The following is a 54550-nucleotide window of genomic DNA, read 5'->3' as shown; positions in this document are numbered from 1 at the left end:
ATGACCTGCTGGGCCTCGTCGGTGGCGTAGAGTTTGGCCATGGCCGCCTCGCGGGTGACGCGCGGCGCGCCCTGATCCTTCAGCCAGGCGGCACGGTAGATCAGCAGGGCCGAGGCATCGATCTTCAACGCCATGTCGGCCAGCGCGGCCTGGACCAGTTGCAGGTCGCTCATCGGCGCGCCGAACAGCCGGCGGGCGACGGTGCGTGAAGCCGCCTCATCGAAGGCGCGGCGCGAGAAGCCGAGGGCGGCGGCGGCGACGGTCGAGCGGAATACGTCCAGCGTCGCCATGGCGATGCGGAACCCCTCGCCCGGCGCGCCGAGGATGCGGTCGCCGTCGATGCGACAGGCGGTGAACCGGATCGTTGCCAGGGGGTGGGCCGCCATCAGCGGGATGCGTTCGACGACCTCGAACCCCGGCGTATCGGCGTCGACGACGAAGGCGCTGAGGCCGCGCGCGCCCTCGCCTTCGCCGGTGCGGGCAAACACCACATAGCGGTCGGCCAGGCCTCCGTTGGAGATGAAGGTCTTGACCCCGTCCAGCACCCAGCCGGCGCCCTCGCGACGTGCGCTGGTGGACAGGGCCGCCACGTCCGAACCGGCATCGGGCTCCGACAGGGCGAAGGCGGCGATAGTCTCGCCCGCCGCCACGCCGGGCAGCCAGCGGGCCTTCTGATCGTCGGTTCCAAACAGGCTGATCGGGCCGGAGCCCAAACCCTGCATGGCGAAGACGAAATCGGCCAGACCCGAGCGTCGGGCGAGGGTCTCGCGCGTCAGGCACAGGGTGCGCACGTCCAGCCTGCCGTCCGCGTCGGGCACGGCGTTGCTCAACCAGCCGCCATCGGCCAGCGCCTTCAGTATCTTGCGGCAATCGCCGTCCAGATCGTGATCGCCGTGCAGACGCAGCGCCCCGTCGTTCGCCTGGGCCCAGGCCTCGATGTCCGCGGCGAAAGCGCGGTGACGGTCATCGAAGAACGGCCAGTCGAGAAAGGTGCGATCCGCCATGCTCAGTTCCCCTTGAACACCGGCTCGCGCCTGCCGGCGAAGGCCTCGTAGGCGCGGCGGAAATCGTTGGTCTGCATGCAGATTGCCTGGGCCTGGGCTTCGGACTCAATGGCGGCGTCCAGGCTCATGTCCCATTCGATATTGAGCTGGTTCTTGGTCATGCCGTGGGCGAAGGTCGGTCCTCTGGCCAGCGCAAGCGCCAGTTCCTGAGCCGTCGGCATCAAGGCCTCGGCCTCGACGATGCGGTTGTGGAAGCCCCAGCGTTCGCCCTCGTCGGCGGTCATCACACGGCCGGTGAACAACAGCTCCGACGCCCGCCCCTGGCCGATCTGGCGCGGCAGGATGGCGCAGGCGCCCATATCGCAACCGGCCAGCCCGACGCGGGTGAACAGGAAGGCCGTCTTCGTCTTCGGCGTGGCGATGCGCAGGTCCGAGGCCATGGCCATGATCGCTCCGGCCCCGACGCAGACCCCGTCCAGCGCCGCGATGATCGGCTGGGGGCAGCCGCGCATGGCCTTGACCAGATCGCCCGTCATGCGCGTGAACCTCAGCAGCTCGGGCGCGGCCATCCCGGTCAGCGGGCCGATGATCTCGTGTACGTCGCCGCCGGAGGAGAAATTGCCGCCCGCGCCGGTCACGATCACCACCTTGCAATCGTCCGCATGGCTCAGATCGCGGAACAGGTCGCGCATCTCGGCGTAGGATTCGAACGTCAGCGGGTTCTTCCGCTCCGGTCGGTTCAGGGTCAGGGTCAGGGTCGCCACACCGTCGTCATCGACGGACCACAGGAAATTCTCGGGCGGATAGTCGCGCGCCATCATCGGTTCATATCCTCTGGTGTGACGGCGTGGAGCGAGCGTTTGGCGCGCTCCAGCAGATGGGTCAGGTCTTCGGCCTCGGCCTCGCTCAGGTCGGCGAACAGGGCCTCGATCCAGTGTTCGTGCGCTGCGGCCATCAGGGCGAAGTGCGATCGGCCGAGCGGCGTCAGGCGCAGCCGCTGTACGCGCCGATCCCTCCCGTCCATGGCCTCGATAAGCCCGTCGGATCTCAGCCGCACGGCCAGGCCGGTAACGTTGCCGTTGGAGACCATCAGCATGCGCGAAACCTCGCCCATGGTCAGGCCGGCCTCGCCCGCACGGTCGAGCGCGGACAGTATGTCGAACCGGGGCAGCGTCGAGCTGAAGTCGTCGCGCAGCCGCTGGGCGATCGTACGTTCGATGGTGGTGGCGCAGGTCAGCAGCCGCAGCCACAACCTCAGCGACCGCTTGCCGTCCGGCGCGCCGCCCAGTCTGTCAGGCAGAGGGGCGGCGGCAGTCACAGTTCGCCGCCCGCGACGGGGACGGCTGCCCCGTTGACGCCTGAGGCGCCGTCGCCGCACAGCCAGACGACCGTCGCGGCGACTTCGTCGGGCGTGATCAGCCGTCCCTGGGGATTGGAGGCGGCCAGCGCCGCGCGCGCCTCGTCCTCGGTCCTCCCGGTCTTGCCGACGATAGCGTCCACGGATCGCGCCACCAGATCGGTGTCGGTGAAACCGGGGCAGACCGCGTTGACCGTGACGCCCTTACTCGCGACTTCCAGCGCCAGCGCCCGCGTCAGACCGACCAGCCCGTGCTTGGCCGCGACATAGGCGGACACGTAGGTGTAGCCCTTCAGGCCCGCCGTCGAGGCGATGTTGACGATCCGGCCCCAGCGGCGGGCCAGCATTCCCGGCAGGACCAGACGCGCGGCCTCGGCGGGCGCTTCGAGGTTCAGGGCCAGCATGGCCCGGAGGTCGGCGATGTCGGTCTTCAGGAAGGGCGCGGACGACGCCCCGCCGGCGTTGTTGACCAGGATGTCGATCGGCCCGAACCGGTCCCGCCCGGCCTCGATGGCGGCCCCCAGGGCTTCGGCGTCGGTCACATCCGCCGGGGCGGCAAAGGCGGCGGCGCCGATGCGGTCGGCGCTCTCATCCAGCCGGCCGATGTGGCGGCCGATCAGGGTGACGAGGCACCCCGCCTCGGCCAGCCGTTCCGCGGTCGCCCGACCGATACCGGACCCCGCGCCCGTCACCACCGCATGGCGTCCGTCCAGCGCGCCGCTCATACCGGTCCCGCCTGCAACTGCCGCTCCATGTTCCGGGCCAGCTGGGCAAAGCCGGCGCGGTACTGAAGGGGGGGCTGGATGCCGCGCCAGCCCAACGCGGCAGCGGCACGCAGGCTCCAGTTCGGATCGGCCAGGTGCGGCCGGGCGAGGGCGCACAGATCAGCCCGGCCGGCGGCGAGAATGCTGTTCACATGGTCGGGCTCATAGATGTTGCCGACCGCCATGGTGGCTACCCCCGCCTCGTTGCGGATGCGGTCGCTGAACGGCGTCTGGTACATGCGGCCATAGACCGGCCTCGCCTGCTCGGAGGTCTGGCCGGCCGAGACGTCGATCAGGTCGCAGCCGGCGTCGGCGAAGGCGCGGGCGATGGCGACGGAGTCCTCGGGGGTGAGGCCGTCGTCGACCCAGTCCGTGGCCGACAGGCGGACAGACATCGGCTTGTCGTCGGGCCAGACGGCGCGCAGGGCGGCGAAGACCTCGAGCGGGAAGCGCAGGCGGTTCTCCAGGGAGCCGCCGCATGCGTCCCTGCGCTGGTTGGAGACGGGGGTCAGGAAGGACGACAGCAGATAGCCGTGGGCGCAGTGCAGCTCGACCATGTCGAAGCCGGCCTCGTCGGCCCAGGCGGCGGCGCGGACGAAGTCGTCGCGGACGCGGTCCATATCGGCGCGGGTCATCTCGCGCGGGGTCTGGTCTTCGTCCGACCACGGAATGGCGGAGGCGGCGATCAGCGGCCAGCCGTCCTCAAGCGGTTGATCGGCGCGCGGACCCCAAGGCCGTTCGACCGAGCCCTTGCGGCCGGCATGGGCCAGCTGGATGGCGATGCGCGAGCCCTGGGCGTGGATGAAGTCGACGATCCGCCGCCACGCGTCGCGGTGTTCCGGGCGGTACATCCCGGCGCATCCGGGCGTGATGCGGGCGTCCGCCGAGACGTCCGTCATCTCGGTGAAGACCAGTCCCGCGCCGCCCAGCGCCCGGCCTCCGAGATGGACGAGGTGGAAGTCGTTCACCATCCCGTCTTCCGCCGAATACATGCACATGGGCGAGACGACCACGCGGTTGGGCAGGGTCAGACCTCGCAGCCGCAGGGGCGCGAACATCGGCGCGGGCGGATCGTCCGTGAGGGGAGCCCCGGCCTGATCGGCGAACCAGCGCTCGACCCGTGTCAGGAAGACAGGGTCGCGCAGGCGCAAATTCTCATGGCTGACGCGCTGGCTGCGGGTCAGCAGGCTGTAGGTGAATTGCAGCGGGTCGAGATCGACGTAGCGTTCGACGGTCTCGAACCATTCGGTGGAGTTGCGGGCGGCGCTCTGCAGCTTCAGCACCTCGACGCGGCGCTCAGCCTCATAGGCGGCAAGGCCGGCCTCAAGCTCTCCCGGTTCAGTCAGGGCCCGGGCCAGTCGGATGGCGTCCTCGAACGCCAGTTTCGTGCCCGATCCGATCGAGAAATGGGCGGTGTGGGCGGCGTCGCCGAGCAACACCACCTTGCCGTCGCGCCAGTTGGCGCAGGCCACGCGCGAGAAGTTGAGCCAGGCCGACCCGCCCAGGTGGCGCGCATTGCTCATCAGCGCATGACCGCCCAGCCATCCGGCGAAAAGTGCCTCGGCCGCGCGACAGGTCTGGTCCTGATCCATCCCGTCGAAACCGAGCCCCCGCCAGGTCGCCTCGGAGCATTCAACGATGAAGGTCGAGGCCCCCGGCTCGAACTGATAGGCGTGAGCCCAGATCCAGCCATGCGGCGTCTGGACGAAGGCGAAGGTAAAGGCATCGAACGCCTGGGTCGTGCCCAGCCAGATGTATTTGTTGGGCCGCACATCGACATCGACGCCAAACACTTCCGGCGTTTTGTTGCGAACGCGGCTGTTCAATCCGTCGGCGGCTATGATCACATCGGCGTCCAGCGCGCGGACATCCCCGACCTCGCTCCGGAACCGCAGATCGACGCCCAGAGAGCGGGCGCGGTCCTGCAGGATCGTCAGCAGGCGCTTCCGCCCTATGCCGGCGAAGCCATGACCGCCCGAGCGGACAGTCTGGTCATGGATATGCACGTCGATGTCGTCCCAATGGACGAAGGCGGCCTCGATGGTCGCGGCGGTCTCGGGGTCGCCGGCCTTAAGATTGGCCAGGGTCTGGTCGGAAAAGACCACGCCCCAGCCGAAGGTGTCGTCCGGCCGGTTGCGCTCATGCACCACCACATCCAGCGACGGGTCGCGCAGTTTCAGCGAGATGGCGAGGTAGAGCCCTCCGGGCCCGGCCCCGACGACGGCGATCCTCTTTACAGCCCTGCGCGACGACATATTTTAAGCCTAAAATAGATTGGCGTCGGCGTCCAGAGTCACCCCGTTCACGTCACCGGCCCGGCGTGTTCCTCAGACCAATGTTCGACGGTCTTCCCATCGTCCTGGGTCCTCATCGGCCATAGCCGGGGTGGAGCCATGATCACCGGCCCGATTGGGCAACAGATCGACGGCGAACAGGCCAGGGAACAGATCGTCTCCGCACTGATCCTCGGCGCGCCCATCATGGTCCCGCCCGGCCGGGACGTCGGCCGATCCCCGGACCGACGACCTGGGCGGCCAGAGCATCCGGACCACCGGTGTGGATCCGAGCTGGGGCCTTCACCTCATCGACGTCGATCATTCGATGGGTCCGCTCATCGACATCGTCGCCAGACAGAGCAACGCCTAAGCAGCGGCGCGTCAGGACCGCGCCCCCCGCCCGTCTCGGTGACCGCCAGCAGGGGTAGCCGTGTGGTCTGTTTGACTTAGGCGGCCGGGTCGCTGGCGAGCGAACGCGCCAGCGCCACGACGATGCGGCGTTGATCCGCCGTCTCGATTCGCCCGTAGGCCTCGAGCAAGGCCTTCGAGCCGCTCACGGCGAACAGGTCCAGACCATCCCGAGCCCCCGGCTCGTCCGGCTCGAAGAAGGTGCTCACCGGCTGTCCGAGCGCATGGGAAATGAGCATCAGGCGCGAGGCCGACACTCTGTTGGTGCCCCGCTCATATTTCTGGATCTGCTGGAAGGTCACGCCCGTGGCCTTGGCCAGATCGGTCTGGGTGAGGCCACGCAGTTCGCGCACGGCGCGAACACGTTGGCCGACGGCAATATCGATCGGGTTAGGCGTCGCAGAAGTCATGGGATCAAGCTAGAACATTCCGCTCGGCCGACGCAACTCGCGCGCGCTCATCGCGCAGCCGACCCTCCCAGATTCCGGCTGCCAGGGCGATCATGAGGCCGTAGAACATGAGATACAGAGTGGAGATATAGGCGCGCGCCACGACGCTGGGATCGATCAGCATGCCCACATGGCTGAGGATCGCCAGGAGCTGGAACGCGCAACCGAACAGCAGCCACACCCTGTGGGTTCTGACGAGCAGGTACAGAAACACCCCAAGATTCGCCGCGTCGATGATGAGGATGTTCCACTGCGGCGAGGTCCAGTCGGTCCAATTCTGAACGAGGGGCGAGAGGATCGAGGCGATCACGATCGAAATAGCCGCGACCCGTTCAGTGTGCGCGCCTTTCCAGATGGCCGCGCCGCACACGACGATGTTCAGGATCACACCGCCGATCTGGGCGGCCGTGGCCAGGAACAGGACGTTGTCGTTGAACATGCGGAGGCTCGCGATACGCCGTCGAGGCGCACCGCGAGCATAGCATCAAGCGGCGACCTTGAGACCCGTTGGACGCGGCAGGCTCTCTTCGGGCTTTCCGACACCCGTGCCCTGCATGATGGTATTGCCCAGTCCGACCTGCGGAGCTGCCGCCTGAAGTGCGTGATGCGCGGCAACGATCTGGTCCCGCGCCTTGCCAAGCGCACGGACCGATCCGGTGACGCCGGTCATGGCGTGGCTGCCGAGCACGGCCGACAGGTTGTTCTCGCGGCGAACGGAAGACATCGCGGCGATGAGGTGGGCCGCCTTTTCGAGGGCTGCATCGATGGCGTCTTCGGTCTCGAACAGCGCCGTCGCCAGCTTTTGTCCATATTCACGTCGTTGCATGGGGGCTCCTTCTCCCGCCTGGCGGGGGTCATGGTGGACTTCGCTTGTTGGAAGGCGGATCAGCGCAGTTGCTGGGCTTGATCCGCCGCGTGCAGAAGGTGCTGGATCATCAGCGTCGCGCCGATGGCTCCCGCGAGCAGAAAGGCGATGCCGCACGTCAGGGCGATCACCATTAGCAGGTCCCGCCCGACGCGGCCGTACTCGACGGTCGAAGATTGGCCGCGCTCGGTGGCCGATCGTGATCGGGCAACAGTACGAGCCCGATACAGATAATCTCGCGCAGCAGATCGAGCTTCGAGAGAAATGGGCTCATCTCGCGCGTCACCGCGACCAGGTGCAGGACGGCCGCTTTCTCGGCCGGTGTTTGCGCCAGGTCCTCGAAGACGGTCTCCAGATAGTCCCAGGTCCAGTTCGGTAATGTGAGGGTCAATGGGGCCTCCTTTCGTGCGAAAGAAGGCGGCGCCCGAGGCGGCATCGGCTACTCGGGACGGCTCCCCTACGGGTTCGTTCCGTAGGCCGGCGTTGATCAACAGCAGCGCAGCGTCCCGGCGCGAGGCGACGCCCAGTCGCTTGCACGCGGTCTCGATATGCTTGTCGACGGTCTTTGAGGAGATCCCGAGATCGCGCGCGATCTCCTTCGACTGGCGATGCTGTGCGACACCCACCAGGCACTGCCGTTCTCTCGCGGTGAGCTGCTTAAGCTCGTTCATCGTCCCACCCCCCGGATCAACCAACAGGGTTAGTCGATGGAAAGCAATTCCCTAAGCGTGCATCCCGCCCTTTATGTCTGAAGGCCGACATAGACGTTGTGGCGATGCCGCTGCGATCCTTCCCGAAGCGACCAGGGATCGGGACATCAAGACGCGATGGGCGGCGCTCATTTCGCAGCCCGTGAGCCGGCGGGAAAACTTTGGAGCGCGCACCGACACGGGTGTCGATGGCGTTCCGAGCGGCCGCCTGCATTCGACCCCTCCCTACAACGGCGCGACTGGCGGAACGTCGGGGCGACCGCCATGGTGCGGCGGGAGTGAATCGGAGCGTTCGGCGATGAGAACCCTGTCCCTGCACCGTCGTTCGGCGCTGACCCTGGCGGGAGGCGGTCTGCTCGCTGGCCTGGCGCCCCTGCCCGCCTTCCCGCAGTCCGAAGACTGGGCCGCGCAGACTTGGGAAGACCTGGGCGCCGATGTAAAGGCCGAGTTCAAATGGGCCTGGGACCACTATGTCGAGCGCGCCTGGGGCAAGGACGAGATCAATCCGGTTTCAGGCACGTCCCAGTCCTTCTTCATCGGGGGCCACGACCTGGGTCTGTCGCTGGTCGAGGCGCTGGACACCCTGTGGATCATGGAGCTGGACGCCGAGTTCCAGGCAGGCGTCGACTGGGTCAAGGCGAACCTGAACTTTGACATCGACGGCGAAGCCCAGGTGTTCGAGACCAATATCCGCCTGGTCGGGGGTCTGCTGTCGGCCTTCCTGGCCTGCGGCGATCCGGTGTTGCTGGAGAAGGCGAAGGACCTTGCCGACCGGCTGATGAAGGCCTTCGATGCCTCTCCGCACGGCCTGCCGTATCGCTATGTGAACCTGAAGACCGGCGCGGTGCGCGACCCCGAGACCAACCTTGCCGAGATCGGCACCTACATCTCCGAGTTTGGAGTCCTCAGCCAGCTGACGGGCGAGCCGAAATACCATGCCGCCGCGAAACGGGCCCTGATGCATGCCCTGAACATGCGGTCCGGGATCGGCCTGATGGCGGCCAACATCCACGCCGAGACCGGCCGGTTCACCAGCCGCAACGCCTCGATCGACGTCTATGCCGACAGTTTCTACGAATACCTGTGGGACGCCTGGGAGCTGTTCGGCGACGAGGCGCTGAAGGTCGCCGCGCAGGAGTGCCTGCAGGCCATGATCAACCATCAGGGCAGGCGCTACGACGGCCTGCTGTGGTTCCCGATGGTCGACTACGAGACCGGCGCGGTGACCGGCACATCGCAGACGGTGCTCGGCGCCTATCTGGCGGGGCTGCTGGGACAGGCGGGTTTCAAGACCGAGGGCGACGACTTCCTGAAGACCTACGAGACGATGCAGGATCGCTATCTGATCGTCCCGGAATCGACCGACGTCACCACCGCCCGCCCCCGCACCCTGCGCACGGGTCTGCGTCCCGAGGTGGCCGACGCCTGCCTGAACCTGTGGCAGCACGACCGCGACGACCGGTACCGCGCCATCGCGGCGACCCACTATCGCAACATGAAGTCGAGCTCGAAGGCGCCCTACGGCTACACCGCCCTGACCGACATCACGACCCGACCGATGACCCAGGGCGACAACTGCCCCGGCTACTGGTGGTCCGAGCAGATGAAATACTACTTCATCCTGTTCGCCGCGCCCAAGCGGATCGACATCGACCGGCTGATGCTGAGCACGGAGGCCAACGTGCTACGGGGGTTTGTCCGTTCGTCCTGACGAAAAACACCCTGACGAAACGGACGAAACGGACCAAATCCTCTGTTCGCCCTCTCCGCGAAGCGTGAGTCCGAACTCTACACCCGCAGCGAACCAAGGCGCGTTCGGAAGGGTGTGCGCCCCGCCGACACTGACTGGATCAGGATTTCCATGTCGAATAGAAAAATCCGTTCGACTTAGTTCGTAGGGTTGAGATGGCGCCGGACGCGTCACTTCCCCACGTGCCTTCGCGCGCGGAGGGGTGATCGTCAGCGCCTGCTCATCGAATACGGCCGCGCCGCCTCTCCCGCGTCCCATGTCCGGTTCGGCTCTGAACCCATGACGAAATGCAGTTCGCCGCCGGCGGTGATCTCGTCGTGCCCGATCCAGGTGCGGTCCAGCGGGCGGCCGTTCAGCGTGACCAACTGGATATAGCGGTTGGCGTCGCGCAGACCGGCTGTCGAGATCACGAACCTCCGACCATTGGGCAGGTTCAGCGTCGTGCGATCCGTGAACGGGCGGCCGATGACGTACTGGCCCGAGCCCGGCGTGACCGGATAGAAGCCCATGGCCGTGAACATCAGCCAGGCCGACATCTGGCCCACGTCGTCGTTGCCGGCCAGGCCGTCGGGACGCGAATGGTACTGGCTCTCGACGATCTGCTTCAGCCGTTCCTGAGTCCGCCAGGGCTGGCCCGCATAGACATAGGCATAGGCCGAGTGGTGGCTGGGCTCGTTGCCGTGGATGTACTGGCCGATCAGGCCGGCGATGTCCTCGGCGTGGGAGTAGTCGAGGCCGGCGTTGTCGTAGTCGAACATGGCGTCGAGCCTGGCGACCGTCGCCGCGTCCCCGCCCATGACGGCGACCAGGGCCGCCATGTCCTGGGGCACGAACCACGAATACTGCCAGGCGTTGCCCTCGGTGTAGTCGGAGCCGTAGTTGATCGCGACGGGATCGAACGGCTCCCGGAACGAACCGTCAGCCAGACGGGCGCGCACGAACCGGGTCTCCTGATCCCAGGTGTTCCGCCAGAAGCCGGCGCGGCGATCGAACTCGGTGGCGACGTCCGCGCGGCCCAGACGCTCGGCCATGCGGGCGATGGTCCAGTCGTCATAGGCGTATTCGACCGTCTTGGACGCCGCCTCAGGCTCCCGGTCGATGGGGACGTAGCCCAGGTCCATATAGTCGCCGAGGCCGCCGTAGGGGCGGTATGTCGCCGAGGCGACCATGGCGTCCAGCGCGGCATTCCCATCGATGCCGGGAATGCCTTTCAGGTAGGCGTCCGCGATCACCGGGACGGCGTGATAGCCGATCATGGTCCAGGTCTCCTGACCGTGGAACGACCAGACCGGCAGGATGCCATAGGGGCTGACCTGCTGCGCGGCGATCAGCGAGTTGACGATGTCGGCGTTGCGCTGGGCCGGGGCCAGCAGGGTCAGCAGCGGATGCTCGGCCCGGAAGGTGTCCCACAGGCTGAAGGTCGAGTGGACGGTGAAATCGGACCTGTGCACCGCATTGTCCGGGCCGCGCCAGCGACCGTCGACGTCGGAGTGGACCGAGGGCGCGATCAGGGCGTGATAGAGGGCGGTGTAGAGGGTCGTGCGCAGTTCCGGCTCCGCCTCAATGTCGACGGCGCCGAGCGCCTCGTTCCACGCCGCCCGCGTCGCCGCGCGCTGGGCGTCGAAGGCGAAACCCTCGCCTTCGGATTCCAGATTAGCGATGGCCCCGGCCTCATCGACCGAGGAGATGGCGACCTTGACCAGCAACGGCCCGTCGATCTGGCCGAAGTCGAACGCAGCCTCCAGCGCCCGGCCCTGGACCTGTTGCCGGTCATCCAGCGCCCGGCCCGGCTGGCGGAAGCCGTTGTAGGGGACGTCGGTCTCGCGGTTCTGGATCTGGTGACCGACCATGGGCGCGGAGAACCGCATGGCGAAATAGAGCTGACGTCCCGGCGCCCAGCCGCGCAGCTCGCGGAAGCCCGTCACCGTCCCGTCCTGATGGACCCGGATTCGCGACCACAGGACCTTGCCCGGATAGTCGTAGATCGAGTTCCTCAGATCCAGCAGCAGCCTTGCCCGCGCGCCGTCCTCGAAGGTGTAGCGGTGCAGGCCGGTGCGGACGCCGACGGTCAGCTCGGCGCGGACCTGGGTGTCTGTGAGCTGGACCGAATAGTAGCCGGGCTCGGCGGTCTCCGAGGCCTTGTCGTAGCGCGAGCGGTAGCCCGAGCCGGGCGTGGCGACGTCGCCCACATCCCATTCCACCGCGTCGCCCGTCTGCGGCGTGATCAGGACGTCGCCCAGGTCGGAGTGGCCGGTGCCGGAGAAATGGGTATGGGAAAAGCCCATGATGGTCGGGTCGTCGTTGCGATAGCCCGAGGCCCAGTCATAGGACTGGCGGAAGGCGCGATAGTCGGTGTCGGGGCTGAGCTGCACCATGCCGAAGGGCGCGACCGGGCCGGGGAAGGTGTGGCCCTTGCCCGACGTGCCGATGAAGACGTCGACGGCCTCGACCGGATCGGACGCCTGCGCCCATCCAGGCCCCGCCAGACACACCGCCATCGCCGCCGCCAGACCGATACGCCGCATCAGGATACTCCCCGCCACCGTTTCCCGACCCTATCAGCCGGGATTCCCCCTGTCGCCCAAGGCGCCCTGACACCGAAAGCGGATAGAGGCACTTGCAAATCATTCTCAACGTATGGCACAGGCCGTGTGTGACCGACGCCGCTGCAAAACCTGTCGCCAAGGCCGCCGCCCGTACGCGGTCGATGAACGGCGCACGCGCCTTCTGGCTGAAGGAACTGCACCGCTGGCACTGGATCTCGGCGGGGCTGTCACTGGCCGGAATGTTGCTGTTCGCCATCACCGGCATCACCCTGAACCACGCCGCCCAGATTCCGGCCGAACCGGTGACGATGGAGCTGACGGCGACCCTGCCCGCCCCCCTGCTGGACCGGCTGTCCGACTTCCCTGACGAGACGACCGATCCGGTCCCCGACGCGATCGCCCGCTGGGTCTCCTCGGAGCTGGACATCTCCATCGCCGGCAAGGCGACCGAAACCGCGCCGGACGAGATCTATGTCGCGCTGAAGGGCCCCGGCTCCGACGGCTGGGTCACCATCGACCGGGGTACGGGCGAGGCCGTGCGCGAGACCACGACGCGCGGCTGGGTCGCCTACATCAACGACCTGCACAAGGGCCGCGACACCGGCCCCGTCTGGTACTGGTTCATCGATGTCTTCGCGGTCGCGTGCATCGTCTTCACCGTCACCGGCCTGACCCTGCTCTGGCTGCACGCCCGGACGCGCGCCTCGACCTGGCCCCTGGTCGGGCTGGGCATCGCCATCCCGGTCATCATCGCCCTCATCTTCATCCACTGACGAGTTCCTCTCCATGTCGTCGCGTATCCGCCCCCTGCCCCTGATCATCGCCGTCGGCGCCGCCTCGATCGCCGCCCCGGCCCTGGCCGCCGACCTGACCGTGACGCTGGAGGTGCCGACCCTCTCGACCGCCGCCTATCACCGCCCCTATGTCGCGGTCTGGATCGAGCGGCAGGACACGGCCCAGACGGCCGTGCGCACCATCGCCCTGTGGTACGGGGCCGGCGCCACGGCGCGCGGCGAAGGCGACGGCGAACAATATCTGAAGGACATCCGCACCTGGTGGCGCAAGGGCGGCCGCGCCATGGCCCTGCCGATCGACGGCGTCACCGGACCGACCCGCGCGCCGGGCCGCCAGACGGTCACCGTCTCCGGCGCCCGCCTCGCCAGCCTGCCGGCCGGTTCGTACAACATCGTCGTTGAGGCGGCCCGCGAACAGGGCGGCCGCGAGATCGTCCGCCTGCCCTTCACCTGGGGCGGCGCGGCCAATAGCGCTTGCGCCGCAGGAACCTCCGAACTGGGCGCCGTGCGCGTCGCCGTCACCCGCTAGGGATCAGTCGCCATGAAGACCTTCATCCTGCCCACGAAAGCCCTGGCCGCCCTGGCCGTCCTGGCCGCCGTCGCCGCACCGATGTCGGCCACCGCCCACCGGGGCTGGCTCATGCCCTCGCACACCGTTCTGTCGGGGGACTCCTTCTGGGTCTCGTTCGACGCCGGCGCCTCGAACGGCGTCTTCATCGCCGACCACGCCCCGCTGCGCCTGTCGCCCCAGAGCCTGTCGATCACCGCGCCCGACGGCTCGGCCGGCGCGGCCGCCAACCTGATGCAGGGCGCCTACCGCACCACCTTCGACGTCGAGGTCAACAAGCCCGGCACCTGGAAGATCGCCAACGCCTCGGCCGGCATGACCGCGACCTGGACGCTGAACGGCGAACAGGGCCGCTGGCGGGGTCCGGCAGCCGAGATGGCGGCCAACGTTCCGGCCGGCGCCACCGAAGTCGCCTCGGCCTTCAGCGCCAGCCGGCTGGAGACCTTCGTCACCCTGGGCGAGCCGACCACCACCGTCTTCACCCCGAGCGGCGTCGGCATCGAGATGGTCCCGGTGACCCACCCGAACGATCTGGTCGCCGGCGAGGCGGGCGTGTTCCAGTTCCTGAAGGACGGCCGGCCCTACGCCGACGCCGACGTCGTCGTGGCGCGCGGCGGCCTGCAGTACCGCGACAACCCGGACGAGATCACGGCCAGGACCGACGCCGAGGGCCGGGTCTCGATCGCCTGGCCCGAGGCCGGCCTGTACTGGGTCAACACCTCGTGGCGCGACCCGGCGGCCCCGGCCGGCGGCGGCCGCAACGGCCCGCCGGTCGCCTCGGCCCAGTACACTGCTGTCCTGCAGGTCCTCCCCTGACCCTTCGCGGATCGCGCGGAACCCCGCCGCCGCTCGATCTCCGCGAGGCGGACGACCGGTCGGCGACCCGCGTCCTGATCCCGCCCATGGGCGCTCCGCCGTCCAGACCGCCAGGCGACGACGTCCGGCGGCTGGGCGGCGAGACCATGGGCACGACCTGGTCGGTCCGCGCCGTCGCCCCGGCCGGGATCGACGACGCGGCGCTGATGGTCGCCGTCCGGACCGAGCTGGATGCGATCATTGCCGCCTTCAGCCCGTGGGACCGGACCAGCGAGATCTCCCGCTTCAATGCCGCGCCCGCCGGAATCTGGGCCCTGTCCCAGACCTTCTGGACGGTGCTCGACGCCTCGATGAACCTGGCCGACGACACCGATGGCGCAGTCGATCCGACCCTTGGCGCGCTCGTCGATCTATGGGGTTTCGGCCCGTCCGGAGCGCGCGTCGGGACCGTCCTTCCGTCGGACGACGAGGTTGCCGCAGCCCTGGCCGTCAGCGGCTGGCAGAAGCTGCGCCTGAACCGCGATGCGCGCGGCGCCATGCAGCCCGGCGGCATGAGGCTGGACTTCGCCGGCATCGCCAAGGGCCATGCGGTGGACCGGGTCTCCGAAGCCCTGACGCGTCTCGGCGCGACTTCCCACCTCGTCGAGATCGGCGGCGAGATGCGCGGCCAGGGCGTGAAGCCGGACGGCCAGCCGTGGTGGATCGGTCTGGAGGAACCGCCGGGCGCCCCCTCCGCCCGCACCGTCGCCGCGCTGGTGGATATCGCGGTCGCCACCTCCGGCGACTGGCGCCGCGCCTTCGAGCACGACGGCCGCCTCTATCCGCACACCATCGACGGCCGCACCGGCCGGCCGATCGACAACGGCGTGACCTCCGTTACCGTCTTCCACGCCAGCGCCATGACCGCCGACGCCTGGGCCACCGCCCTGACCGTTCTCGGCCCCGACGCAGGCCCTGCGACGGCCGAGGCCTACGGCCTCGCCGCCCAGATGGTGGTTCGCACCGCCGACGGCGTCGTCGAACACCTGACCCCCGCCTTCGTCGCCATGATGGACGAGGACGAAGCCGGGTGAGCGACGACCCGATCCGCTGGATCTGGGCGGCCCTGACCGTCGTCGCCTGGCTCGCCTTCACCGGCTGGAAGATCCGGCGGGTCCGCGCCAGGCCCACGGCGGCCGCGCAGCCGGGCTCGACCCTGATCGCCGTCGCCAGTCAGACCGGCTTCGGCGACGAACTGGCCGAGATGACCCGCAAGGCCTTCGCCGACGCCGGTCGCCCCGCCCGGGTGAAGTCGTTCGCGGACATCGAGCCGACCGACCTGATCGCCCCCGCCCGCGTCCTGTTCATCGCCTCGACCACCGGCGAGGGCGACGCTCCCGACAGCGCCTCCCGCTTCGTCCGCCGGATCATGACCGATCAAACGCGCCTGGCAGGGCTGGAGTACGGTCTCCTCGCTCTCGGCGACCGGACCTATGTCGAGTTCTGCGGTTTCGGTCGGGCGCTGGACGGCTGGCTGAAGTCGGCCGGCGCGCGATCCCTGTTCGATGCGGTCGAGGTCGACAACGGCGACGCCGCCGCCGTCCGCCACTGGCAGGGCGAACTCAGCCGCCTGACCGGCTCGGTCGCCGCCCCCGACTGGGCCCCGCCCGCCTATGCCGACTGGCGCCTGGCTGAGCGCCGCCTGCTGAACCCCGGCAGCCCCGGCGAGGGCGCCTGGCATCTGGCGTTCGAGCCCGTCGACGGCGCCCTGCAATGGGTCGCCGGCGACATCGCCGAGGTCGGCGCCCCCTCGCCGGAGGGCGGCCTGGCCCACCGCGAATACTCCGTCGCCTCCCTGCCCGCCGACGGCCGCGCCGAGTTCCTGATCCGTTTGATGCGCCGGCCCGACGGAACGCCCGGCCTCGCGTCGGGGTGGCTGACCGAGACGCTGGAAGTCGGCGAGATCGCGCCGATGCGCATCCGCGCCAACCGCGCCTTCCACGGCCCGGAGGCGGCGACTCCGATGATCCTGATCGGCAACGGCACGGGCATCGCCGGCCTCCGCTCGCACTTGAAAGCTCGCGCTGCCCAGAAGGTGAACGCCGGCGCCTGGCTGATGTTCGGCGAGCGCACGGCGGCCCATGACAGTTTCCACGACGCGGAACTGCGGCGCTGGCTGGCTGAAGGAACCCTGACCCGTCTCGATCGCACCTTCTCGCGCGATCCCGGCGACGGCCGCTATGTCCAGGCGGTGATCGAGGCTGAAGCCGGTTCCGTCCGCGACTGGGTCGCACGCGGCGCCGCCATCTACGTCTGCGGCAGCCTCGAAGGCATGGCCGGAGGCGTGACCACGGCGCTCGAAACCGTCCTCGGCGCCGACGCCCTGCGCGACCTCGTCGAGACCGGCCGATACCGTCGCGACGTCTACTAGGCGCTCAGGCAGGCCCGGGTGTAGCCTCGCCGCGGGAATCGGGGAGACGACGATGACGAACTTCAGGGCGGCGACGCGCGACTGGCTGCTGACGCCCGTCATGATGCTTATGGCCGCCCTGACACTGGGCCTCGCGGGCTGTTCCACCGTCGCAGCACCCACGACCTATGCCGCCCCCGCTCCGGCCGTCCTCGTCGAGGCCTGGGTCGGACCGGTCGAGGAGGTCCGCACCGATCGCGTCCTGACTTTCTACCGGGCGTACGGGGGTGGCGCGAACCGCCTCGGGGCCTGGCTGTCGCCCGTTCAGCCGACGTCTTCGCAAGGCGTGCGCGAGGCCATGGCCCTGCCGCCCGCCAACACTGCGGAGTTCTACTCCGTCGTCACTGTCCCCGCGGGCACCCTGATGAAGGTCGGAATCGCCGCCCCCGCCTTCGACCAGCCCGGCGGCGGATCGCAGGTTCAACTGCTAGAGCTGATCCCGGCCGAGAGCTTCTCCGATCCCATCCCCCTGCCCCCCGCGCGGCCGTGACCAGCATCGATCTGCCCGATGGCGACCGCCTGATCCTCCACGGCCTGTCCGCGCCCGAAGGCGAGCGCGGTTCCATCGTCTGTCTGCATGCGACCGGCCGCCGTCGCTGGATCGCCCATCCGCCCAAAGGCGACGCCCAGGACGCCTTCGTCGCCATGCGGCTGGAAGACGGCGTGCTGATCGCTGACAGCTTCCAGGGGCTCCGCATGCGCATCGACCTCGGCACCGGCGCGGTGCGGCCCGACACCTTCCTTAAATAGCGGGCGCGCGGTAGCCGAGCCGCACCCAGACCGCGAAGCTGATCATCAAAGCCGCCAACAGACCCAGCCACACCGGCCCGATCACGCTCCACAGCAGATAGACGTTCAGCGCGGCGATGACTGCGCAGATCGAATAGCCAACAACCTGCACCAAGCGCCCGTTCGCGAACTGGCCCATCCTCGCCTTGTCCGACGTCAGCATCATCAGGGGGAAGATCGCGAACGGCAGCTGCATCGACAGCACGACCTGGCTGATGACCAGCAGCTGGACCGTGTCCCGCCCACCAGTGGCCGAGACGATCACCAGGGCCGGAACGATCGCGATACTCCGGGTGACCAGCCGCCGGATCCACGGTTTGATGCGGATCCTGAGGAAGCCCTCCATCACGATCTGACCGGCCAGGGTCCCTGTAATCGTCGAGGACTGGCCCGAGCACAGCAGGGCGACCGCGAAGGCCGTGGCCGCCGCTCCGCCCAGGGCGGGTTTCAGCAGTTCGTGCGCCTGGCGCAGGTCGTCGACTTCGACCCCAGCCTTCCAGAACACCGCCGCCGCCAGCACCAGAATCGCTGCGTTGACGAAGAAGGCGGCGCCCAGGGCCACGATCGTGTCGACCGTATTGTGCCCGATGGCCGCCTTCAGGTCGGCGATCCCCCGGCCGTGCGCCCGCGTCTGTACGATCGACGAATGCAGATAGAGGTTATGCGGCATGACCGTCGCGCCGAGGATGCCCAGCGAGATCAACAGCGCGCCTCCGCCCGGCAGGCTGGGAAGGAGGGCTCCGTGCGCCGCTGCGGCCCAGTCGGGTTGAGCGAGGAAGATCGACCAGGCGAAACAGGCGCCGATGGTCGTGACCAGGGCGATGACGATGGCCTCCAGCCAGCGGAAGCCGAAATTGATCAGCATCAGCAGGATCAGCACGTCGAAGCCGGTAATCAGCACGCCCCACATCAGCGGGATGCCGAACAGCAGGTTAAGCGCCACCGCCGCCCCGACCAGCTCGGCCAGGTCGCAGGCGATGATGGCGATCTCGCACAACAGCCACAGTGCGATCGACGTCGGCTTTGAGTAGGTATCCCGGCAGGCCTGGGCGAGGTCCTGGCCCCTGACCAGCCCCAGCCGAGCGCACAGGACCTGCAGGAAGATGGCCATCAGGTTGGAGGCCAGGATGACCCACAGCAGGGCGTATCCGAACTGGCTGCCGCCCGCGAGATCGGTGCCCCAGTTGCCGGGATCCATATAGCCGACCGCAACCAGGAAGCCGGGGCCGGAGAAGGCCAGCATCCGCCGCCACCAGGGCCGCGCCACACTGCCTTCGGTCCACACCGGGATGCTGCGATGGGCCTCCGGCAGGGAGCGGTTGTGGTCAGCGGCGCCTGGAACGACCATCGATATCTCCCTGTCCGGCAAGAATTCAGCCTCGGCTGAATCTATATACGCGACAAATCGTCACCGGATGCGAGGGAAATCAGCCCCCGTCGCGCAGGCGCCTGGTCAGGCTTTCGAACAGGGTCAAGGTCTCGGGGCTGACGTGGTGCTCTATGCCCTCCGCATCGGCCTCGGCGGTCTCTCCCGTGACGCCGAGCGCGATCAGGAATTCGTGCACGATCCGGTGCCGTTCACGCGACGCCGCCGCCATCGTCTCGCCCGCCGGGGTCAGGGCGATGGAGCGATAGGGTTTGGTTTCCACCAGCCCGTCCCGCTGCAGCCGCTGCAGGGCCTTGGCCGCCGTCGCCGGCGCGACGCCGAGGCAATCGGCCAGGTCGGTCAGCCGCGCCGAGCCGGTTTCCGAAATCAGGTCGCCGACCAGTTCGACATAGTCCTCCGCCACCTCGCTGGAGCGGGCGTCACGCATTCGGCGAAAGGCGGCGGCGCGTCGGGCGGCGCCGGGAACCTGGACCACATCGGTCTCCTGAAACGCACGGGCGGTCTGTGCGCGACCACCCTAGACCAGGCGGCGAGCGATTTCATCGTCCTGTCGTCCTAGGTCCGCATGAGGTCGGCATGGTATCGAGGCCTCCGATGCGTCTGTTCCGCCCCGCCCTTCTGGCCCTGATGCTGGTCGCCGCCCCGGCGCTCGCCCAGGCGCCCGCCGCACCGCCGATCCCGGCTGCCGCGGAGCCGGTGCAGTTCTATGTCTTCAGCTTCACCGACACGCCCGTCGCCGAGGCCGCCGAGGACGTGGTGGGCGGAGCCCTCGCCTGGGACCTGACCATCGATCCGGCGGTCGACGGCCTCGTCACCTTCCGCGCCGACGGCTGGTACACCGGGGAGGCCCTTCTGAAGGATTTCGGGACCGCCCTGCTGGATCAGGACATCGCCCTGATGCGCACGGGCGCCGGCGCCTACGCCGTCATCCCGCGCGCCAATGTGCCGATGATGCTGGCGCGAGGCGGCGTGCTGATGACCCTGGCCGAGCCGACGACAGCGCGCCCGCCGGTCCCGGCGCCTTCAGCCACCGCGCCGACCGCAGTCTATGGCAAGGACCGCTGGTGGGACGGGGCCTTCACCGCCCTCTTGATCTTCTTCGGCGGAGCCCTGGCGGGCGGCGCCGCCCTGTTCGGCGGCCAGACTGTCTATCGCCGGGCGGAGGCGCGGGGACGTATCGCGGCGCCCCTGCTGCGTCTGACCGACCAACGCCAGCCTGTCTCTCGCCCGCCCGAGGGCGCCGAGGCCGATCCTGATCTGATCATTCCGCGGTTCGCGCCGCGCCGAAACGGCCACTAATCCCGTCCATCCCCGCCTTCGCGGGGACGGACGGAGTGGGGCGGTCTAGAAAACCTCGTCCACCTCTGGCTGAAGCCGGGGGTCGCGCGCAATCGGTTCCGGCCGCGTCGGATCGAGCCGCACCGGCTCCGAGCGCCGCAGCCGGTCGTAGGCGTCCTGCGCATCCTGCGCGACCGAGGCGCTGTCGCGCAGGATCGTCGGCTTGAGGAAGATGAACAGGGTCCGCCGCGTCTGGCTGTCACGCCGCGAGCGGAAGGCCGCGCCGATCAGCGGCAAACTCCCCAGGCCCGGAACCCGGCTATTTGCGGTCTGACGGTCGTCGGTGACCAGGCCGCCCAGCACGATCGTCTCCCCGTCATCGGCCAGGGCCGAGGTCTGAAGGCTGCGCCGGTTGGTGACCAGATCCGCCGCCCCGATGATCGCCGTCGGCACCAGCGAGGAAATCTCCTGGCTGACTTCCAGCCGGACCACCCCGCCCTCATGCACGCGCGGCACGACCCGCAGGGTCAGGCCGACGTCCTCACGGCTGATGGTGGTGAAGGGATTGGTCGAGTTGCCGTCGGTGGCGAAGCTGCCAGTACGGAATGGCACATTCTGGCCAACCACGATCTCGGCCGCCTCGTTGTCCAGCACCGTGATGCTCGGGGAGGAGAGCAGGTTCGCCGCATTGTTGGTGCCCACGGCCTGCAGCAGCAGGCCGAAGTCGCCCTCCGACCCCGCCGCCAGCGACAGGCCCGCGCCCAGCAGACGTCCGGCCGGATAGCCCAGCGCCGTCAGCACCGTGCCCAGGTCGGTTCCCGCGTTGGAGAAGCCCGTGCCGCCGATGACGCCATCGTCCGGAACCGCGCCGCCGAGGCCCAGCTGTACCCCGATCTGCTCGCCCAGTTCGCCGGTGATCTCGACGATGGCGACCTCGATCTTCACCTGGGCGCGTCGCAGGTCGAGCTGGCTGATGACATCCTCAAGCATGTCCACCGTCGCGGGCGGACCGCGCATGACCACGGCGTTCAACTCGGGCGAGGCCTGCACCGTCACGCCTTCCAGGGTGAAGCCGTCGGCACGGGCCGGCGACCCGGATGCGGGCAACGAAGCCGCCGCGCCATCGCCCGATGTCAAGGCGCTGGCCGCCATGGCCGCCGTGTCCCGGTTGGAGGCGCTGAGGCTGGCCAGTCCGGTATTGCCCCGCAGCGACCGCGCCACCAGATTGTTCGCCGACGGCTCGCCGCCCAGAAGGCCGCGCACGATCTCGGTGATCGACTCGGCGTCGGAGTTCCTCAGACGCACGACCCGCGTGACCGGCGTCGCCCCGCCCGGGGTGTCGAGCGCCGCGACGATCGATCGGGCCTGGGCCAGGTCGGCCTCGTCGCCCCGGATCAACAGGACGTTGGAGCGCTCGTCGGCCGTCACGCGCGGCCCGCCGGCGTCAGAGCCCAGCAAGGCGCTGACCGAGGCCGCCACCTCGGTCGCGGAGGCGTGGCGCAGGGCGATGCTGTCGAACGAGGTCCCGCCGCCCTGATCAAGGGTCGCGGCCAGCTGCTGCACCCGGCGGATGTTCTCGGCGTAGTCGGTGACGACGACAGCGTTTGGTTCGGTCAGGGCCTCGATGGCGCCGAAGGACGACACCAGCGGCCGCAGGGCGCGCACGGCCTGATCCGACGGCAGATTCCGCAGGCGGACCAGACGGGTCACGATCTGCTGGTTGGAGCTGGCGGCCCCGGTCTCCGACGCCCCGCTCTGGACCACGGTCGCCTGGGGCACGACGCGCCAGAGATTGCCGCTGCGCACGGCCGCGAAACCCGAGGTCCGCAGCACCGAAAGGAACAGCTCCCACACGCCATTGCGGCTCAGCGGCTCGGCCGAGACGACGTTGACCTGGCCCTGCACCTGCGGGTCCAGCACCAGGGTGCGGCCGGTGATGCGGCTGACCTGTTCGGCGACATCCTTGATGTCGGCGCCGCGCATGTTGATGACAACGTCCTGCATGGCGACGGGCGCGGGGGCCACGGTCTGGGCCATGGAGGCGGTCCCGACCGGGCCGGCGGCGAGGCTGAGGGCCAGCACGCTGGTGGTGGTCAGGCGGAGAAACTTCGTCACGCCGGGCTCCTAGCGAAGGGGAAAGTTGAGGGTGAGACGGCGTCCGTTACGGACGACCACCACGCGCGCCTGTCCGGCGGACCGGGCGCGTTCGAAAAGCTGCTGATCCGAGCCCGCATCGCCGACCGCCTGGCCGTTCAACGTCTCGATCACATCGCCGGGCTGCAGGCCGAAGCGACGCAGCTCGGGTGAGGGATTTGGGCCGATACGATAGCCGGACGCCGTCGCTGTCACGCCTGCCGCGCCGGCGGCAGCGGCGACACTCGGCGTGGGTCCCGCGTCCGCGACGCGCGGCGCCAGCTGCGAGGCCGCCGCCGCCGCCGCCGCACTGGCCACGGGCGAGGACATCGCCAGGGCCGCCGCCGCTGCTGGCGATTGCGGCGGCTGGACCGGCATCACGGTGATCCCCGCGCCCGGCGTCGCGCTGGACACAGTGGCCGGATCGATCGCGACCGGCTCGGGGAAGTCTAGCCGCTGGCGCGCGCCGCCGGAGGACAGAATGACATGGTCCACCTCGATGGTTTCGATCACCGCGTCGCCGACCGGCGTCTGGCCGATGCCATAGATGGCTGCCGGGCCTTCGCCGATCGCGATCAGGGCCGTCGAAGCGCTGGACGGATAGGCCATCAGGATGCCTTTCAGCACCAGACCCAGGGTGGAGGCCGGCAATCCGCCGGGCGCCGTAGCCCCGCCGAACGGCGCCAGCGACACGATCCGCGCCACATCCGCATCGGCGCCCGGCGCTGCGGCGCCGCCCAAAGGAGCGAGGCTTTCAGCCACCGCGACCTCGTCGCGTCCGTCGTCCCAGCCGGTCAGCCGCCAGGTGAGCCCCGCCAGAGCCAGAGCCAGCGATCCCACGATCAAGACGCTGACGACCCTCAGCGCGAATTCGTCCCTGCGTTCCGGGGTCATGCCGTCGCTCCCCGGTCAACGAAGCCCGACAGCCGCACAGCCTCGTTCCCTGACCCCGCCGGAGACACCGCGACATCCACGGCGACCAGATCGGGATCGTCCGTATTCCGCCGTGCGACCCGCACGTCCCAGTCGCGATCCATCATGCGGACCACCGACACGTCCGCCGTCTGCATCGGGCCTTCGAGATTCAGTTCGACCAGCCGGTTCTCGGCGACCCACTGGGCCACCACCCTCTGCTCCAGCCCGCGCACCCCGTCGACATGGGCCTGGGTCGCGCGCGTCAACCCCACCGTGGCGATGGCGAGGATGAACAGGGCGACCAGCGCCTCCATCAGGGAATAGCCGTGCTTCATGCCGGCGCCTCGTCGCTCACCGGTTCGGCCACGGCGTTCAGTCCGTCGAAGGTCACACGCCAGCGGCGGTCTCCCTTGGCCAGGCCGAAGGCCGCGACCGGCTGGGCGCCGTCGGGGTCGATCGACACGGGCGAAGCTACGCCCAGCCCGACCATCCGGACGCCCGCCGGCAGCGCATGCCGCCCGGCCAGGGCATCGACCACGCCGGTCGTGCCCGCGTCGCCGCGCACGAAGCCATAACCCTCGCCGTCAAAGGCCAGCGACAGGGGTCGGCGCGTCACCAGCACATCGTCGGCCGCCAGCCTCAACCGGTCCGCCAGACGGTTGGCCTCGGTCTCGACACCCATCCCGCGATCGGCCGCGCCGACGCCCAGGGTGACGACGCCCGCCATGACCCCGACGATGGCCACCACCACGAGGATCTCGACCAGGGTCATCCCGGAGCGTCGCTTCAGACTGTGTCCCCCGACACGGCTCATCAGCGCGTGCGTTCGTTCAGGTCGGCGTCGAGCTTCTCGCCGCCCTCCTCGCCGTCCTTGCCATAGGACAGCAGGTCGTAGGCGCCGCCCGTGCCCGGGCTGCGATAGACATAGGGCTTGCCCCAGGGATCGGTCGGGACCTCGGTCAGATAGGGTTCGGCCGGATAGGCGCGCGGCTCCGGCGGCGTGGTCGGACGGGACGCCAGCGCCTCCAGCCCCTGCTGCGTCGTCGGATAGTCGCCGTTGTCGAGGCGATACATGCGCAGAGCGGTCGCGACGGTCTTCAGGTCGGTCTTGGCCACCGTCACCCGCGCCTCGTCAGGGCGGCCGATGACATTGGGCACGATCAGCACGGCGACCACGGCGATGATGGCCAGCACCACGATCATCTCGACCAGAGTCAGACCCGCACGCCGCCCATCAAGACGACGGTCAAGCTTGTGACGCTTGGACAAAGTAACCATGACACTTTTTCTCGACGGCTTAGCCAGTGGCGACAGGCTTGTTTTCGCTGCTATAGACCGGGTCAACGCCTCCGACCACGCCATTCTATTGAGTTCCGCCAATGCTCGGTCGACCCGCCCGTTCGAACCTTCCGAGCCGAGGCTTATGGCGCATCGTCGATGACAGAATCATAGCAGTCGACCGGTCCTATGCCGGTCCGACGACGGTTCTGGTCCCTTCGGAAGACGTCCTGACCCTGACGGTCGACCTGCCCTTCCCGACTCGCGCCCAGCGCGTCACCAACCTCGCCTATGCGCTGGAGGATGCCGTCGGCGAGCCCCTGGCCACCCTGCATTTCGCCCTCGGCATGGAGGTCGCCCCGCGCCGCCACATCGCCGGGGTCGTGCGCCACACACGCATGCAGTCGTGGATCGCGATGCTGGCCGAGGCCGAGCTCGAGGCGGCGATCATGCTGCCCGACGCCCTGACCCTGCCGATGCCGTCGCCGGGCGCCTGGGTGGTCAAGGCAGAGGCGGATCGCGCCCTGGTCCGCACCGACAACGGTGCCGGATTCGCCCTGCCGCTTTCGGCCATCGACGCGGCCTGGACCGCCGCCGGCAAGCCCCGCCTCCAGACCATCGGCGATCCCCTGCCCGAGGCCCTGGCCGACGGCGTCGAGCACGAGGCCGCCCTGCTCGGGTCGATGGGAGAGACGGTCGCCGTCCTGCCGCCGCTCGACCTGCGTCAGGGCCCCTGGGCCGCGATCCGCTCCGGCGGGCCGAGCGCTGCCCGGACCCTCGCCCTGGTCGCCGGAATCGGCGTCCTGGCCCACATCGGCATCCTCGGCATAGACACCCTGCTGCTGCACAGCATGGCGGAGAAGAAGGAGGCAGAGACCCGCTCCCTGCTCCAGTCCGTCGCTCCGCAGATCGCGGCCGACGAAGATCTGATCGCCGCCGCCGGCCGCGTCCTGCCCTCCGCAGGCGGCGGCGCCCGCCCCTTCACCCGGCTGCTGGCCCAGACCTCGGGCGCCATGCCGGGCGCGGGCGCCGTGGCCTTCAACTCCGCCGTCTATGCGCCCGGTTCGCTCGACCTCGGCGTCGCCGTCTCGGACGCCGAGACACTGGATCGGGCGATCGCCGCCCTGAACGCCTCGGGCCTGACCGCGACCGGAGCCCCCGCGGCCGTCGACGCCACCCAGGCGACCAACGGCCTCAACGCCACCATACAGATCACGCCGGGAGGCGCCGGATGAGGTCCCCCGCCCTCGACAACGCCGCCGCCTGGATGGCGTCGCGTTCGCGTCGCGAACAGGCGATGATCGCCTTCCTCGGCGGCCTGATCGTCATCGCCATCGTCTGGTTGGCCATCCTGCGCCCCCTGCTCGACGCCCGCGCCACGGCCATCGGCCGGATCGCCGCCTATGAGCAGGTCATGGTCGATGTCCGCACCGCCGGCGGCATCGTCGCCCCGACCGCCTCCCTGTCCGGCCCGCTGCAGACCGCCATCCCGACCCAGGCTGCGACGTTCGGCATCGTCCCCACGATCACCGGCGACGACAGCTCGGCGGAGGTCAGCGTGACCGGCGCCCGCTACGACGCCGTCATTCCCTGGCTGGCGACCCTGGAAGCCTCGGGCGCGACACTGTCCAGCGTCAACATCCGGCGCGGCGCCTCCGAAGGCGTCGTGGACGTCACCCTGCGCGTACTTCAACCATGAGCCTCGCCGAAGACACTGCGGCCCCGACCGCCAGCCTCGCCTATGGCTTCGCCCGCCGGCGGGGGGCCATGATCCTGCGGCCGTCAGGAGAGGGGGACGCCCCCCCCGTCTGCCTGCACCGCCGCAGCGCCACGCTCGAGACCCTGCTGGAGGTCAGACGCGTCAACGGCGCCGACATTGCCTTCGAGGCCGTGGACGACGACCGCTTCGACGCGATCCTGCGCGAACAGACCGGAGGCGAGGCCGCGCCCGCCGCCGACTACGCCGCGTCCGAGGACGACCTCGCCGCCCTGGCCGAGGACGCCGCCGCCGTCGACGACCTGCTCGACAGCCGCGACGACGCGCCGGTGGTGCGCCTGATCAACGCCCTGCTGCTCCAGGCCATCCGCGACGGCGCCTCCGACATCCATATCGAGGCCGAGGAAAAGCGACTCGTCGTCCGCTTTCGCATCGACGGCGTCCTGCGCGAAGTGTTGCAGCCCGCCCGCGCCCTCGCCCCGCTGCTGGTCAGTCGCATCAAGGTCATGGCCCGGCTGGACATCGCCGAGAAACGCGTCCCCCACGACGGTCGCGTGACACTGCGCATCGGCGGTCTCGACGTTGACGTCCGCGTCTCGACCATTCCGTCCCAGCACGGCGAGCGCGTAGTCCTGCGCCTGCTCGACCGCGGCTCGACGTCGCTGGACCTGGCCCAACTGGGCATGAGCGACCGCGACCTCGAGACCTTCGAGCGGATGATCACCCGTCCGCACGGTGTCATCCTGGTCACCGGCCCGACCGGCTCGGGCAAGACCACCACCCTCTATTCCGCCCTGACGCGCCTCAACGACCGTCGCCGCAACATCATGACGGTCGAGGACCCGATCGAATACGCGCTGGACGGCATCGGCCAGATGCAGGTCAACGCCCGCATAGACCTGACCTTCGCCCGCGGCCTGCGCGCCATCCTGCGTCAGGACCCCGACGTGATCATGGTCGGCGAGATCCGCGATCACGAGACGGCCGAGGTCGCCGTCCGCGCCTCCATGACCGGCCACCTGATGCTGTCGACCCTGCACACCAATACGGCAGTCGGCAGCGTCACCCGGCTGATCGACATGGGAGTCGAACGCTATCTGCTGGCCCCCATGCTGTCGGGCCTGATCGCCCAGCGACTGGTCCGCCGCCTCTGCCCCCACTGCAAGTCACCCGCCGAGGCGACGACGGCCGACTCAGAGATGACCGGCGGCGCGGTCCCTCTCGGAGCCCGCATCTTCCGCCCCGTCGGCTGCCCCGAGTGCCGGGGCGAGGGCTACAAGGGCCGGCTCGGTGTCTATGAGGTCATTGAGATCGACGGCGAGATGCAGCAGGCCATCCATGACGGCGTCGCCGAGGCCGACCTGATCCGCCTCGCCCGCCAGCGCGGCCCGGGCCTTCTGGAGGACGGCGCCGCCAAGGCCCTGGCCGGCGAGACCTCCGTGCAGGAAGTCGCCCGCGTGGTCCGGGAAGACGTCTGATGCCCGTCTTCGCCTTCCAGGCTGTCGATGCCGAGGGCAGGCCGCACAAGGGGACCATCGAGGCCGCCTCCGACGTCGGCGCGCGCCAGCTGGTCCGCGATCGGGGCCTGCTCCCCACCGCCGTCGCCCTGGCCGGCGAGCGCCGCAAGACCGACCTGTCCAAGGGCATCGTCATCTTCCAGCAGGGCATCAGTTCCAAGACCCTGTCGGCCGTTACCCGCCAGCTCTCGACCCTGATCGGATCGGATATCCGCATTGAGGAGGCGCTGCGCATCGCCGCCCAGCAGACCGAGGGCCAGCCCATAGGCGTGGTCCTGACCGACGTCCGCTCCGCCATCCTTGAGGGTCGCAGTTTCGCCTCGGCCCTGGCCCGCCACCCCAAGGTCTTCCCCGAATTCTACCGCGCCTCGATCGCCGCCGGCGAGCAGTCGGGCAAGCTGTCGACCGTCCTGGCCCACCTGACCGAATTCGTCGGCAATCAGGAGAAGGCGCGCCGCAAGGTCCAGCTGGCCCTGCTCTATCCGGCGCTGTTGGCGGGAGTGTCCCTGCTGATGATCACCCTGATGATGATCTATGTCGTGCCCGACATCGTGAAGGTGTTCGTCTCGCGCGGCGCCGAACTGCCCTTCCTGACACGGGCCCTGATCGCGCTCTCGGCCTTCGTCCAGACCTTCGGCGTCTATGTCCTGATCGCGCTCGTCATCGCCGGGATCGCCTGGAACCGCTGGCTGGCCATACCCGCCAATGCCCGCCGCTTCGCCGAGTTCCTGTTGAAGACCCCGCCCTTCGCCGGCTTTGTCCAGCACCTGAACGCGGCCCGGTTCGCGGGATCTCTGGCCACGCTCGTCCGCTCCGACGTACCCTTGGTCGAGGCGCTTCAGGCGTCCGCCGCCGTCACCCCCAACCGCTTTGCCCGCGAACGCGCCATTCTCGTCGCCGCCCGGGTGCGCGAAGGCTCGTCCCTGCGCCGCGCCATGGCCGAGGCCGAGATCTTCCCGCCCCTGCTGCTGGCCATCGTCGCGGCCGGCGAACAGTCGGGCAAGCTCGGCCACGGCCTCGAACGCGCGGCCCAGGATCTGGAGCAGGAGCTCGACAGCCTCGTCCAGGCCCTCGTCTCCCTGGTGGAGCCGGGCGTGCTCCTGGTGATGGGCGGGATCGTTCTGTTGATGGTGCTGGCCATCCTCATGCCGATCGTGAACCTCAACAACCTCGCCGGCCTGTGACTATCCTCCTCCACCCTGCACCCCGGCGAAGGCCGGGGTCCAGATGGCGGACACCCTCCGTGGATCAGCAAATCAGGTGCGCGATCCCGGCCGTTCCGGTCTGTGATCTGGACCCCGGCCTTCGCCGGGGTGCACGGAAAGAGATACGGAGGGTTTCGAGACCCTACAGCGACGTCTCGATCGACACCGGTGCCCCGACGCCGGGGATCAGGCCGACGCCGCCCGGCTCGATGGAGGCCGTCAGCCCGCCGTCCACCTGCACCCGCGCCTTCATGACCTCGGCGGCCGTATCCGCCCGCGCGAACACGACCGTGGTCGCCGCACCGTCCGCCGAGACCGTCCCGTTCAGCGCCGGCAGAGGGGTCGCCGCCCCGCCGCCGGAGGGCGCGCAATCGCCGGGCGAGACCGGTATCGTCCCCGCCCCTTCCGGCCTCCCCTTGAGCGACAGCCGCGACACGTCAAACCGCATCACCGACGAACAGGCGAACGGCAGGCCCGGCGCTGCCGCATTGATCAACCGCATCGACGCCGTCCCCCCCAGGTCGCGCACCAGAACTCGCCCCGGCCGCGCCAGAACCTGCGCCGTCGCCGCCGTGTCCGGCCCGCGCAGACCCAGCCGCAGCGCCCCCGACAGATGCAGGATCGAGGAGAAGGGCATCACTGCCCATCGCGCCCCGAACCCGCCCGGCAGCGCCCGCTCTCCGGCCCAGACCGTCCCGACCGCCTGCCGCTCTCCGTTGGAGGACCGGGCGACGATGATCTCGGACGGCGCCATGGCGATCAGGCCGAGCGCATACGCCCCGACCGCGACGCCGCCCAGCACCACGCGCCAGCGCGTCACCTTCACCGTCAGCCGCTCGAACTGAAATGCGCCTGCAGCCCGGCCGCCTTCGCCCTCTCGCGTTCTCCAGACCTTCAGCATGGGCGTCTCTCCGTTCGCCCGTCGATACCACGCGCCAGTGGGAAGCGAAGCGCCGTCGCAAAGGTTTCACCCTGATCGAGGTGCTGATCGCCATGGCCCTGTTCGCCCTCATCGGCGTGGCCGGCTTCACCCTGCTGAACAGCGTCCTGCGCACCCAGGACGCGACGGACACCCGCCTCAGCCGGATGGCGGAGATCCAGCGCGCCATGCTGGTCGTCTCCTCCGACCTCGACCAGATCACCGGCTCGCTAGGCGGCGGCGTATCGTCCCTGTCGTTGCAGAAGGCGGACATCACCGGCGGCATCGTCAATGTCCGCTACGACCTCAACGGCGACGCCCTGACCCGCACGATCACCGGCGCGGACGGCGAGCGGGTTCAGACCCTGCTGACCCAGGTCTCTTCCCTGCGCTGGACCTTCCACCGCCGTCGCGGCGACTGGCTCGACGCCTGGCCCCAACCGCAGCAGCCCACCCTGCCCCTGACCGGTCCCGACGGCAGCCCCCTCTCGAGCGGCCCTGCGCCTGACGAAGGCGTCACCGCGGTGGCGCTCGACATCACCCTGACCGGTGTCGATGGCCAGCCGACCGCCACCCTGCGTCGGGTCGCCTCCATCCCGCTGATGGAGCCGGCGCCCCCGGCCGTTGCGCCATGAGGCTGAAGTTGACCCGACGCGAGGGTATGATCCTTCTCAACGTCCTGCTGGTCCTGGCCGTCGCCAGCGTCGCGGTCCTGATCATGGTCTCGACCCAGGACATCGAGGTCCAGCGCTCCACCCGCCTGCGCGACGCCGCGCAGGCCAGCGCCTACGCCCGCGCGGGCGAACTGTCGGCCATCACCACCCTGCGCCGTGACGCCCTGGTCGCCGCCGGGACGGATAACCTTTCAGAACCCTGGGCGCAGTTGGGCCAGCAGGCCATCGCCGTTCCCGGCGGCCGTTTCGCCCTGGCCATCGAGGATGAGCAGTCCCGCTTCAACCTTAACGCCATGCAGTCCGGCGAAGCCGCCCCCATCGCCCTGTTCCAGGCCATTGGGGCCTCGCTCAACCTCGACTCGTCGTCCCTGATTCGCATCGCCTCGGTCGTCCGCGTCGCCGGCCCCCTGACCGACGACAGTCTGCTCGTCGCCGCTGGAGTCCCGCGCGGCGACCTCGACCGACTGGCCCCCTATGTCGTCATCCTTCCCGAGGACGCGACCATCAACCTGAACACCGTTGGCCTGCCCCTCTTGACCCTGATGACGAAAGACCCCGAGGTCGCCGGCAAGCTACTGGCGGTCCGGGCCCGCAATGGCCTGCTGAACCCCGCCGATCTCTCGACCGAAGGCGCCCCGTCCCTGCCCGGGACCGGCTTCACCTCGAACCACTACCGCGTCATCACCACCGTCACGGTCGGCGACGTGACCCAGGCGCTCGACAGCCGCATCGCGCGTATCCGCCGCGGCCGCGCGGTCGATGTCGTGGTCACCGGGCGGCGCCGCACAGCGGGCTGAGGTCAGCCCTGGCCTTCGCCGCCAAGCCCTCGCGCCGACCGGCCGTCACCGGCGCGCCGATTTCCATTCCCGCCCCATCAAAGAAAAGGCCGGAGAAGGTTTCCCCTCCCCGGCCCAGTTCCCGTTCAGGAGTGAACGATCCCTAGAAGCGGTACCGCGCGCCGAAATAGAACTGGCGGCCCGTGTGGTGGTAGACCGACGTCGACTGACGGCTGCCATCGCCGACGTACTGGTGGTTCTCTTCGTCTGTCAGGTTCAGACCTTCGAAGGTCAGGCTGACCTGTTCGGTCAGGTTGAAGGAGGACGAGACATCCCAGTTGAGGGTCTCGTTCTTGCCCTCGATCAGGTTGCCGTTCCGGCCCGGGACGTTCTGCAGATACTGCTGGCGGTAGGAGGCCGAGACCCGCGCCGAGAACCGGTCGTCCTCGTAGTAGAGGGTGCCGTTCCAGGCTTCGGGCGACAGGTTGATCAGGTCGTTGGTCACGAAGGCCGTGCACAGTGCATCGTTGCAGTAGTCGATCTCGGATTCGACGTGGGTGTAGTTCAGCTGGACGCCCGTGTTCTCCAGGAAGCCCGGCAGGAAGCGGAAGGGCTGCTGGTAGCTGATCTCGAAGCCCTTCAGCGGCCCCCCCTCGGTGTTCACCGCGGAGGTCAGCTGGAAGACGGTCGAGCCGGAGCAGGCGGCGGTGCACAGGCTGGGATCGAACGCCGACGGGTTCAGACCGGTCAGGGCCGTGTACGGCAGGTCCTGACGGATGATCTGAATGTAGGTGTCGATGTCCTTGTAGAAATAGGCGAAGGACAGCAGGCTTTCCGGGGCGAAATACCATTCGACGGTGAAGTCGTAGGTCTTGGCGCGGAACGGTTCCAGGTTCACGTTGCCGATGCTGGCCGTGAAGTTCGGGCCCGTCGCCGCCAACGAGGTGGTCGGCACCAGATAGTTGGTCCCGGCCAGGCTGTTGCCGATCTGCGGACGCGCCATGACCTTGGCGGCGCCGAAGCGGACGATCAGGTCCTCCATCGGCTCGATGGCGAGGTTCAGCGACGGCAGGAGGTCGTCGTACTTGTTCGTGCCGCGAACTCGGGAGCCGCCGCCGGTCGAGGAGTAACCCTCGGCGATCAGCTCGGTATAGGCCTTGCGCACGCCGACGTTGCCGCGGAAGGGCATCCCGCCGAGATCGGTGTTGAAGTCCGCCTGGACGTAGTAGGCGAAGTCATTCTCCTCAATCGTGCGGTTGCCGCCACGAGCGTTGCCGTTGGTGATGCTGGTCAGGGTGAAGTCCCCGCCCGCCACGCCCGTGTTGCAGTTGCAGTAGATGTTGAACAGGCTGGCGACGGCGTCGAGGTTCGGACGAACCCACGACGAGGCCGTGCCCCCGGGGATCAGGTTGGTCCCGAAGCCGGTCAGCAGGTTGGTGATGCTGGCGATCGTGGCGCCGGCCGGCAGGGTCGGAACGACCGTCTCGTCCGTCCGACGGAACTCGTAGGAATCGGACAGATAGGTCTTGCCGTTCAGGCCGGCCTTCAGGGTCAGCCAGTCATTGACGTCCCAGGCGACATCGCCCGAAACCGCTTCGAAGGTTGTGTCCACGCCGTTCGGACGCAGACGGATTTCCGAACGCGGCAGGGCAGCCAGGGTGGTGCCCAGGCTGACGTCGCGCCAGGCCCAGTTGGCCGGATTGGCGACGTCGAAGCCGTAGTTGATGACCGGGGTGTTCGGGTTGTTGCGGAAGTCGAAGGAGTAGCCCTGGACGTTCTGGCGATCGAGGGTGACCGTCGTCTGGATAGGGTTGGAGAACTCCGACTGGGCGCGGCCGATGTAGAACTTGCCGCGCAGGGTGTCGGTGAACTGACGGTCGATGGTGAAGTTGACCTGGGTGAACTCGGTCGACAGCTCGTCATAGCGCTGCTCGGACCGGACATCGACGTTGTCGAAGACGCCATAGACCAGGGCATTGTTCTCGACCGCCGCCTGACGCACGGCGATCTGGGTCTGGCCGCCGGCGGCCGCGTTGCGGCTGAACGATAGGGATTCGAGGAAGTCTTCCTGACGCGTCGCGTCCAGCTTCGAATACAGGATGTCCAGGCTCATGACCGTGTCGTCATCGGGCTTGAACTGGAAAGCGCCGGTGACGCCCAGACGCTCCTGGTGGTGGGTCAGGCGACCGTAGCGCGGCAGGCGCGGGACGAAGACGCCGGCCTGGTTGGCGGTGTTGTAGGCGGCGATGTTCTCGGCGGTGCCGGCCGGACGGTTCACGCCGGTGGCGCAGGTCGTGGCCGTGGTGCCGTTGGCGGTGCTGTTCGCCGGGTTCTGGGTCGGCACGCCGATCGGCGAGCAGAAGCCGCCCGAGTTGGTCGAACCCGGCGCCGCGGCCGGAGCCCAGCGGACGGAGCTGAAGCCCTCTTCCCACAGGTCGCGTTCGGAATAGGCGACCGACACCAGGGCGCCGAACATGCCTTCGTTCCAGGTGTTGGATAGCAGCAGGGCGCCGCGCGGGTTGGTCGTTTCCGACAGGTCGTTGTAGCCGCCCTGGACCGAAGCCGCGAGAGTGAAGCCGTCGTAGTCGAACGGGCGCGTGGCCTGCAGGTCGATGGTCGCGCCCAGGGAGCCTTCTTCGGTCTCGGCGGCGGCCGTCTTGCGCACGGTGATCGAGTTGAACAGCTCGGAGGCGAAGACGTTGAAGTCGAATCCGCGGCCGCGGTTGGCGCCGCCCGAGGAGTCCGTGCCGCCCGTGGTGGCCTGGGCTTCCATGCCATTGATGCGGGTGCGGGTGAAGTCCGACGACAGGCCGCGAACCGTGATCGAACGGCCTTCGCCGGCGTCACGGTCGATCGAGACACCCGGGATGCGCTGAACGGCCTCGGCCAGGTTCAGGTCAGGGAAGTCGGCGATATCCTCGGCGACGATGGCGTCCACCACGCCCGCCTCGCGACGCTTGATGCTGAGCGCCGCATCCAGCGAGGCCCTGAACCCGGTGACGACGATTTCGTCGACCTGGGTCTCTTCGTCATCCTGCGCGGGTGCGGTCTGGGCGGATGCCGACGCGACCCCCAGGGTCAGCGCGATGGCCAGGCCGGACACGCCGGCAACAAGCCCCTGACGGAGCGCGCACGGGCGCCCCTGACGATACTGATACATAGTGCCTCCTCCCAAGGAATGTCATGACGCCGGCTTCCTGCCGATCTGTTATCGTCGGACCGGAGCCTTCCCCGTGACCGTTTGACACCGGTATCATTTGCAGACGACAAGCGCCTGACACCGGTATCAATAGCGAGCCTAACCCGATGAAGACCCATCTTGCAACCCGTCTCGCTCAGGCAAGCGTGGCGGCTGGCATTCTCGCCACAGCCGCTGGCTGCGCCACGGCCGCGGCGCCTGCGCAGGCCGCTGCGACCGTGGTCGTGGCCTTTCCCGGCGCACTCGGTGCGGGTCGTGAGGCCGTCGGCGGACGCGGCGGAGCGGTGCTCCGCGTCACCAACCTGAACGATTCGGGTCCCGGCAGCCTGCGCGCCGCGGTCGAGACAGAGGGCCCGCGCACGGTCGTCTTCGACATCGGCGGCACGATCCGACTGGCGACCCCGCTCCGCATCCGCGAACCACGGATCACGATTGCCGGCCAGACCGCGCCCGGCGGCGGGATCACCCTGCGCGGCCAGCCGCTGCTGATCTCGGCCGACGATGTGGTCGTCCGCTACATCCGGTCACGGCTCGGCGACGAGGACGGGGTGGAGACCGACGCGGTCACCATCGATCGCGGCGAACGCATCATCCTGGACCATGTCTCCGCCTCATGGTCTGTGGACGAGACCCTGTCGATCGGCAGCCGCGACCGGGTCATCGACGCCGTCACCGTCCAGTGGTCGATCATCGCCGAGAGCCTGAACCTGTCGGCCCATTCAAAAGGCGACCACGGTTATGGGTCGCTGGTGCGCGGCAATCGCGGCGCGCGCTTCACCTTCCACCACAACCTGTGGGCCGCCCACCGCGCCAGAATGCCGCGCCCCGGCAACTATCTGACGCCCGATAGCGATCCGGTCGGGCCCAGGTTCGAGTTCAGCAACAACGTCTTCTACGACTGGGGCCAGGGTCACGCCGGCTACAACTCCGACAAGGATCCGGCGACGGTCTCGACCTACGTTTTCGCCGGCAACGCCTACAGGCGCGGCCCGGACTCCACCGGCGCGGTGATCTTCGAGGAAGAGTCTTCCGCCGCCCGCGCATGGTTCGAGGGCAACAGCGTCGACGGCGTCGCGCCGGCCGATCCCTGGGCGCCGGTCACGGGCGACGACACGCCCGGCTATCGTCTGACCGCCCTGCCCGACTGGGCCATGGGCGCGACCGAAACAGCGGATCAGGCCTTCGCGTCGGTGCTGGCCGGGGCCGGCGCCGCCCATGCCCGGGATGCCGTGGACGCGCGCATCCTCGTCAGCGTAGTGGACGGCACGGGCCGGATCATCAACAGCCAGACGGAGGTCGGCGGCTGGCCCGATCTCGCCCCCGGAACGCCCTGGATCGACACCGACGCCGACGGCATGCCCGACATGTGGGAGACCGCCAACGGGCTCGATCCAGCGTCGCCCGACGGCGCGGCCGACCGCGACGGCGACGGCTACACCAATCTGGAAGACTGGCTGAACAGCCTGGCCGGCTAGGTCTTGTCGGGAGTTCCGTCCCGGAACCGCCACTTCATGATCAGCACCCCGCTCGCCATCACCAGCGCCGCCGCGTTGGCGACAATGATCGGCCAGGCTCCGCTCAGCACCCCGTAGACGACCCACAGCACGAAACAGATCACCGTCAGGGAATAGGTCTTCAGCGACACCGACGAGGCGTCCCGCGTCTTCCAGATCTTGATCATCTGCGGCGCGAAACTAACGATCGAACAGGCCGCCGCCGCCGTGCCGAACACATTGGCGATCAGGTCGCTCACGCCTTGACCCTGGCGCGTGATTGGGCAGCGGGCTTGCGCTCGGCGGCCGGCGTCGCGGCCCTCGGCTGGACCGCCTCCACGTCTTCGGCCCGAACCGCAGGCTTGCCCTTAATGGCCCGCGCCGGCTTGCCCGCATGGACTTCCCGCCCGCGCTTCTCGACCTCCTCCAGGATCTTGTCGAGCTCCCGTTCGGTCAGGTGTTCGATGCCGATGAACCGCGCGTCGGCCTTCTTCACCGCATAGACCAGCTCGTCCAGCTTCGCCTGCATCGCGGCGCCGTCGCGATTCTGGGTGTTCTGGATCAGGAAGACCATCAGGAAGGTGATGATGGTCGTGCCGGTGTTGATCACCAGCTGCCAGGTCTCGCTGAACTTGAACACTGGCCCCGTCACCGCCCAAATGACGACGATCATCAGGCATCCGATGAAGGTCCAGGGCTTGCCCGCCACCTTGGCGGTCAGGGTGGCGAAACGAACGAACAGCTTTTCCATGGCGGACAAACTGCACCGCCCGGGGTCAGGTTCCTAGATCGGCTATCGGATTCAACGCGTCGAGACGATCAGGGCTGCGCCACCACCGGCGCCAGCACCGAGGCCACGTCCCCCAGGTCGTCGATGGATCGACGCATGACAGCGGGCCGGAAGGCATGGGTCGCCTGCTCGAAGGCGTAGCCGAGCGACAGGATGCGCGCATCGTCCCACCTGGCCCCGATGAAGCTCAGGCCCACCGGCAGGCCCTGCACGAACCCCATCGGCACGGTCAGATGCGGATAGCCGGCGACTGCGGGCAGCGTCGACGCCGCCCCTAGATAGTGATCGCCGTTGACTACATCGATCGACCAAGCGGGTCCCACCGTCGGAGCGACCAGGGCCACAACCGCGTTCCGGCTCAGCAGCCGGTCGATCCCCTCGACTCCCGCCAGCCTCAGCGAGGTCTCGCGCGCCGCGATGTATTCCGGATCGTCCAGCCCCCGCGTCGCCTCGGCCTTGATGAAGGTTTCCTGCCCGAACAGGGCCATCTCGCGCGGCGTCGCGATGTTGAAGGCGATGACGTCGGCCAGGGTCCGGGTGCGCACCTGCTCCGGGTCGGTTGAAGCCAGATAGGCGTTCAGGTCGGCCTTGAGTTCATAGTGCAGCACGGTCGTCTCGGCCTCGCCGATGGCGTCCATGTCCGGCCCGTCGGCGATGTCGATCAGCACGGCTCCGGCATCGCGCAAGGCCTGCAGCGTCTGTTCGAACACCACGTCCGTGCCGGGCGAATAGCCGGTCAGGAACCGCGCCACCCCGATCCGCGTCCCGCGCAGCGAACCGGCGTCGAGAGCCGCCCGGAAGTCGGTCTTCCTCGCATCCGCCTCGGCCGTCGCCGGATCGGCGGGGTCGCTGCCGGCGATGACCGACAACAGGATGGCCGCGTCCTCGACGGTGCGTGTCATCGGCCCGGCCGTGTCCTGCGAATGGCTGATCGGCACGATGTGCGTGCGTGACACCATCCCGACTGTAGGCTTGAAGCCGACGATGCCGTTGATTGCGGCCGGGCAGACGATCGACCCGTCCGTCTCCGTCCCGATGGCCGCGGGGGCCAGTCCTGCCGCCACCGCCGCGCCGGAGCCCGAGGACGAGCCGCAGGTGTTGCGGTCCAGCGCATGCGGATTGCGGGTCAGGCCGCCCACCGCGCTCCAACCGGACACCGAGGCCGACGAGCGGATGTTGGCCCATTCCGACAGGTTGGTCTTGCCCAGGATGACCGCGCCCGCCGCTCTCAGCCGCGCGACCAGAGGCGCGTCCCGCCCCGGCGCGTTGTCGAGCAGCGCCATCGACCCAGCGGTCGTCGGCATGTCGGCCGTCTCGATATTGTCCTTGAGCAGGATCGGCACGCCGGACAGGGGGCCCGGCGCGAACACGCCCGGCTCCATCCCATCGAGATCACTGACCGCGATCACCGCGTTGATCGGCTGATCCGACCCGACCCCTGTCGAGGCGATCAGCGCCATCGAGGCTCTCAGGGCCCCCGGGGCCAGCGTCGGGTCCGCGATCAGGGCGGCCACGGTCGGCGGCTGGTATCGGGGAGCGTCCTGGCCCAGGTCCCAGCTGCCGTCGCCATTGGGTGTGGCACATCCCGCCAGAGTCAGGGCGGCCAGGGTGAGGCCGAAAACCAGTCCGCGCCGGATCATCATTGTGCGTCCTGACCGGCCGGGGCCCGTTCGCCCGGCGCCCGTCGCGCCATCGTCTTCTGCTCGAAGGCATAGCCCAGCGACAGCACTGTCGCGTCCTGCCAGGCGCTGGCCATGAAGCTGATCCCGACCGGCATGCCGCGATCCATCCCCATCGGCACGGTCAGGTGCGGATAGCCGGCGACGGCCGCCAGGGTGCTGGCCGATCCCTGTCCCTCGTCCTCGTCGTCCCGGTCGTTGGTCCAGGCGCGCGAGGTCGTCGGCGACACCAGGGCCGCGACGCGGTTCTCCGCCATCATCCGGTCGATCCCCTCGACGCCCGAGAGCCTCAGCGAGGTCTCCCGCGCCGTGACATAGGCCGGGTCTTCCAGCCCACCGGTCGCCTCGGCGCGCTCGAACAGTTCCTGCCCGAACAGCACCGTCTCGTGCGGCTCGGCCGCGTTGAAGGCGATGACCTCCGCCAGGGTCCGCGTCGGCACCTGCTTCGGGTCTGTCGAGGACAGATAGGCGTTCAGATCGACCTTCAGCTCGGTCAGCAGGACCGTCAGCTGCGCCCCGCCGATGGCCCGCATGTCCGGTCCCTCGGTGATCTCGACCAGCTCGGCGCCGGCGTCGCGCATGGCCTGCAGCGACCGTTCGAACGCAGCCTTCGTATCGTCGGAGAAGTTGTTGGCCAAGAACCGCAGCACCCCGATCCGCGCGCCGCGCAGGGAGTCCGCATCGAGGGCGGCGACATAGTCGACCTTGCGCATGTCCGCCTCGACCGTCGCGGCATCCATAGGGTCCGATCCGGCGATGGCGGTCAGGACCAGGGCCGCATCATGCACCGTGGCAGCGATGGGTCCGGCGGTGTCCTGGGAATGGCTGATCGGCACGATATGGGTGCGGCTGACCAGTCCCACGGTGGGCTTGAACCCGACCACCCCGTTGACCGAGGCCGGGCAGACGATGGAGCCGTTGGTCTCCGTGCCGATGGCGACGGGCGCCAGTCCGACGGCGACCGCGACCGCGCTGCCCGACGAGGAGCCACAGGCCGTCCGCGTCGCATCATAGGGGTTGGGCGTCAGACCACCGACCGCGCTCCAGCCGCTGATGGACCGGGTCGAGCGGATGTTGGCCCACTCCGACAGATTGGTCTTGCCGAGGATCAGGAAGCCCGCCGCTCGCAGCCGCGTCACCAGCGGCGCGTCCCGTCCCGGTGCATTGTTCGCCAGCGCCAGCGACCCCGCCGTCGTCGGCATATCCGCCGTCTCGATATTGTCCTTCAGCAGGATCGGCAGGCCCGCCGCCGCGCTGGCGCCGTACGCGACGGCATCAGCCGTGGCCGCCCAGCGGATCACCGCATGCGAGGTCATCGCGTCCCGCTGACACGCAGAGATCACCAGCCCCGCCGCGACCCCGGCTTCGCCGCCATCGAGCGGCGTCAGGCCGGCGCAATGCGCGTCCGCCTCCGCCGCCTGCGCGGCCAGGATCGGCGCCGTGTCCTGCGCGAACGCCGGCGCCGCGAACCCGGCGAGGATCAGTCCGCCGAGGGCGCCCGCAATCCGATCGTGCGGTCGAGGAAGTCGAGATACATGCGCCATTGTTGCAGCTGCCTGTCGTTGCCCCGCACGCCGTGCCGCTGCCCGGGATAGAGCATCAGTTCGAACGGGATGGATTTGGACTGAAGCGAGTCGATGACCCGCGTCGAGTTTTCGAGAATGACGTTGTCGTCCGCCATGCCGTGCATCAGCAGAAGCCGGCCAGTGAGGTTGTCCAGACGCGGAATGGCGTCTGATGCGGCATAGCCTTCGGGGTTGGCCTCCGGCGTCGACATGAACCGCTCGGTGTAGTGGGTGTCATAGAGGCTCCACTCCGTCGGCGGCGCCCCGACGGCTGCGGCCGCCAGTCCCATGTCCGGCTCGGTCAGCGCCATCAGGCTCATGAACCCGCCATAGGACCACCCCATCATGGCGATGCGATTGTCGTCCACGTAAGGCAGCGATCTCAGATAGTTGGCTGCCAGAACCTGATCCTCGACTTCAACCGTTCCCATCTGCCGGTACAGCGACTGTTTGAACGCCGCCGAACGGTCCCCCTCACCCCGGTTGTCGAGGCGGAAAACGATATATCCCGCCTCGGTCAACAGTTGATTCGTCGTTGACTGCCAGCTCCGTTTCACCCCGGCTCCGGTGCTGGGGCCGCCGTAGACCTGCATCACAACCGGATAGGTCCGGGTTGGATCGAAGTCGGGCGGCGTCTGCATGCGCCAGACCAGGGTCTCGTGGCTCTGCAGCGTGCCGAACTCCGGCGCCCGAGTCCGCCCTGCAAACGGGAAGAAGGGATGCCCCTCGGCCAGCCGGTTCTCCTCGATCCAGCGCACCCGCGTCCCGTCGATCCGGTACAGGGCCGACTGCGGCGGCGTCACCGGATCGGAATAGTCGCCGACATAGGCCGTGGCCGTCCGGTTGACCGAGGCGCTCCACCATCCGCCCGCCGGGGTGATCGCCACGGGCGTGGCCGCCCGGTTCATGTTGGCGCGAAACAGCTGCTGCTCGATCGGCAACTCGCGCCCGTCGCGCATCGAGGCGGTGAAGAAGACCTCGCCCGTCCGCTCGTTGACGCCGTTCAGCGCCTTGACCGGCCAGTCGCCCGAGGTGATCGCCCGGATCTTCGTGCCGTCGGCGTTGTACAGATACAGGTGCCGCCAGCCGGTGCTCTCGTCCGACCAGATGAACCGGCCGTCGCTCAGGGCCTTGAAGTCATCGGTCAGATCGACCCAGGCCTTAGACGTCTGGGTCGCGATCACCTGCGACGCGCCCGTCGTCGGATCGACGCGCAGCAGGTCCAGCGTCTGCTGGTCCCGCGACTGGCGCTGGACGTAAAGGGTCCGCCCGTCCTTCGACCAGTTCACCCGGCCCAGATAGATGTCGGTGTCAGCCCCCAGGTCGACCTTGACCCGACGTCCGGCGGCGACGTCCTGCACATACAGTTCGACGATGGCGTTCGGCCGCCCGGCGCGCGGGTAGCGCTGCTCGACCACGCTCGCGCCGCCGCCGGTGATGTCCAGCCGGGGGACGATATCGACGGGCGTCTCGTCGGTCCGTTGCAGGGCGATGTAGGTCTCGTCCGGGCTCCACCAGTAGCCGGTGTCGCGGTCCATCTCCTCCTGGGCGATGAACTCCGCCGTCGCCCAGGTGATCAGGCCGTCGCCTTCGGTGGTGATTGCCTGCTCGGCGCCCGAGGCCAGGTTCATGACCACTAGGTCCTGGTCGCGCACGAAGGAGACGTAGTTCCCCTCGGGCGACACCTTGGCGTCGATCTCGTCGGCCTCGGTCTCGGTCAGGCGGCGAATTCCGCCCCCTTCCCGGCTGGCCAGGAAGATGTCGCCTTCCAGCGGCGCGAGGATGTAGCGCCCCTGTTCATCCCACGAATATTCGACCACGCCGCGCTGGGAGATGCGCATCCGCTCGCGCCGCGCCTTCTCGGCCTCGGACAGTTCGCCGGCGTCGGGGACCAGGGCCCGCGCATCAATCAGCTTGAACGGCTCGCCCGCTCCGGTCGGCGCGGCCCACAGGTCCAGCACCGAAACATCGTCCTCACGCGCCCTCAGGAAGGCGACCAATTCGCCGTCGGGCGACAGGCTGACCCCCTGGGCCACCGGGCCGTTCAGGCTGGGGTTGGCGAACACCCGCTCCGGCGTCAGCACGGCGGGGTTGGCGGACTGGGCGAAGGCCGAACCGGCCGTCAGGGCGAAGACGGAAGCAAGAAGAACTGTGCGCATGGGCGCGGACGCTAGTCGCAGAAATCGGCCGCGTCATCCCCTTCCATCCGAAGGGCTGCGACCTATCTTGGCGTGTCCGTCTGATAGTTCTGTTCGCATGAGGTCCGATGCGGCGAACAAGACTCAGTGGACTATCTAGACTCCAATTTCCGGAGTCGGGGGCATCAGACTCTATGGACGACCCGAACTCCAATTTCCGGAGTCGATTCGGCCGCGACCCCGACGACCTTTCGCCCGGCGGCCCGTCCGCCTAGAAGACCCGCAATGACCGACGCCGCCCTGTCCCCGCCGCCGCCGAAGCCCTCCGCCTTCCATGAGCTCGAGGTCGTCTGGGTCCATCACTGGACCGACCAGCTGTTCAGCTTCCGCGTCGCCCGCCCCGAGGATTTCCGCTTCCGCTCCGGCGAGTTCGTGATGATCGGCCTGCCGGGCGCTGACGGCGGCAAGCCCGTCCTGCGCGCCTATTCGATCGCCAGCCCGTCCTGGGACGAGGAGCTGGAGTTCCTCTCCATCGCCGTGCCAGACGGCCCCCTGACCTCGCGCCTGGTCAACATTAAACCGGGCGATACCGTCCTGATGGGCAAGAAGCCGACCGGGACCCTGGTGCTGGACGCCCTCACCGGCGGCGAGACCCTGTGGCTGATCGGGACCGGCACGGGCCTTGCCCCCTGGCTCAGCGTCGCCCGCGATCCCGACACCTACAGCCGCTTCGGCCGCGTCATCGTCTGCCACACGGCCCGCAACGTCGCCGATCTGTCGTACCGCGACTTCCTGACCGCCGGCATCCACGAGGATCCCCTGATCGGCGACGAGGCGAAGGCACAGTTGACCTACTATCCCACGGTCACCCGCGAGAATTTCGAAACCCCAGGCCGGATCACCGATCGCATCAAGTCCGGCGTCCTGTTCGAGGACCTCGGTCTGCCGCACAGCTTCTCGCCCGAGCGCGACCGCGTCATGCTGTGCGGCTCCATGGCCATGATCAAGGAAACCGCCGAACTGCTGGAAGGCTTCGGCATGAAGGAGGGCTCAAACGCAGAGCCCGGCGACTATGTTCTGGAGCGCGCCTTTGTCGGCTGAACACCACCCCCAGATCGTGGCCGTGGACGCCCGCATCGATCCTGCCGCCTGCCAGTCGATGACCGAGGTCCGCCAGGGCGTCGACGCCCTGGACCGCGCCCTCGTCGCCCTGCTGGCCGAGCGGCAGCGCTACATGGACGCCGCCGCCCGGATCAAGCCGGACCGCGACGCCGTCCACGACGATGCCCGTATCGAGGATGTGGTCTCGAAGGTTCTTGCGGCCGCCGACGCCCGTCATCTGTCGCGCGACATCGCCGAACCGGTCTGGCGCCTGCTCATCGACCGCTGCATCGCCCACGAGTTCTCGACCTACGACCGCACGCGTCGCTAGCCCTTCAGCGACCTCAGCATCAGTTCGTGCCGCCAGGCCGCAACGTCGGCCAGCGCCGCGTTGAGGGCGTCGCGGACATGGTCCAGCCTGGCCGGCGCGACCTCCTTTTCAGCCGTCTCGGCCTGGGCGCAGACCTCGGCCAGGGCCCCCGCTCCGATCCCCGCCGCCGCGCCCCGGATCGTGTGCACGGCGTCGCGCCAGCCCTCGATCCGGGTGTCCAGCATCGGCGACCACATCTCGGCCTGTTGCACGAACAGCCCCAGCACCTCCTCCGCGACCCCGTCGTCGCCGCCCGTCGTCCGGTCCAGGACCGAAAAGTCGACGGCGCCCGACAGGTCGCGGCGGGACATCAGGCGGCCTGATCGGGGTTCTTCGCCAGCCGGGCGTTCCGCGCCGACCACAGGAAGTAGATCGCGAGACCGACGGCGTTCCAGACCAGGAACCACATCTGGGTCGATGGACGCAGGCTGAAGAAGAAGACGACGCAGCCGACGATGGTGATCGACCCGACCAGCCACCACAGCGGCGCCCGGAATTTCCGCACCCGGTTCGGATCGCGCAGCCGCAGGACGATCAGGCAGACCCCCACCGCCGCGAAGGCCGCAAGGGTTCCCGCATTGGCCAGCGACGCCAGTTCGTCCAGCCGCATGACCCCGGCCAGGGCCGCGACCACGATGGCGGTGAACACCGTCACCACCGCCGGCACGCCGCGCGACGAAATCTTCGCCAGCGAGGTCGGCAACAGGCCATCGCGCGCCATGCCCAGGAAGATGCGGCTCTGGCCGAACAGGAAGGCCAGGAGGACCGTCGGAAGCGCGATCACGGCCGAGGCCGCGATCCATTGCGCCGCCGTCCCCTGCCCCATCTCGCGCAGGATCAGGGCCAGAGGCTCTGGGCTGTCTGCGAAGCTCGCCACCGGCCGAGCACCGATCGCGGCCGCCGCCACGACCAGGTACAGCACCGTGCAGATCAGCATTGAACCGACGATGCCGATCGCCAGGTCGCGCTCGGGCTTCTTGGTCTCTTCAGCCGCCGTCGAGATGGCGTCGAAGCCGTAGAAGGCGAAAAAGATGATCGCCGCCGCCGCCATGACCCCGGTCTGAACCGCCGGTTGGCCGGTGATCAGTTCCCCGAACGGCAAGGCGGGCGCTCCAAACCCGTTGGGCATGAAGGGGGTGAAGTTGGCCGCGTCGAACGCCGGCAAGGCGATGGCGACGAAGGCGATCAGGGCCGCGACCTTGATCACCACCAGGATGGCATTCAGCGTCGCGCTCTCCCGCGTGCCCAGCAGCAGCAGTCCGGTCACAAGGCCGATGATCGCCACAGCTGGCAGGTTGACCAGGCCGCCTGCGACATGGGGCCCCGCGGTCAGGGCCGTCGGCAGGTCGATGCCCAGTCCGGTCAGGAAGCCGACAGCGTATCCCGACCAGCCCACCGCCACAGCCGAGACCACGAGCGAGTATTCGAGGATCAGGCTCCAGCCCACGATCCAGGCGATCAGTTCGCCCAGCACCGCATAGGAGTAGGCGTAGGCGCTGCCCGCCTGGGGCATCATCGTCGACAACTCGGCATAGGCAAGGGCCGCGCAGGCGCAAACCAGTCCCGCCAGGGCGAAGCTGATCATCACCGCCGGCCCCGCAAGCCCCGCGCCGACGCCGATCAGGGTCAGGATGCCCGTCCCCACGATGGCCCCCACGCCCAGCGCCAGCAGGTGCGGCCAGCTCAGGGTCGCCTTCAGCCTCGGTCCGTCCGAGGCCTGGTGCATCGCGTCGATCGACTTGCGCCGGTTCCAGAAGGCCATTCGCTACTCCCCCGATGGCCCTTGCCGGACCGATTCCGCGGGGATGCTAGACCGGCCTGCGGCGAACCGGAACACCGGGCGGAAATCCCTTGCATCCCCGCCCTGATGTCTCTATTTCCGCCCCCTTCGCCGGACGTCCCTGACGACCGCGCGACGATGGTACGGGTGATTAGCTCAGTTGGTAGAGCAGCTGACTCTTAATCAGCGGGTCGTAGGTTCGAACCCTACATCACCCACCAATCTTTCATGGACTTAGCTGAAAAGGTCCCGTTCAGGTTCTCGCGCGGGGCACATATGGGGCACAAAGCGACAGAACGCGACAGCATTTCAGGCAAAGCAAAGGGCCGCTCCGATCTTTCTGGCGGCCCTTGTCGTGCGGGGTCGCGTGCGGTCAGTCTCGGCTCGGTAGCGCCATCGCGCGGCGCGAAATCTCGGGCATCAGCTCTAGCCGGCTAGCGGTGGCGTCGCCCATATCCATCCCCTGCCGGTAGGCCTGCGCGGCGTCGTCTAGGCGGGCACCCAGCGCCTGGGAGTAGGCGTCGAGCAAGTCAGCAGCTTCGTCGAATAAGGGCTCACTCGTGAAGGCGGCCCATGCCCGAAGCACCCGGATCGCCTCGTGATGGTTCCAAGCTTGAAGGCTGTCGAGGTAGACGTAGCTGCGTATGGTTTCGCGGACGTGCTTTGCCGATGGGTTATCGACGCCGCCCAACAGGTCGACGAGCCCTTGATTTGCGCTCTCAGGACGACCCCACCCTCCCAATAGCCCGGCGCGACGCATCGGCAGGACCGGCGGTCCCTCGGCAAGGGTCGGGTCGGCCGCAAGTTGCTGTTCGAGGCGAGACAAGGCGGCGCGCAGAGCGGCCCGTGCGTCCTCGCGTTTCTCGCTGACTGCCGCCTCAAGGCTGCTCGCCGGGATAAACGGTACAGCGCGATCGATGATCGCCCGCCAGCCAGCGACAAGCGCGTCCCGTGCAATCGGCTCCTGTGATGGATGCCCGACCCGGATCTGCACTTCGTGGGCGTGGTAGATCATGGCCCGGATTGCGTCCGAAACCTGAGACCCACCAAGCAGGCCGTCAACACCGGTGCGACCTTCCGCACCCTCATCGATCCACGCAGCGGCTACCTCGGAAGCCGTGCGCCCGGTCGCCTTCGCTTCCTCGTCAAGAACTTGTCGCGTCCGCTCAGTGATTCGCGCGGTGAAGGATGTTCGCTTCGCTCCATCCACAGACGATTTCGGCGGCCTCCCACGCTTCGGCTGATCGGTCCCTTGTTTCTCTTTCATTTTCAATGCCCTAGACCCGTCACCAACGGAACCTGTTTGGCGACCACTGGCAAGATCTATGACCTTGCGGAGATATTGGCAACAAATTATATATTTGGACAGCGGTTACTGTGCGTATTTCTCCTCACCGCAGCGGAGACTATTCGATGGGCCTAGACAACAAGACCCTGATCGTTCGACCAGACGGCCGGGTCAGCCGACGGCAGTCGGCTGAGTTCCTGGGCGTGAGCCCATCAACGATGGCGTGGTGGGCGTGGAAAGGGATCGGTCCCCGTCCGCTGAAAACAGGCGGACGGGCCTACTACCTGATCGATGATCTGCGCCGGTTCGCTGGCACGGGGTCTGAGGCCGTGACCACGGGGGCGGAAGCCTAGTGGAACAAAGGGTGCACACACTTTTGCGGCCTGCGGAAGTCTCCCGCCGCACAACTCTTTCGCGGACGACGCTCTGGCGTCTCGTCCGCGCACAGGTGTTCCCCGCCCCAATCAAGTTGGGAGCGGGAAACAGGATCGCTTTTTCAGAGGAAGCGGTCGGCAACTGGATCAATCAACGAAAGGACGCGTCCCCACGATGACTGTTCAATTCCGGGTGGGGGGTTCTGCAAAAACCCCTTGGCCCAACGTCAGCAGCAAGCCCAACAGCGATAATCGAAAGCTCTTCGCTCCGCAACCTGAGAGGCCCGATCCGTTCCGCCCTCGGAGCCGCGAAGCCGCGTTCCGCGACCTGATCGAAATCGCGAAGGCGTCGGATCGGATGCTGGCGGAAGCCCGCGACCACACCGGGGCAACGGCCATCGCCTGCCGGGCGCTGGCGAACGTCTACCACACCCGGGCCGTGCACCTGTCCGCGCTCGTCCAGTCCCTCCCTCCCGGAAAAGGCGTTTGCTGCATGAGCGTCTATGACCCCGAGACCATGACCCCGCGCGCTCACAAGAGTTCGGCTCACACCGCCGTCGCCGCAGCCATCGACGCGGGGAAGACGGCTCCGACGATGATCGACCGGATCTGGGAGATTTACTTGACCGGGCCGCACACCCCGGAAGAGGTCCACGAGAAGCTGTCCAGCGAGGGACGCATCCTCCTAACGTCGGTGCGGGCTCGCATCTGCGGGCTGCACAAGGCGGGCCGCCTGATCGCGTCGGGCGAGAAGGGCCTGGGGGAATCCCGGCGGTCCAAGGTTATCAGGTGGAAGATCGCCAGCCCCACCCAGATGTCCGAGGCCATCGCTAAGCGGGTCGCTGCAACGTGAGCGCCGTTCCGCTCACAGTCGCGACCATCGGCAAGAACGCGAGCGAAGAGGTGCGCGTGGTCCTCGACACCTTCAAGGGCCACAACCTCGTTGACATGCGAGTGTTCGCCGCCTTCTCGGCCGCAGCCGTCAAGATGCCCACGAAAAAGGGGCTGTCCTGCCGCGTCGAAATGCTGCCGGACCTGATCGAGGGCCTTCGTCAGGCAGAGGTCCAGGCACGGGCAATGGGGTGGATTGGTGGGGCCAACTGATGGGAGCCGCCCGCGATTATGATGCGGACTTCGAAGAAGCGGCCTTGGCTGTGCAGCAGCGTCAGATGACCGGAGCAACCCTCCGGGTCATCGACGCCGACGATGATCTGCCGCTGGACGTCGAACCGGCTCCGCTCTGGCCGTGTCGTCCGTTTGCATGGAAAGACCCCGCCACGCTCCCGACGCGGGAATCCGTCTACGGCCGGCACTACGTTCGCAAGTTCGTGAGTGCGACTTTCTCCCCGGGCGGCCTCGGTAAGTCCTCTCTGGCCTGCGTGGAAGCGCTCGTCATGGCCAGCGGCAAGCCCCTTCTCGGCGTTAAGCCGGTCGGGCGCACCGTCGTCGCCTATTGGGGTGGCGAGGATCCGGAAGACGAGACGGAGCGCCGGGTTATGGCGGCTGCCGTCCATCACGGACTGACGGCCGCCGACCTGTCGGCTCACGGCGTGGAGTCGGAGGACCCTTCCGGGGCCATGCTTTACCTCGGCTCGGGTCGTCAGGTTCCCATTGTGCTTGCCGAGCAACAGGCCTCGGGCGTCACGATCAACGGGCCGAACGTCGAAGCCATTGAAGCCATGATCTCGGCCTACGGAATTGGCGTCGTCATCATCGACCCCTTTGTCAGCTCTCACCGCGTCTCGGAAAACGACAACAACGCCATCGACCGGGTCGTGAAGGCGTGGGCGCAGATAGCAGACCGGCGGAATGTGTCGGTCGAGCTGGTGCACCACACCCGCAAGGGCAACGGCGCGGAGACTACGGTTGAAGACGGGCGAGGCGCTACGGCGCTTCTCTACGCGGCCCGATCCGCCCGCGTGCTCAACGGCATGACCCAGGAAGAGGCCGACAGGGCGGGTGTGGAGAACCGCTATGAGTATTTCCGTCTGGATCACGGCAAGGCCAACATGGCCCCCCGCAGCGGGGTTTCGGCATGGCATCGGCTGGTCAATTTCGATCTCGACAACGGCTGGAATGTTGGGCCATCCGATCACATCGGCGTGGTCACCGCATGGGACTGGCCGGACGCTTTCAGCGGCGTGACAGCTGCTGACCTCCTTGCGGTTCAGAAGGCGATAGACGCCGGCCACTGGCGGGAGAATATCCAGGCCGCTGAATGGGCTGGCAAGGCCGTCGCCGAAGCCATGGGCCTCGACCTCGACGACAAGGGCGGGAGGCAGAAGGCCAAGAACCTTCTTCGGAACTGGCTGAAAGAAGGAGCCCTCACGAGGATCATCGGCCGTGACGGGAAGGGCAACGAACGGCCCATGATCGAAGTCGGAAAGTGGGTCGAACCATGAGCGCCCCCACCTTGAAAAGTGAGGTGGGGAAAGGTGCGGAAGTGACCCTAAACCGGCACCCCCACCACCACCTTTATAGGGGTGGGGGGGGGTGTGGTGGGGGTGCGCCCAGCTGGTCGCGCAAGGTGGGGGCCGGCATCGCCGAATCCACGATCGATACGGGCGGGCCGCCATCGTGCGGCGTCCAACCGAGAAAATCTTGAAAACAGCAAGGCGAGAACAAGCGAATGGCTTTTGAGCCCGGCAAGAGCGGTAACCCGGATGGGCGGCCACCCGGCCCCAACAAGATCACGATGGCCACCCGCCTCCGGATTGCGGAGGAGTGCGACCCGATCGGCTTCCTCTCGTCAGTCATGAAAGGCGAACCACAGGTGACCGGAGAAGGCGACGACGCCGTGACGCATCAGCCAACCTTGGCGGATCGTACGGGCGCGGCCCGCTCCCTGCTGGGCAAGTTGGTTCCCGATGCGAAGGACCGCCCGCTGGCGTTCGAGGTCGGGGAGATCACCGGACCGGCCTATGCGCTCGCCTGTATGGGTCGGGTCATCGTCAGCATGGGGGCGGGGGACATCACCCCTGCGGAGGCAACATCCGTGATGAACGTGGTGAGCCTCTACGTGAAGGCGTGGGAGGCGAACGACCTGGAACAACGACTGGCGGCACTGGAGGCCAAGGCATGACAACCCCGTTGAGCAAACGAATGTCCAAGCTGGAGGGGGCGGATCAGACTGCGCCGCCTCGCGAGATTGCGCTGTTGGGACCGATCGATCCGGACCTTCCCGACTGGCCCGACCGGACCTCGCGCTGCCCTGTCCGCTCCATCCGCCTTGTCGGCGTCTCGCCTTGGAGGACTCACGATGAAGCCGCTTGAGCGCAGGTTGTCGGCATTGGAAAGCGCGGCACCGACTGGAGATGACGAACGGACCTGGCCCTGGGTTCGGCTTCTCTGGCATCGGGGCGAAACTCCTCCGGCAATCCTCGCCCGCCACAATGCAATCATCTCCAGGGTCGTAACACCGGGCGATCCTCCAGAATGGATGACCATGGCTGGGGACGCTGCATGAAAGCGCTGAGCCGCATTGCGGCCCTTGAGGGAAGGGGCGCGCTCCCGACCGATGAACGCCGCTGGCCGTGGGCGTGTCTGGCATGGCGGGAAGGTGACGCAGAGCCGGTGCCGCCCCCCAATCACCACGCAGTCATCATCCGGAAGCCTGCTTCATGGGAGGCCGGCGCATGACCGCCCGTAGTCGCATCGCGAAGCTGGAAACCGGCGACGGCCAAACGCCAATCCACGAGGACTGGCTGGATCTGCTGGAGGATCAGTCTCCAGAGAACAAGGCACGATTTGAGGCCCGCTTCCCTCTGTCTATTGAATCGGCCGTCGCCCGTTTCCTCGATAGCCTCGCCTGACCCCACCCCCGCTACGCGAGCGGCGAAGCTACCGCCCGGAAGTTACACCACGTCCGGGGGCACGACCGACGTTCCGAAAACGGGAGACACCGGCTCGGCCGTTGGTGCCTTGTACAGCTCTCAAAAATCTTCAGGCCCAGTTCAGTTCGTACCCGCCCTTTTGGAAGCCGAACGACAGGTCGTCGGTGTTGGAATCTGAGGGAAGGGTGAGCGCGATGTCGGGGCGGAACAGGCCCTCGTCGAGGGGCGTGGGGGTGTCCAACGCCGTGAACAAGTCGAGGCCGAAGTCGTTGAGGCCTATATCGTCGGGGGCCGTGGGGATCCAGGGCTGGAGGCCGCCGTCGGGCGTGGCGGGCAGGACGAAGGCTTCGTGGGCCTTGTCGAGGATGCCGATGCTGAAGTCGGCCGGATCGTAGGTCCCGTCGTGATCCAGCCCACCCGGCAGGACCTGGGCGTCGTCGAGGCCCTTGACCGGCTGGTCCTCGGCCGGAGCACCGATGAAGCCGGCGTAACGCACCCCGCCCAGCCACTGGGACGCGGTCAGCCCGACGTGTTCGGCGCTCTCGGAGAAGGTCAGCAGCATCTGGGCGCGGCTGGTCCCGGTGTTCAGGGCGTTGGTCCAGAACGACAGGCCGCCCGCGTCGGGCTCGCGGTCCAGGCAGAAGCGGTACATCTGTTCGATGAACTGCTGGTTCGTGACCGTGCCGTAGCGCTGCTGGAACTCGGGTGCCGAGGCGAAGGCCGCCGCGATGTCCAGGATGGCCATCCCGCCGCGCAGGTTGTTGACCCAGGTCGCCAGCCCGCCCGCGTCGGGCAGGCGGTCGAACGTCGCGTCGTAGAGCCGCGCGATGGTCAGGGCGCCCTCGTCTGCGACCCACAGGCCCTGGGCCAAGGTTCCCGCCGTCAGATCGCGGTGCTCCTGGCTCTCGGAGAAGATGACCAGCATCTCGGCGCGGGTGGTGCCGGAGTTCAGACGATCGGTCCAGGTCTGGATCCCGGCGGGGTCGCCGTTGCGGTTCAGGCAGAAGCGATACATCTGCTCGATGAAGGCCTGATTGTTCAGGGCGCCGTAGCGCTGCTGGAACTCCGGCGAAGTCAGGAAGGCCGAGGCCAGCGACAACAGGGTCTCCCCGCGCTCCAACCGGTCCAGCAGGCTCTCCAGACCGCCCGGATCGCCTCCACGGTCCAGGGCAGCGTCGTACAACCGCATGACCTGAGCCGCCTGAGAGTTCACGTCGAAGGTCAGGACCCCGTCGACAAACCGAGCCTCCTCGATCGAGATAAGGCTATCGGTGCCGCCCTCCGGGCCGCCCGACACGGCAGTGCTTGAAGCCGTCGAGTATTGGCGGCGAACGCCGGAATAGAGGGCCGCATCAAAGCCCTCGCCGCCGTTCAGGACGTCGCTGCCGCTCTGTCCGCGCAGCAGGTCATTGCCCGCGCCTCCGAGCAGAGCGTCGGAGCCGGAGGTCCCTGTTAGGGTGTCGGCGCCCGAGGTCCCCGCAATCGTGTTCAGCGCAGTGATAACGCGACCGTCAGCACCCACGTCGAGCACCCGGTCCGAGAAGCGCAGTTGTTCCACATCCGTTAGGACGTCACGTCCATCAGGCCCGATGACGACGATCGTGCCGTCCATGTAGGCAAAGGTCACCTGAGTCGAGGCTGCCGAGAACACGGCCAGATCTACGCCCGCTCCCCCGTCGATAACGTCGTCGTCTGCACCACCGTTCAGAACGTCGTTGCCGGCACCGCCTTCGAGGCGATCCGTGCCGATTCCGGCGTCGAGAAAGTCGTCACCCAAACCACCCTGGAGAAGGTCGTTGGAGTCTCCGCTGCGAACGACGTCGGCGTTGGCTGTGCCGGCGAAGTTAACTCTCGCCGAAGAAGCGACTAGCCCGTCGGTACGGACATCGTAGACCCCGTCCGTAAACTGCAGAACCTCGACGGATTGCAGCGTATCAGACCCATCGGCGCCGATAACTCCGATCGCGCCATTCGAATAGGTGAAAGTCGCATCCCCTCGGCGGCCGGAGAACAGGGCGACGTCTATGCCTGCTCCGCCGATGATCGTGTCATTGCCGCCCCCACCAAGCAGCAGGTCATTGCCAGCCCCGCCGTCGAGCATGTTGGCATTGCTGTCCCCGATGATTGTGTCGTTGCCAGATGTGCCGGTCACGTCCTCGATACTGATCAGGACGTCACGTCCGTGACCGGTGTCTTGCGCTGTTGTGATGTTGAGATCGACGGTACCGGAAACGCCCGACATGATGAACCTGTCACGTCCGGCTCCCCCGTCGACGATGTCATCGCCCGCGCCACCGTTCAAGACATCGTCACCGCCCTCACCAGTCAGGCGATCGTTGGCTGTCGTGCCGACCAAGACATCCGCGTTCGCGGTCCCACGGATCTGGCGCTGTCAGGGAAACTTCGCCAAGTCGAAAGCCCCCTACCCCGCCGCCATTCAGGCAACAGCCATCGCCCATGCGCCGTCCGCGTCGGCGCGGAATCGGCGAAGTGTGGGTCTGCCGATCAGATGGCGCTGGATGCTGAAGGTGTTGTAGATCGCTGCGTGGGTCGTGAGGAATCTCTGGGCTGAGGCTTGGAATTTGAACCTCTGCTGCTGTCGTTCTCGTCGTCGGATCGGCAGGTGGGAGTTCTCTGCCCGATTGTTCTCGCGAAGCCGGCTGGGTCGATGCAGATGCCTCAAATCCATTTGATCCAGAGCCGCGCCGTATGAGGCCAGGCCGTCGGTCGTGATCATCTCTGGCTCGACAGGCTGGTTGTGAAGGAGGCGCCTGAGCAGCTTCAACGCGGCCTCTGTGTCCCGCCGGCGCTGGACCAAGAGGTCGAGAACCTCGCCTTCGTCGTCGACGGCGCGCCACAGGTACATCCGCCTTCCGCCGATCGAACAGACCATCTCGTCCAGATGCCAGCGCGGCGACGGAGCTGGCCGACGGCGCTTCAGCCGCCTCGCGATCAGCGGTCCAAACTTGATCGTCCAGCGGCGGATCGTCTCGTAGCTGACGTCGATCCCGCGTTGCGCCAGGAGTTCCTCGACGTCACGAAAGCTGAGGCTGAAGCGAAAGTACAGCCAGGTGGCATGGCGGATCACATCTGCCGGAAACCGGTGGCGCTTAAACGAAATCGGCTTCACGAAATGTGTTCTCCGCCAGCGGCTTACGCCACAAATACCGGAGACCTTTTATCGTTCGCCTGATGGGGTGGATGGCCCCTGTGTCCGGCGTCTTAGCGCCATAGGGTGGCCGTTGTTTGAAGCGCCCACCTAACAGGAGCCATCCACCATGAACGTTACCACGATCGGGATTGATATCGCCAAGTCGGTGTTTCAGGTCCACGGCGTCGACGCCGCCGGCCAGGTGACAGTGATGAAGAAGCTGCGCCGCGCCGAAGTGATCAAGTTCTTCCAGTCGATCCCGGCATGCCTGGTCGGCATGGAGGCCTGCGCCACCGCGCACTTCTGGGCCCGGGAGATATCGGCTCTGGGCCACCAGGTTCGGCTGATGCCGCCCTCTTACGTGAAGGCCTATCTGCGGCGACAGAAGAACGACGCGGCCGACGCCGAGGCGATCTGTGAGGCGGTCACCCGTCCGACCATGCGG

The 54550-nt window shown here is 68.0% G+C and carries 55 protein-coding genes, 1 tRNA gene and 3 pseudogenes (1 of these 59 cut by a window edge); 28 read left to right on the top strand and 31 right to left on the bottom strand.

The annotated features are described in order from the left end of the window. The 5 genes in view from ACP7AZ_RS15380 to ACP7AZ_RS15360 are tightly spaced (at most 2 nt apart) and all read right to left on the bottom strand, a layout consistent with a single transcriptional unit that may run on beyond the window. Window positions 1-1004, bottom strand: partial view of an acyl-CoA dehydrogenase family protein gene (locus ACP7AZ_RS15380; protein ID WP_426039509.1) — the 5' portion only. Its footprint begins 166 nt before the window's first position; only the first 1004 of its 1170 coding nucleotides appear in the window; it begins with the start codon at window positions 1002-1004; its stop codon lies beyond the left edge, outside the window. Between the two features lie 2 nt (window positions 1005-1006). After that, the gene (locus ACP7AZ_RS15375; RefSeq protein WP_426039508.1) at window positions 1007-1825 is read right to left on the bottom strand and encodes an enoyl-CoA hydratase family protein; all 819 of its coding nucleotides are present in this window, start codon (window positions 1823-1825) and stop codon (window positions 1007-1009) included. Then, on the bottom strand, window positions 1822-2322 hold the full coding sequence (locus ACP7AZ_RS15370) for a MarR family winged helix-turn-helix transcriptional regulator (protein WP_426039507.1): 501 nt from the start codon (window positions 2320-2322) through the stop codon (window positions 1822-1824). Before ACP7AZ_RS15370 ends, ACP7AZ_RS15375 begins: the two co-directional genes overlap by 4 nt. Continuing rightward, window positions 2319-3086, bottom strand: coding sequence for an SDR family NAD(P)-dependent oxidoreductase (locus tag ACP7AZ_RS15365; RefSeq protein WP_426039506.1), 768 nt, complete (start codon window positions 3084-3086; stop codon window positions 2319-2321). Before ACP7AZ_RS15365 ends, ACP7AZ_RS15370 begins: the two co-directional genes overlap by 4 nt. After that, the gene (locus tag ACP7AZ_RS15360; protein WP_426039505.1) at window positions 3083-5380 is read right to left on the bottom strand and encodes a bifunctional salicylyl-CoA 5-hydroxylase/oxidoreductase; all 2298 of its coding nucleotides are present in this window, start codon (window positions 5378-5380) and stop codon (window positions 3083-3085) included. The genes ACP7AZ_RS15365 and ACP7AZ_RS15360 overlap by 4 nt, the downstream gene beginning before the upstream one ends. 18 nt (window positions 5381-5398) lie before the next feature. On the opposite strand from ACP7AZ_RS15360, the gene ACP7AZ_RS15355 reads away from it, so the two are divergent. Further along, window positions 5399-5851 carry a DUF3089 domain-containing protein gene (locus ACP7AZ_RS15355; protein WP_426039525.1) on the top strand — a complete coding sequence of 151 codons (453 nt, stop codon included), beginning with the start codon at window positions 5399-5401 and terminating at the stop codon, window positions 5849-5851. Here ACP7AZ_RS15355 and ACP7AZ_RS15350 read toward each other — a convergent pair. The 5 genes and pseudogenes from ACP7AZ_RS15350 to ACP7AZ_RS15330 all read right to left on the bottom strand — a co-directional run. Continuing rightward, entirely contained in the window at window positions 5848-6219 is a 372-nt protein-coding gene (locus tag ACP7AZ_RS15350) for a helix-turn-helix domain-containing protein (protein WP_303694874.1), read from the bottom strand. The two genes, ACP7AZ_RS15355 and ACP7AZ_RS15350, sit on opposite strands and share 4 nt — an antisense overlap. Before the next feature lie 4 nt (window positions 6220-6223). After that, complete coding sequence (locus tag ACP7AZ_RS15345) at window positions 6224-6697, bottom strand: hypothetical protein (RefSeq protein WP_426039504.1); 474 nt, start codon at window positions 6695-6697, stop codon at window positions 6224-6226. Between the two features lie 45 nt (window positions 6698-6742). Then, on the bottom strand, window positions 6743-7084 hold the full coding sequence (locus ACP7AZ_RS15340) for a hypothetical protein (protein ID WP_426039503.1): 342 nt from the start codon (window positions 7082-7084) through the stop codon (window positions 6743-6745). Between the two features lie 172 nt (window positions 7085-7256). Next, window positions 7257-7514, bottom strand: a complete 258-nt coding sequence (locus ACP7AZ_RS15335) for a hypothetical protein (protein WP_426039526.1) — start codon at window positions 7512-7514, stop codon at window positions 7257-7259. 112 nt (window positions 7515-7626) lie between these two features. Beyond that, window positions 7627-7794 (bottom strand): annotated as a pseudogene (locus tag ACP7AZ_RS15330) (response regulator transcription factor); the annotation flags it as partial. 337 nt (window positions 7795-8131) lie between these two features. On the opposite strand from ACP7AZ_RS15330, the gene ACP7AZ_RS15325 reads away from it, so the two are divergent. After that, entirely contained in the window at window positions 8132-9544 is a 1413-nt protein-coding gene (locus tag ACP7AZ_RS15325) for a glycoside hydrolase family 47 protein (protein WP_426039502.1), read from the top strand. Between the two features lie 248 nt (window positions 9545-9792). Here ACP7AZ_RS15325 and ACP7AZ_RS15320 read toward each other — a convergent pair whose 3' ends face one another. After that, complete coding sequence (locus tag ACP7AZ_RS15320; RefSeq protein ID WP_426039501.1) at window positions 9793-12108, bottom strand: GH92 family glycosyl hydrolase; 2316 nt, start codon at window positions 12106-12108, stop codon at window positions 9793-9795. Between the two features lie 128 nt (window positions 12109-12236). On the opposite strand from ACP7AZ_RS15320, the gene ACP7AZ_RS15315 reads away from it, so the two are divergent. The 7 genes from ACP7AZ_RS15315 to ACP7AZ_RS15285 all read left to right on the top strand — a co-directional run bounded on the left by ACP7AZ_RS15315 (window position 12237) and on the right by ACP7AZ_RS15285 (window position 17506). After that, window positions 12237-12902 carry a PepSY-associated TM helix domain-containing protein gene (locus ACP7AZ_RS15315; protein ID WP_426039500.1) on the top strand — a complete coding sequence of 222 codons (666 nt, stop codon included), beginning with the start codon at window positions 12237-12239 and terminating at the stop codon, window positions 12900-12902. Between the two features lie 13 nt (window positions 12903-12915). Then, window positions 12916-13452 (top strand): DUF2271 domain-containing protein, encoded by a 537-nt coding sequence (locus tag ACP7AZ_RS15310; protein ID WP_426039499.1) that lies wholly within the window; start codon window positions 12916-12918, stop codon window positions 13450-13452. A gap of 12 nt (window positions 13453-13464) precedes the next feature. Beyond that, the gene (locus ACP7AZ_RS15305) at window positions 13465-14307 is read left to right on the top strand and encodes a DUF4198 domain-containing protein (protein ID WP_426039498.1); all 843 of its coding nucleotides are present in this window, start codon (window positions 13465-13467) and stop codon (window positions 14305-14307) included. An 86-nt stretch (window positions 14308-14393) separates the two neighbouring features. Beyond that, a complete protein-coding gene (locus tag ACP7AZ_RS15300) occupies window positions 14394-15380 on the top strand; it encodes an FAD:protein FMN transferase (RefSeq protein WP_426039497.1) in 987 nt (328 codons plus the stop codon). After that, window positions 15377-16717, top strand: a complete 1341-nt coding sequence (locus ACP7AZ_RS15295; RefSeq protein ID WP_426039496.1) for a sulfite reductase subunit alpha — start codon at window positions 15377-15379, stop codon at window positions 16715-16717. The genes ACP7AZ_RS15300 and ACP7AZ_RS15295 overlap by 4 nt, the downstream gene beginning before the upstream one ends. Before the next feature lie 52 nt (window positions 16718-16769). Continuing rightward, complete coding sequence (locus ACP7AZ_RS15290; RefSeq protein ID WP_426039495.1) at window positions 16770-17246, top strand: hypothetical protein; 477 nt, start codon at window positions 16770-16772, stop codon at window positions 17244-17246. Beyond that, window positions 17243-17506, top strand: coding sequence for a hypothetical protein (locus tag ACP7AZ_RS15285; RefSeq protein ID WP_426039494.1), 264 nt, complete (start codon window positions 17243-17245; stop codon window positions 17504-17506). Before ACP7AZ_RS15290 ends, ACP7AZ_RS15285 begins: the two co-directional genes overlap by 4 nt. On the opposite strand, the gene ACP7AZ_RS15280 is transcribed toward ACP7AZ_RS15285, so the two are convergent. Further along, window positions 17499-18893, bottom strand: a complete 1395-nt coding sequence (locus ACP7AZ_RS15280) for an Nramp family divalent metal transporter (RefSeq protein ID WP_426039493.1) — start codon at window positions 18891-18893, stop codon at window positions 17499-17501. The genes ACP7AZ_RS15285 and ACP7AZ_RS15280 overlap by 8 nt on opposite strands. A gap of 79 nt (window positions 18894-18972) precedes the next feature. Further along, window positions 18973-19410: pseudogene (gene mntR / locus ACP7AZ_RS15275) on the bottom strand (manganese-binding transcriptional regulator MntR); the annotation flags it as partial. 116 nt (window positions 19411-19526) lie between these two features. On the opposite strand from mntR, the gene ACP7AZ_RS15270 reads away from it, so the two are divergent. Next, entirely contained in the window at window positions 19527-20231 is a 705-nt protein-coding gene (locus tag ACP7AZ_RS15270) for a hypothetical protein (RefSeq protein ID WP_426039492.1), read from the top strand. Between the two features lie 45 nt (window positions 20232-20276). Here the strand turns inward: ACP7AZ_RS15270 and gspD are convergent, their stop codons facing one another. The 5 genes from gspD to gspG are packed head-to-tail and all read right to left on the bottom strand — an operon-like array spanning window position 20277 to window position 24536. Beyond that, complete coding sequence (gene gspD / locus ACP7AZ_RS15265) at window positions 20277-22325, bottom strand: type II secretion system secretin GspD (protein WP_426039491.1); 2049 nt, start codon at window positions 22323-22325, stop codon at window positions 20277-20279. A gap of 9 nt (window positions 22326-22334) precedes the next feature. After that, window positions 22335-23237: a type II secretion system protein N gene (locus ACP7AZ_RS15260; RefSeq protein WP_426039490.1), complete on the bottom strand. Its 903-nt coding sequence runs from the start codon at window positions 23235-23237 to the stop codon at window positions 22335-22337. Beyond that, window positions 23234-23593 (bottom strand): type II secretion system minor pseudopilin GspI, encoded by a 360-nt coding sequence (gene gspI, locus ACP7AZ_RS15255; RefSeq protein WP_426039489.1) that lies wholly within the window; start codon window positions 23591-23593, stop codon window positions 23234-23236. Before gspI ends, ACP7AZ_RS15260 begins: the two co-directional genes overlap by 4 nt. Then, entirely contained in the window at window positions 23590-24072 is a 483-nt protein-coding gene (locus tag ACP7AZ_RS15250; protein WP_426039488.1) for a prepilin-type N-terminal cleavage/methylation domain-containing protein, read from the bottom strand. Before ACP7AZ_RS15250 ends, gspI begins: the two co-directional genes overlap by 4 nt. Next, on the bottom strand, window positions 24072-24536 hold the full coding sequence (gene gspG / locus ACP7AZ_RS15245; RefSeq protein ID WP_426039487.1) for a type II secretion system major pseudopilin GspG: 465 nt from the start codon (window positions 24534-24536) through the stop codon (window positions 24072-24074). The genes ACP7AZ_RS15250 and gspG overlap by 1 nt, the downstream gene beginning before the upstream one ends. A gap of 101 nt (window positions 24537-24637) precedes the next feature. On the opposite strand from gspG, the gene gspL reads away from it, so the two are divergent. Genes gspL through ACP7AZ_RS15225 form a run of 4 tightly spaced genes read left to right on the top strand, consistent with a single transcriptional unit; the run spans window position 24638 to window position 28954 of the window. Further along, the gene (gene gspL, locus ACP7AZ_RS15240) at window positions 24638-25771 is read left to right on the top strand and encodes a type II secretion system protein GspL (RefSeq protein ID WP_426039486.1); all 1134 of its coding nucleotides are present in this window, start codon (window positions 24638-24640) and stop codon (window positions 25769-25771) included. Further along, window positions 25768-26235, top strand: coding sequence for a type II secretion system protein GspM (gene gspM, locus ACP7AZ_RS15235; RefSeq protein WP_426039485.1), 468 nt, complete (start codon window positions 25768-25770; stop codon window positions 26233-26235). Before gspL ends, gspM begins: the two co-directional genes overlap by 4 nt. Further along, window positions 26232-27731, top strand: coding sequence for a type II secretion system ATPase GspE (gspE, locus tag ACP7AZ_RS15230; RefSeq protein ID WP_426039484.1), 1500 nt, complete (start codon window positions 26232-26234; stop codon window positions 27729-27731). Before gspM ends, gspE begins: the two co-directional genes overlap by 4 nt. Continuing rightward, window positions 27731-28954: a type II secretion system F family protein gene (locus ACP7AZ_RS15225; protein WP_426039483.1), complete on the top strand. Its 1224-nt coding sequence runs from the start codon at window positions 27731-27733 to the stop codon at window positions 28952-28954. The genes gspE and ACP7AZ_RS15225 overlap by 1 nt, the downstream gene beginning before the upstream one ends. A gap of 163 nt (window positions 28955-29117) precedes the next feature. Here the strand turns inward: ACP7AZ_RS15225 and ACP7AZ_RS15220 are convergent, their stop codons facing one another. Continuing rightward, window positions 29118-29876, bottom strand: a complete 759-nt coding sequence (locus ACP7AZ_RS15220; RefSeq protein ID WP_426039482.1) for a hypothetical protein — start codon at window positions 29874-29876, stop codon at window positions 29118-29120. Between ACP7AZ_RS15220 and ACP7AZ_RS15215 the strand changes: the two genes are divergently transcribed. Continuing rightward, entirely contained in the window at window positions 29822-30529 is a 708-nt protein-coding gene (locus ACP7AZ_RS15215) for a prepilin-type N-terminal cleavage/methylation domain-containing protein (protein WP_426039481.1), read from the top strand. The genes ACP7AZ_RS15220 and ACP7AZ_RS15215 overlap by 55 nt on opposite strands. A gap of 26 nt (window positions 30530-30555) precedes the next feature. Further along, window positions 30556-31365 carry a general secretion pathway protein GspK gene (locus ACP7AZ_RS15210; protein ID WP_426039480.1) on the top strand — a complete coding sequence of 270 codons (810 nt, stop codon included), beginning with the start codon at window positions 30556-30558 and terminating at the stop codon, window positions 31363-31365. A gap of 142 nt (window positions 31366-31507) precedes the next feature. Here ACP7AZ_RS15210 and ACP7AZ_RS15205 read toward each other — a convergent pair whose 3' ends face one another. Beyond that, the gene (locus tag ACP7AZ_RS15205) at window positions 31508-34504 is read right to left on the bottom strand and encodes a TonB-dependent receptor (RefSeq protein WP_426039479.1); all 2997 of its coding nucleotides are present in this window, start codon (window positions 34502-34504) and stop codon (window positions 31508-31510) included. Between the two features lie 146 nt (window positions 34505-34650). Here ACP7AZ_RS15205 and ACP7AZ_RS15200 point away from each other — a divergent pair, with 146 nt between their 5' ends. Beyond that, on the top strand, window positions 34651-36018 hold the full coding sequence (locus tag ACP7AZ_RS15200) for a pectate lyase family protein (protein WP_426039478.1): 1368 nt from the start codon (window positions 34651-34653) through the stop codon (window positions 36016-36018). On the opposite strand, the gene ACP7AZ_RS15195 is transcribed toward ACP7AZ_RS15200, so the two are convergent. From ACP7AZ_RS15195 to ACP7AZ_RS15175, 5 genes are all read right to left on the bottom strand, one after another. Next, window positions 36015-36296, bottom strand: coding sequence for a SemiSWEET family sugar transporter (locus ACP7AZ_RS15195; protein WP_426039477.1), 282 nt, complete (start codon window positions 36294-36296; stop codon window positions 36015-36017). The genes ACP7AZ_RS15200 and ACP7AZ_RS15195 overlap by 4 nt on opposite strands. Beyond that, a complete protein-coding gene (locus ACP7AZ_RS15190) occupies window positions 36293-36787 on the bottom strand; it encodes a low affinity iron permease family protein (RefSeq protein ID WP_426039476.1) in 495 nt (164 codons plus the stop codon). The genes ACP7AZ_RS15195 and ACP7AZ_RS15190 overlap by 4 nt, the downstream gene beginning before the upstream one ends. Before the next feature lie 68 nt (window positions 36788-36855). After that, window positions 36856-38286 (bottom strand): amidase, encoded by a 1431-nt coding sequence (locus tag ACP7AZ_RS15185; protein ID WP_426039524.1) that lies wholly within the window; start codon window positions 38284-38286, stop codon window positions 36856-36858. 179 nt (window positions 38287-38465) lie between these two features. Next, entirely contained in the window at window positions 38466-40049 is a 1584-nt protein-coding gene (locus ACP7AZ_RS15180) for an amidase (protein ID WP_426039475.1), read from the bottom strand. Continuing rightward, entirely contained in the window at window positions 39986-42229 is a 2244-nt protein-coding gene (locus ACP7AZ_RS15175; protein WP_426039474.1) for a DPP IV N-terminal domain-containing protein, read from the bottom strand. Before ACP7AZ_RS15175 ends, ACP7AZ_RS15180 begins: the two co-directional genes overlap by 64 nt. Before the next feature lie 264 nt (window positions 42230-42493). Between ACP7AZ_RS15175 and ACP7AZ_RS15170 the strand changes: the two genes are divergently transcribed. Together ACP7AZ_RS15170 and ACP7AZ_RS15165 are read left to right on the top strand one after the other, a co-directional pair. Next, the gene (locus ACP7AZ_RS15170; RefSeq protein ID WP_426039473.1) at window positions 42494-43309 is read left to right on the top strand and encodes a ferredoxin--NADP reductase; all 816 of its coding nucleotides are present in this window, start codon (window positions 42494-42496) and stop codon (window positions 43307-43309) included. After that, complete coding sequence (locus tag ACP7AZ_RS15165) at window positions 43281-43640, top strand: chorismate mutase (protein ID WP_303694842.1); 360 nt, start codon at window positions 43281-43283, stop codon at window positions 43638-43640. The genes ACP7AZ_RS15170 and ACP7AZ_RS15165 overlap by 29 nt, the downstream gene beginning before the upstream one ends. On the opposite strand, the gene ACP7AZ_RS15160 is transcribed toward ACP7AZ_RS15165, so the two are convergent. Further along, window positions 43637-43990: an Hpt domain-containing protein gene (locus ACP7AZ_RS15160; RefSeq protein WP_426039472.1), complete on the bottom strand. Its 354-nt coding sequence runs from the start codon at window positions 43988-43990 to the stop codon at window positions 43637-43639. The two genes, ACP7AZ_RS15165 and ACP7AZ_RS15160, sit on opposite strands and share 4 nt — an antisense overlap. Beyond that, on the bottom strand, window positions 43990-45441 hold the full coding sequence (locus ACP7AZ_RS15155) for an amino acid permease (protein ID WP_426039471.1): 1452 nt from the start codon (window positions 45439-45441) through the stop codon (window positions 43990-43992). Before ACP7AZ_RS15155 ends, ACP7AZ_RS15160 begins: the two co-directional genes overlap by 1 nt. Window positions 45442-45604: 163 nt before the next feature. On the opposite strand from ACP7AZ_RS15155, the gene ACP7AZ_RS15150 reads away from it, so the two are divergent. Further along, window positions 45605-45680 (top strand) — tRNA-Lys (locus ACP7AZ_RS15150). A 152-nt stretch (window positions 45681-45832) separates the two neighbouring features. Here the strand turns inward: ACP7AZ_RS15150 and ACP7AZ_RS15145 are convergent. After that, window positions 45833-46726 carry a hypothetical protein gene (locus tag ACP7AZ_RS15145; RefSeq protein ID WP_426039470.1) on the bottom strand — a complete coding sequence of 298 codons (894 nt, stop codon included), beginning with the start codon at window positions 46724-46726 and terminating at the stop codon, window positions 45833-45835. 146 nt (window positions 46727-46872) lie between these two features. Between ACP7AZ_RS15145 and ACP7AZ_RS15140 the strand changes: the two genes are divergently transcribed. The 7 genes from ACP7AZ_RS15140 to ACP7AZ_RS15110 all read left to right on the top strand — a co-directional run bounded on the left by ACP7AZ_RS15140 (window position 46873) and on the right by ACP7AZ_RS15110 (window position 50933). Then, entirely contained in the window at window positions 46873-47100 is a 228-nt protein-coding gene (locus ACP7AZ_RS15140) for a helix-turn-helix transcriptional regulator (RefSeq protein WP_426039469.1), read from the top strand. Beyond that, entirely contained in the window at window positions 47100-47300 is a 201-nt protein-coding gene (locus ACP7AZ_RS15135; protein ID WP_426039468.1) for a helix-turn-helix transcriptional regulator, read from the top strand. The genes ACP7AZ_RS15140 and ACP7AZ_RS15135 overlap by 1 nt, the downstream gene beginning before the upstream one ends. 179 nt (window positions 47301-47479) lie before the next feature. Then, window positions 47480-47974 carry a hypothetical protein gene (locus ACP7AZ_RS15130; RefSeq protein ID WP_426039467.1) on the top strand — a complete coding sequence of 165 codons (495 nt, stop codon included), beginning with the start codon at window positions 47480-47482 and terminating at the stop codon, window positions 47972-47974. After that, window positions 47971-48225 (top strand): PC4/YdbC family ssDNA-binding protein, encoded by a 255-nt coding sequence (locus ACP7AZ_RS15125; protein WP_426039466.1) that lies wholly within the window; start codon window positions 47971-47973, stop codon window positions 48223-48225. Before ACP7AZ_RS15130 ends, ACP7AZ_RS15125 begins: the two co-directional genes overlap by 4 nt. Further along, on the top strand, window positions 48225-49523 hold the full coding sequence (locus tag ACP7AZ_RS15120; RefSeq protein ID WP_426039465.1) for an AAA family ATPase: 1299 nt from the start codon (window positions 48225-48227) through the stop codon (window positions 49521-49523). Before ACP7AZ_RS15125 ends, ACP7AZ_RS15120 begins: the two co-directional genes overlap by 1 nt. A gap of 227 nt (window positions 49524-49750) precedes the next feature. After that, window positions 49751-50203 (top strand): hypothetical protein, encoded by a 453-nt coding sequence (locus ACP7AZ_RS15115; RefSeq protein ID WP_426039464.1) that lies wholly within the window; start codon window positions 49751-49753, stop codon window positions 50201-50203. A gap of 553 nt (window positions 50204-50756) precedes the next feature. Beyond that, window positions 50757-50933, top strand: a complete 177-nt coding sequence (locus ACP7AZ_RS15110; RefSeq protein WP_426039463.1) for a hypothetical protein — start codon at window positions 50757-50759, stop codon at window positions 50931-50933. Window positions 50934-51063: 130 nt separating this feature from the next. On the opposite strand, the gene ACP7AZ_RS15105 is transcribed toward ACP7AZ_RS15110, so the two are convergent. The 3 genes and pseudogenes from ACP7AZ_RS15105 to ACP7AZ_RS15095 form a co-directional block, all read right to left on the bottom strand. Continuing rightward, window positions 51064-53196, bottom strand: coding sequence for a DUF4214 domain-containing protein (locus ACP7AZ_RS15105; protein ID WP_426039462.1), 2133 nt, complete (start codon window positions 53194-53196; stop codon window positions 51064-51066). An 18-nt stretch (window positions 53197-53214) separates the two neighbouring features. Further along, a pseudogene (locus tag ACP7AZ_RS15100) lies at window positions 53215-53337 on the bottom strand (calcium-binding protein); the annotation flags it as partial. Between the two features lie 54 nt (window positions 53338-53391). Beyond that, on the bottom strand, window positions 53392-54084 hold the full coding sequence (locus ACP7AZ_RS15095; protein ID WP_426039461.1) for an IS6 family transposase: 693 nt from the start codon (window positions 54082-54084) through the stop codon (window positions 53392-53394). A gap of 148 nt (window positions 54085-54232) precedes the next feature. Here ACP7AZ_RS15095 and ACP7AZ_RS15090 point away from each other — a divergent pair. Continuing rightward, window positions 54233-54550: IS110 family transposase (locus tag ACP7AZ_RS15090; RefSeq protein ID WP_426039460.1), on the top strand; the 318-nt coding region annotated here is incomplete at its 3' end.

Source organism: Brevundimonas sp. DC300-4, from assembly GCF_049897365.1.
Classification (GTDB): Bacteria; Pseudomonadota; Alphaproteobacteria; order Caulobacterales; family Caulobacteraceae; genus Brevundimonas.
Note: the sequence above shows the minus strand (reverse complement) of the source record. Positions and strands in the feature narration are given on the sequence as shown.

Coding starts and splice junctions, on each gene's coding strand:
- ACP7AZ_RS15160 (WP_426039472.1), bottom strand. CDS start 43,990: ATGTCCCGCCGCGACCTGTCGGGCGCCGTCGACTTTTCGGTCCTGGAC.
- ACP7AZ_RS15220 (WP_426039482.1), bottom strand. CDS start 29,876: ATGCTGAAGGTCTGGAGAACGCGAGAGGGCGAAGGCGGCCGGGCTGCA.
- gspI (WP_426039489.1), bottom strand. CDS start 23,593: ATGAAGCACGGCTATTCCCTGATGGAGGCGCTGGTCGCCCTGTTCATC.
- ACP7AZ_RS15130 (WP_426039467.1), top strand. CDS start 47,480: ATGCTGGCGGAAGCCCGCGACCACACCGGGGCAACGGCCATCGCCTGC.
- ACP7AZ_RS15120 (WP_426039465.1), top strand. CDS start 48,225: ATGGGAGCCGCCCGCGATTATGATGCGGACTTCGAAGAAGCGGCCTTG.
- ACP7AZ_RS15365 (WP_426039506.1), bottom strand. CDS start 3,086: ATGAGCGGCGCGCTGGACGGACGCCATGCGGTGGTGACGGGCGCGGGG.
- ACP7AZ_RS15260 (WP_426039490.1), bottom strand. CDS start 23,237: ATGACCCCGGAACGCAGGGACGAATTCGCGCTGAGGGTCGTCAGCGTC.
- ACP7AZ_RS15300 (WP_426039497.1), top strand. CDS start 14,394: ATGGGCGCTCCGCCGTCCAGACCGCCAGGCGACGACGTCCGGCGGCTG.
- ACP7AZ_RS15280 (WP_426039493.1), bottom strand. CDS start 18,893: ATGGTCGTTCCAGGCGCCGCTGACCACAACCGCTCCCTGCCGGAGGCC.
- ACP7AZ_RS15200 (WP_426039478.1), top strand. CDS start 34,651: ATGAAGACCCATCTTGCAACCCGTCTCGCTCAGGCAAGCGTGGCGGCT.
- ACP7AZ_RS15360 (WP_426039505.1), bottom strand. CDS start 5,380: ATGTCGTCGCGCAGGGCTGTAAAGAGGATCGCCGTCGTCGGGGCCGGG.
- ACP7AZ_RS15155 (WP_426039471.1), bottom strand. CDS start 45,441: ATGGCCTTCTGGAACCGGCGCAAGTCGATCGACGCGATGCACCAGGCC.
- ACP7AZ_RS15320 (WP_426039501.1), bottom strand. CDS start 12,108: ATGCGGCGTATCGGTCTGGCGGCGGCGATGGCGGTGTGTCTGGCGGGG.
- ACP7AZ_RS15225 (WP_426039483.1), top strand. CDS start 27,731: ATGCCCGTCTTCGCCTTCCAGGCTGTCGATGCCGAGGGCAGGCCGCAC.
- ACP7AZ_RS15185 (WP_426039524.1), bottom strand. CDS start 38,286: ATGGCGCTGATCGCCTCGACAGGGGTCGGGTCGGATCAGCCGATCAAC.
- ACP7AZ_RS15105 (WP_426039462.1), bottom strand. CDS start 53,196: ATGTCGGGCGTTTCCGGTACCGTCGATCTCAACATCACAACAGCGCAA.
- ACP7AZ_RS15290 (WP_426039495.1), top strand. CDS start 16,770: ATGACGAACTTCAGGGCGGCGACGCGCGACTGGCTGCTGACGCCCGTC.
- ACP7AZ_RS15215 (WP_426039481.1), top strand. CDS start 29,822: ATGCGCCTGCAGCCCGGCCGCCTTCGCCCTCTCGCGTTCTCCAGACCT.
- ACP7AZ_RS15165 (WP_303694842.1), top strand. CDS start 43,281: ATGTTCTGGAGCGCGCCTTTGTCGGCTGAACACCACCCCCAGATCGTG.
- gspM (WP_426039485.1), top strand. CDS start 25,768: ATGAGGTCCCCCGCCCTCGACAACGCCGCCGCCTGGATGGCGTCGCGT.
- ACP7AZ_RS15305 (WP_426039498.1), top strand. CDS start 13,465: ATGAAGACCTTCATCCTGCCCACGAAAGCCCTGGCCGCCCTGGCCGTC.
- gspE (WP_426039484.1), top strand. CDS start 26,232: ATGAGCCTCGCCGAAGACACTGCGGCCCCGACCGCCAGCCTCGCCTAT.
- ACP7AZ_RS15205 (WP_426039479.1), bottom strand. CDS start 34,504: ATGTATCAGTATCGTCAGGGGCGCCCGTGCGCGCTCCGTCAGGGGCTT.
- ACP7AZ_RS15140 (WP_426039469.1), top strand. CDS start 46,873: ATGGGCCTAGACAACAAGACCCTGATCGTTCGACCAGACGGCCGGGTC.
- ACP7AZ_RS15250 (WP_426039488.1), bottom strand. CDS start 24,072: ATGAGCCGTGTCGGGGGACACAGTCTGAAGCGACGCTCCGGGATGACC.
- ACP7AZ_RS15170 (WP_426039473.1), top strand. CDS start 42,494: ATGACCGACGCCGCCCTGTCCCCGCCGCCGCCGAAGCCCTCCGCCTTC.
- ACP7AZ_RS15270 (WP_426039492.1), top strand. CDS start 19,527: ATGCGTCTGTTCCGCCCCGCCCTTCTGGCCCTGATGCTGGTCGCCGCC.
- ACP7AZ_RS15340 (WP_426039503.1), bottom strand. CDS start 7,084: ATGCAACGACGTGAATATGGACAAAAGCTGGCGACGGCGCTGTTCGAG.
- ACP7AZ_RS15210 (WP_426039480.1), top strand. CDS start 30,556: ATGATCCTTCTCAACGTCCTGCTGGTCCTGGCCGTCGCCAGCGTCGCG.
- ACP7AZ_RS15180 (WP_426039475.1), bottom strand. CDS start 40,049: ATGGCGCATGTATCTCGACTTCCTCGACCGCACGATCGGATTGCGGGC.
- ACP7AZ_RS15110 (WP_426039463.1), top strand. CDS start 50,757: ATGACCGCCCGTAGTCGCATCGCGAAGCTGGAAACCGGCGACGGCCAA.
- ACP7AZ_RS15350 (WP_303694874.1), bottom strand. CDS start 6,219: ATGACTTCTGCGACGCCTAACCCGATCGATATTGCCGTCGGCCAACGT.
- ACP7AZ_RS15115 (WP_426039464.1), top strand. CDS start 49,751: ATGGCTTTTGAGCCCGGCAAGAGCGGTAACCCGGATGGGCGGCCACCC.
- ACP7AZ_RS15375 (WP_426039508.1), bottom strand. CDS start 1,825: ATGATGGCGCGCGACTATCCGCCCGAGAATTTCCTGTGGTCCGTCGAT.
- ACP7AZ_RS15325 (WP_426039502.1), top strand. CDS start 8,132: ATGAGAACCCTGTCCCTGCACCGTCGTTCGGCGCTGACCCTGGCGGGA.
- gspG (WP_426039487.1), bottom strand. CDS start 24,536: ATGGTTACTTTGTCCAAGCGTCACAAGCTTGACCGTCGTCTTGATGGG.
- ACP7AZ_RS15345 (WP_426039504.1), bottom strand. CDS start 6,697: ATGTTCAACGACAACGTCCTGTTCCTGGCCACGGCCGCCCAGATCGGC.
- ACP7AZ_RS15310 (WP_426039499.1), top strand. CDS start 12,916: ATGTCGTCGCGTATCCGCCCCCTGCCCCTGATCATCGCCGTCGGCGCC.
- ACP7AZ_RS15145 (WP_426039470.1), bottom strand. CDS start 46,726: ATGAAAGAGAAACAAGGGACCGATCAGCCGAAGCGTGGGAGGCCGCCG.
- gspL (WP_426039486.1), top strand. CDS start 24,638: ATGCTCGGTCGACCCGCCCGTTCGAACCTTCCGAGCCGAGGCTTATGG.
- ACP7AZ_RS15190 (WP_426039476.1), bottom strand. CDS start 36,787: ATGGAAAAGCTGTTCGTTCGTTTCGCCACCCTGACCGCCAAGGTGGCG.
- ACP7AZ_RS15175 (WP_426039474.1), bottom strand. CDS start 42,229: ATGCGCACAGTTCTTCTTGCTTCCGTCTTCGCCCTGACGGCCGGTTCG.